This window comes from Nocardia concava NBRC 100430, assembly GCF_000308815.1.
Classification (GTDB): Bacteria; Actinomycetota; Actinomycetes; order Mycobacteriales; family Mycobacteriaceae; genus Nocardia; species Nocardia concava.
This window is the reverse complement of the sequence record NZ_BAFX01000146.1, coordinates 1-57,671: the sequence shown is the minus strand read 5'-3', so window position 1 is coordinate 57,671 and position 57,671 is coordinate 1. Positions and strand designations below refer to the sequence as shown.

Annotated in this window: 48 protein-coding genes, 1 tRNA gene and 1 pseudogene (1 of these 50 running past the window's edge); 24 read left to right on the top strand and 26 right to left on the bottom strand. The window is 68.6% G+C overall.

Annotation, left to right across the window (positions count from 1 at the left end; all coding sequences use genetic code 11):
• Together trmB and ON43_RS33960 are read right to left on the bottom strand one after the other, a co-directional pair.
• Window positions 1–189, bottom strand: the 5' portion of a protein-coding gene (gene trmB / locus ON43_RS33965) for a tRNA (guanosine(46)-N7)-methyltransferase TrmB (RefSeq protein WP_245568857.1). It extends 549 nt beyond the left edge of the window; only the first 189 of its 738 coding nucleotides appear in the window; its start codon is at window positions 187–189; its stop codon lies off the left edge, out of view.
• Between the two features lie 67 nt (window positions 190–256).
• Window positions 257–1,624 (bottom strand): lipase family protein, encoded by a 1,368-nt coding sequence (locus tag ON43_RS33960; RefSeq protein ID WP_040814141.1) that lies wholly within the window; start codon window positions 1,622–1,624, stop codon window positions 257–259.
• 238 nt (window positions 1,625–1,862) lie between these two features.
• Here ON43_RS33960 and ON43_RS44040 point away from each other — a divergent pair, with 238 nt between their 5' ends.
• The 3 genes from ON43_RS44040 (at window position 1,863) to ON43_RS33945 (ending at window position 6,090) form a co-directional block, all read left to right on the top strand.
• The gene (locus tag ON43_RS44040; RefSeq protein WP_157514277.1) at window positions 1,863–2,540 is read left to right on the top strand and encodes a hypothetical protein; all 678 of its coding nucleotides are present in this window, start codon (window positions 1,863–1,865) and stop codon (window positions 2,538–2,540) included.
• A 38-nt stretch (window positions 2,541–2,578) separates the two neighbouring features.
• Window positions 2,579–4,024: a hypothetical protein gene (locus ON43_RS33950; protein WP_051179598.1), complete on the top strand. Its 1,446-nt coding sequence runs from the start codon at window positions 2,579–2,581 to the stop codon at window positions 4,022–4,024.
• A 239-nt stretch (window positions 4,025–4,263) separates the two neighbouring features.
• Window positions 4,264–6,090 (top strand): phosphoenolpyruvate carboxykinase (GTP), encoded by a 1,827-nt coding sequence (locus ON43_RS33945; RefSeq protein ID WP_040814139.1) that lies wholly within the window; start codon window positions 4,264–4,266, stop codon window positions 6,088–6,090.
• A 190-nt stretch (window positions 6,091–6,280) separates the two neighbouring features.
• Here ON43_RS33945 and ON43_RS33940 read toward each other — a convergent pair whose 3' ends face one another.
• Entirely contained in the window at window positions 6,281–7,714 is a 1,434-nt protein-coding gene (locus tag ON43_RS33940) for an aldehyde dehydrogenase (protein WP_040814137.1), read from the bottom strand.
• Window positions 7,715–7,955: 241 nt separating this feature from the next.
• Between ON43_RS33940 and ON43_RS33935 the strand changes: the two genes are divergently transcribed.
• Both ON43_RS33935 and ON43_RS33930 read left to right on the top strand, forming a co-directional pair.
• Window positions 7,956–8,159, top strand: coding sequence for a hypothetical protein (locus ON43_RS33935; protein WP_157514276.1), 204 nt, complete (start codon window positions 7,956–7,958; stop codon window positions 8,157–8,159).
• A gap of 203 nt (window positions 8,160–8,362) precedes the next feature.
• A complete protein-coding gene (locus tag ON43_RS33930) occupies window positions 8,363–8,665 on the top strand; it encodes a hypothetical protein (RefSeq protein WP_040814133.1) in 303 nt (100 codons plus the stop codon).
• Between the two features lie 6 nt (window positions 8,666–8,671).
• On the opposite strand, the gene ON43_RS33925 is transcribed toward ON43_RS33930, so the two are convergent.
• A complete protein-coding gene (locus ON43_RS33925) occupies window positions 8,672–9,487 on the bottom strand; it encodes a class I SAM-dependent methyltransferase (RefSeq protein WP_051179597.1) in 816 nt (271 codons plus the stop codon).
• Between the two features lie 248 nt (window positions 9,488–9,735).
• Between ON43_RS33925 and ON43_RS33920 the strand changes: the two genes are divergently transcribed.
• Complete coding sequence (locus ON43_RS33920) at window positions 9,736–10,905, top strand: glycosyltransferase family 4 protein (protein ID WP_040814131.1); 1,170 nt, start codon at window positions 9,736–9,738, stop codon at window positions 10,903–10,905.
• Window positions 10,906–10,969: 64 nt separating this feature from the next.
• Here ON43_RS33920 and ON43_RS33915 read toward each other — a convergent pair whose 3' ends face one another.
• From ON43_RS33915 to pgfA, 3 genes are all read right to left on the bottom strand, one after another.
• Window positions 10,970–12,766: an MmpA family trehalose lipid delivery protein gene (locus ON43_RS33915; RefSeq protein WP_245568856.1), complete on the bottom strand. Its 1,797-nt coding sequence runs from the start codon at window positions 12,764–12,766 to the stop codon at window positions 10,970–10,972.
• A gap of 10 nt (window positions 12,767–12,776) precedes the next feature.
• A complete protein-coding gene (locus ON43_RS33910) occupies window positions 12,777–14,000 on the bottom strand; it encodes a polysaccharide biosynthesis protein (RefSeq protein WP_040814206.1) in 1,224 nt (407 codons plus the stop codon).
• Between the two features lie 364 nt (window positions 14,001–14,364).
• A complete protein-coding gene (pgfA, locus tag ON43_RS33905) occupies window positions 14,365–15,501 on the bottom strand; it encodes a cell envelope lipid trafficking protein PgfA (RefSeq protein ID WP_040814130.1) in 1,137 nt (378 codons plus the stop codon).
• 187 nt (window positions 15,502–15,688) lie between these two features.
• On the opposite strand from pgfA, the gene ON43_RS33900 reads away from it, so the two are divergent.
• Window positions 15,689–16,840, top strand: a complete 1,152-nt coding sequence (locus tag ON43_RS33900) for an acyltransferase family protein (RefSeq protein ID WP_040814128.1) — start codon at window positions 15,689–15,691, stop codon at window positions 16,838–16,840.
• A gap of 37 nt (window positions 16,841–16,877) precedes the next feature.
• Here ON43_RS33900 and ON43_RS33895 read toward each other — a convergent pair whose 3' ends face one another.
• From ON43_RS33895 to ON43_RS33885, 4 genes are all read right to left on the bottom strand, one after another.
• On the bottom strand, window positions 16,878–21,173 hold the full coding sequence (locus ON43_RS33895; protein WP_444543747.1) for an alpha-(1->3)-arabinofuranosyltransferase: 4,296 nt from the start codon (window positions 21,171–21,173) through the stop codon (window positions 16,878–16,880).
• Entirely contained in the window at window positions 21,154–21,324 is a 171-nt protein-coding gene (locus tag ON43_RS44035; RefSeq protein WP_083913908.1) for a DUF2613 domain-containing protein, read from the bottom strand. Before ON43_RS44035 ends, ON43_RS33895 begins: the two co-directional genes overlap by 20 nt.
• 76 nt (window positions 21,325–21,400) lie before the next feature.
• Window positions 21,401–22,492 (bottom strand): isochorismate synthase, encoded by a 1,092-nt coding sequence (locus ON43_RS33890; RefSeq protein ID WP_040814127.1) that lies wholly within the window; start codon window positions 22,490–22,492, stop codon window positions 21,401–21,403.
• Between the two features lie 148 nt (window positions 22,493–22,640).
• Window positions 22,641–23,132: a universal stress protein gene (locus ON43_RS33885; RefSeq protein ID WP_040814125.1), complete on the bottom strand. Its 492-nt coding sequence runs from the start codon at window positions 23,130–23,132 to the stop codon at window positions 22,641–22,643.
• 258 nt (window positions 23,133–23,390) lie between these two features.
• Here ON43_RS33885 and ON43_RS42935 point away from each other — a divergent pair, with 258 nt between their 5' ends.
• Together ON43_RS42935 and ON43_RS33875 are read left to right on the top strand one after the other, a co-directional pair.
• The gene (locus ON43_RS42935) at window positions 23,391–23,831 is read left to right on the top strand and encodes a hypothetical protein (protein ID WP_157514275.1); all 441 of its coding nucleotides are present in this window, start codon (window positions 23,391–23,393) and stop codon (window positions 23,829–23,831) included.
• 40 nt (window positions 23,832–23,871) lie between these two features.
• A complete protein-coding gene (locus ON43_RS33875) occupies window positions 23,872–25,206 on the top strand; it encodes an ADP-ribosylglycohydrolase family protein (protein ID WP_218003437.1) in 1,335 nt (444 codons plus the stop codon).
• 67 nt (window positions 25,207–25,273) lie between these two features.
• Here ON43_RS33875 and ON43_RS33870 read toward each other — a convergent pair whose 3' ends face one another.
• Window positions 25,274–26,596, bottom strand: coding sequence for an acetyl-CoA C-acetyltransferase (locus tag ON43_RS33870; RefSeq protein ID WP_040814123.1), 1,323 nt, complete (start codon window positions 26,594–26,596; stop codon window positions 25,274–25,276).
• Between the two features lie 175 nt (window positions 26,597–26,771).
• On the opposite strand from ON43_RS33870, the gene ON43_RS33865 reads away from it, so the two are divergent.
• Together ON43_RS33865 and ON43_RS33860 are read left to right on the top strand one after the other, a co-directional pair.
• The gene (locus ON43_RS33865) at window positions 26,772–28,130 is read left to right on the top strand and encodes a 3-oxoacyl-ACP reductase (protein ID WP_040814198.1); all 1,359 of its coding nucleotides are present in this window, start codon (window positions 26,772–26,774) and stop codon (window positions 28,128–28,130) included.
• Window positions 28,127–28,996 carry a MaoC family dehydratase gene (locus ON43_RS33860; protein ID WP_040814121.1) on the top strand — a complete coding sequence of 290 codons (870 nt, stop codon included), beginning with the start codon at window positions 28,127–28,129 and terminating at the stop codon, window positions 28,994–28,996. Before ON43_RS33865 ends, ON43_RS33860 begins: the two co-directional genes overlap by 4 nt.
• Before the next feature lie 116 nt (window positions 28,997–29,112).
• On the opposite strand, the gene ON43_RS33855 is transcribed toward ON43_RS33860, so the two are convergent.
• The 5 genes from ON43_RS33855 to gnd form a co-directional block, all read right to left on the bottom strand.
• Entirely contained in the window at window positions 29,113–30,723 is a 1,611-nt protein-coding gene (locus ON43_RS33855) for an FAD-dependent monooxygenase (RefSeq protein WP_051179594.1), read from the bottom strand.
• 85 nt (window positions 30,724–30,808) lie between these two features.
• On the bottom strand, window positions 30,809–32,083 hold the full coding sequence (locus ON43_RS33850; RefSeq protein WP_040814120.1) for a DUF5685 family protein: 1,275 nt from the start codon (window positions 32,081–32,083) through the stop codon (window positions 30,809–30,811).
• A gap of 115 nt (window positions 32,084–32,198) precedes the next feature.
• The gene (locus ON43_RS33845; protein WP_040814119.1) at window positions 32,199–32,807 is read right to left on the bottom strand and encodes a TetR/AcrR family transcriptional regulator; all 609 of its coding nucleotides are present in this window, start codon (window positions 32,805–32,807) and stop codon (window positions 32,199–32,201) included.
• A gap of 129 nt (window positions 32,808–32,936) precedes the next feature.
• The gene (locus ON43_RS33840) at window positions 32,937–34,100 is read right to left on the bottom strand and encodes a glycoside hydrolase family 3 N-terminal domain-containing protein (RefSeq protein WP_040814117.1); all 1,164 of its coding nucleotides are present in this window, start codon (window positions 34,098–34,100) and stop codon (window positions 32,937–32,939) included.
• 90 nt (window positions 34,101–34,190) lie between these two features.
• Window positions 34,191–35,219, bottom strand: coding sequence for a phosphogluconate dehydrogenase (NAD(+)-dependent, decarboxylating) (gnd, locus tag ON43_RS33835; RefSeq protein WP_040814115.1), 1,029 nt, complete (start codon window positions 35,217–35,219; stop codon window positions 34,191–34,193).
• Between the two features lie 229 nt (window positions 35,220–35,448).
• Here gnd and ON43_RS33830 point away from each other — a divergent pair, with 229 nt between their 5' ends.
• Entirely contained in the window at window positions 35,449–37,152 is a 1,704-nt protein-coding gene (locus tag ON43_RS33830) for a VanW family protein (RefSeq protein WP_245568855.1), read from the top strand.
• Here ON43_RS33830 and ON43_RS33825 read toward each other — a convergent pair.
• Window positions 37,139–37,732: a TetR/AcrR family transcriptional regulator gene (locus tag ON43_RS33825; RefSeq protein WP_040814113.1), complete on the bottom strand. Its 594-nt coding sequence runs from the start codon at window positions 37,730–37,732 to the stop codon at window positions 37,139–37,141. The genes ON43_RS33830 and ON43_RS33825 overlap by 14 nt on opposite strands.
• Before the next feature lie 58 nt (window positions 37,733–37,790).
• Here ON43_RS33825 and ON43_RS42930 point away from each other — a divergent pair, with 58 nt between their 5' ends.
• Window positions 37,791–38,363 carry an RBBP9/YdeN family alpha/beta hydrolase gene (locus ON43_RS42930; RefSeq protein ID WP_051179592.1) on the top strand — a complete coding sequence of 191 codons (573 nt, stop codon included), beginning with the start codon at window positions 37,791–37,793 and terminating at the stop codon, window positions 38,361–38,363.
• A 78-nt stretch (window positions 38,364–38,441) separates the two neighbouring features.
• Here the strand turns inward: ON43_RS42930 and ON43_RS33815 are convergent, their stop codons facing one another.
• Window positions 38,442–40,268, bottom strand: a complete 1,827-nt coding sequence (locus ON43_RS33815) for an acyl-CoA dehydrogenase (RefSeq protein ID WP_040814111.1) — start codon at window positions 40,266–40,268, stop codon at window positions 38,442–38,444.
• Between the two features lie 334 nt (window positions 40,269–40,602).
• On the opposite strand from ON43_RS33815, the gene ON43_RS33810 reads away from it, so the two are divergent.
• Complete coding sequence (locus tag ON43_RS33810) at window positions 40,603–41,208, top strand: alpha/beta hydrolase family protein (RefSeq protein ID WP_040814109.1); 606 nt, start codon at window positions 40,603–40,605, stop codon at window positions 41,206–41,208.
• 7 nt (window positions 41,209–41,215) lie between these two features.
• Here the strand turns inward: ON43_RS33810 and ON43_RS33805 are convergent, their stop codons facing one another.
• The 4 genes from ON43_RS33805 to ON43_RS33790 form a co-directional block, all read right to left on the bottom strand.
• Complete coding sequence (locus ON43_RS33805; protein WP_051179591.1) at window positions 41,216–41,947, bottom strand: class I SAM-dependent methyltransferase; 732 nt, start codon at window positions 41,945–41,947, stop codon at window positions 41,216–41,218.
• A 26-nt stretch (window positions 41,948–41,973) separates the two neighbouring features.
• On the bottom strand, window positions 41,974–43,062 hold the full coding sequence (locus tag ON43_RS33800; RefSeq protein WP_245568863.1) for a glycoside hydrolase family 183 protein: 1,089 nt from the start codon (window positions 43,060–43,062) through the stop codon (window positions 41,974–41,976).
• Between the two features lie 174 nt (window positions 43,063–43,236).
• Window positions 43,237–43,995, bottom strand: coding sequence for a crotonase/enoyl-CoA hydratase family protein (locus ON43_RS33795; protein WP_040814105.1), 759 nt, complete (start codon window positions 43,993–43,995; stop codon window positions 43,237–43,239).
• Window positions 43,996–44,030: 35 nt separating this feature from the next.
• Complete coding sequence (locus ON43_RS33790) at window positions 44,031–44,807, bottom strand: alpha/beta fold hydrolase (RefSeq protein WP_040814104.1); 777 nt, start codon at window positions 44,805–44,807, stop codon at window positions 44,031–44,033.
• A 104-nt stretch (window positions 44,808–44,911) separates the two neighbouring features.
• Between ON43_RS33790 and ON43_RS33785 the strand changes: the two genes are divergently transcribed.
• From ON43_RS33785 to ON43_RS33770, 4 genes are all read left to right on the top strand, one after another.
• On the top strand, window positions 44,912–45,136 hold the full coding sequence (locus ON43_RS33785) for a hypothetical protein (RefSeq protein ID WP_040814102.1): 225 nt from the start codon (window positions 44,912–44,914) through the stop codon (window positions 45,134–45,136).
• The gene (locus ON43_RS33780) at window positions 45,123–45,419 is read left to right on the top strand and encodes a hypothetical protein (protein ID WP_040814100.1); all 297 of its coding nucleotides are present in this window, start codon (window positions 45,123–45,125) and stop codon (window positions 45,417–45,419) included. The genes ON43_RS33785 and ON43_RS33780 overlap by 14 nt, the downstream gene beginning before the upstream one ends.
• Before the next feature lie 50 nt (window positions 45,420–45,469).
• Window positions 45,470–45,805, top strand: a complete 336-nt coding sequence (locus tag ON43_RS33775; RefSeq protein WP_040814097.1) for a hypothetical protein — start codon at window positions 45,470–45,472, stop codon at window positions 45,803–45,805.
• Between the two features lie 87 nt (window positions 45,806–45,892).
• Window positions 45,893–46,351 carry a hypothetical protein gene (locus tag ON43_RS33770; RefSeq protein ID WP_040814096.1) on the top strand — a complete coding sequence of 153 codons (459 nt, stop codon included), beginning with the start codon at window positions 45,893–45,895 and terminating at the stop codon, window positions 46,349–46,351.
• Window positions 46,352–46,401: 50 nt separating this feature from the next.
• On the opposite strand, the gene ON43_RS33765 is transcribed toward ON43_RS33770, so the two are convergent.
• A tRNA-Gly gene (locus ON43_RS33765) sits at window positions 46,402–46,472 on the bottom strand.
• A 280-nt stretch (window positions 46,473–46,752) separates the two neighbouring features.
• On the opposite strand from ON43_RS33765, the gene ctaD reads away from it, so the two are divergent.
• The 3 genes from ctaD to ON43_RS33750 all read left to right on the top strand — a co-directional run bounded on the left by ctaD (window position 46,753) and on the right by ON43_RS33750 (window position 50,589).
• A complete protein-coding gene (ctaD, locus tag ON43_RS33760; RefSeq protein WP_040814094.1) occupies window positions 46,753–48,498 on the top strand; it encodes an aa3-type cytochrome oxidase subunit I in 1,746 nt (581 codons plus the stop codon).
• A 15-nt stretch (window positions 48,499–48,513) separates the two neighbouring features.
• The gene (gene dcd, locus ON43_RS33755; RefSeq protein WP_040814092.1) at window positions 48,514–49,086 is read left to right on the top strand and encodes a dCTP deaminase; all 573 of its coding nucleotides are present in this window, start codon (window positions 48,514–48,516) and stop codon (window positions 49,084–49,086) included.
• 180 nt (window positions 49,087–49,266) lie between these two features.
• A complete protein-coding gene (locus ON43_RS33750) occupies window positions 49,267–50,589 on the top strand; it encodes a DUF7159 family protein (RefSeq protein ID WP_063712678.1) in 1,323 nt (440 codons plus the stop codon).
• Between the two features lie 113 nt (window positions 50,590–50,702).
• On the opposite strand, the gene ON43_RS33745 is transcribed toward ON43_RS33750, so the two are convergent.
• Window positions 50,703–51,152 (bottom strand): hypothetical protein, encoded by a 450-nt coding sequence (locus ON43_RS33745; protein ID WP_040814088.1) that lies wholly within the window; start codon window positions 51,150–51,152, stop codon window positions 50,703–50,705.
• 256 nt (window positions 51,153–51,408) lie between these two features.
• Here ON43_RS33745 and ON43_RS33740 point away from each other — a divergent pair, with 256 nt between their 5' ends.
• From ON43_RS33740 to ON43_RS33730, 3 genes and pseudogenes are all read left to right on the top strand, one after another.
• On the top strand, window positions 51,409–52,770 hold the full coding sequence (locus tag ON43_RS33740) for an ABC transporter C-terminal domain-containing protein (protein WP_083913917.1): 1,362 nt from the start codon (window positions 51,409–51,411) through the stop codon (window positions 52,768–52,770).
• Between the two features lie 138 nt (window positions 52,771–52,908).
• Entirely contained in the window at window positions 52,909–54,159 is a 1,251-nt protein-coding gene (locus tag ON43_RS33735) for a pyridoxal phosphate-dependent aminotransferase (protein ID WP_040814084.1), read from the top strand.
• 566 nt (window positions 54,160–54,725) lie between these two features.
• Window positions 54,726–56,015 (top strand): annotated as a pseudogene (locus ON43_RS33730) (YibE/F family protein); the annotation flags it as partial.
• Between the two features lie 663 nt (window positions 56,016–56,678).
• On the opposite strand, the gene ON43_RS33725 reads toward ON43_RS33730, so the two are convergent.
• A complete protein-coding gene (locus ON43_RS33725) occupies window positions 56,679–57,491 on the bottom strand; it encodes a lytic polysaccharide monooxygenase (protein WP_086008083.1) in 813 nt (270 codons plus the stop codon).
• Window positions 57,492–57,671 lie beyond the last annotated feature (180 nt).

Sequence of the window (57,671 nt, the reverse complement as noted above, 5' to 3'; positions counted from 1 at the left end):
CAGCGGGGCCGACCGGCCGAACCAGGCGTCGGCGTCCAGCTTTTCGTCGGACACGTCCTTGCCGATGCGCGGCCACACCCGATCCCAGGCGTCCTGCCGCGCGGGCGAGACCGCGCCGCGACGGGCGCGGAAGCTGGTGACCCGGGGGTAGAGACGGTTTCCCGTGTGCTGGTTCGCGGCGTCGTTCACGGCGTCCATTGTCCAGTATTGCTTCTTTAGCGCAGCAATCGACCGGGGTTGCCGCGGCCGCGATCGGTCAGGCCGCCAGGCCCGAGACCTCGCCCGACGCCGGTGTGGCGGGCGGGCGTAAGGGCAGGCCGAACGTGACTCGCATTGCGGTAGTTGCCATTTCCACCATGCCGCGCCAGTGCGCCGGGGACAGCGCGACCGACCATACGGTCTTGGTTGTGGGTTCGGTAAGAGTTTTCCCGGCCAGCCGATCGGCCAGCCAGTCCAGGCTCATCGGGGTCGCCAGCGGCAGCAGCGAGAAATGCTCGCTGAGGCGATCGCGGACGTACCAGACCGCCGCGCCGCCGGCCCGGTAGCGCTCCACCTGGCCGTCGATGCCCGCGGCGTCGATGACCTGGTCGTGCACGGGCTGCACCACCAGCACCGGACAGGCCGGGGTCCGATTGCCCAGGCGCAGATCGTCGAACATGTCCTCGAGGTCCGGCAGGATCTCGGCCAGCGGGCGGGTCAGGATGTCGTCCATGCGGCGGCCGACCAGCAGCGGCAGCACCGCGATCGGGCCCAGGCTCCGCGCCCGGTCCAGCAGGCGACGGCCCTCCGGGGTGAAATCGCGGCGCACCACCTCGGCCATGGCCGGATACACCTGCCGCAGCGCCGCGATCACGATGGCCGGGAAGCCCGCGAACATGCTGCCGTCGAGGTTCAGGAAGACATGGCGCGGATCACCCACCGGCGCACCCAGCACCGCGCCCACGATATTCAGCTCCGGCGCGTACTCCGGGGCCATCTCCACCGCCCACGAACTGGCCATGCCGCCACCGGAATAGCCCCACACGGCCACCCTGGTGTCCGAGCGCAGGCCCAGCGGCGCGAAACGCAGTGCGGCGCGGACACCATCGAGAGCGCGGTAGCCGGGTTCGCGCGCCACCCCGAAATTGCCTTGCTGCCCTTCGTGATCCGCGATGGTGACCGCCCAGCCGCGGCGCAGGGCGCCCGCGACCAGCAGCCACTCCAGCTGGGTGATCGAACCGGGGGAGAGCGCGCCGCGGCGCAGCGCGTAGGAGGGTGCGCACCGGTCGGTGACCGCGTCCATGGCGGTCTGGAAGGCCAGCAGCGGGCGTTCGGAATCCGGGCCCGCGCCTCCGGGGAGCAGCACGGTCGTGATGGCGACCTCGGGCCTGCCGTGCAGATCCTGGCTGCGGTACAGCAGTTGCCAGGCCGTCACGTGCTGGGGCACCAGGCCGAAGAGCGCGATCTCCACCTCGCGGTGGCGCAGGATCGTGCCGGGTGCGTGCCGCGCGAACCCGCGTGGGGGATGGAAGAACGGATCCCGGCTCGGCGGCAGTGGCCGGGCGGGTTCGCGATCCGGCCCCGGTGTCTCGCGGCGCGGCCCCACTGTTTCGGATACCCGGATGACGTCGGCGTTGACGGTCATCGCTACCTCCCCTTGTCGCGGCGGCCGTGGACCGAGAGGTGCGCCGCAGCCGTGCATCGGCGCTGATGCCGACCGAATGGCCAGAGTAGGCCAGCGCGAAGTGTCTGTGAAGACGCGTCGCGCTGAATTGTGCTGGCGCACAGTCGGTGTCGAATCCGTGTCAATTCTCACCGGGTGACCTGCGGGTTTGTGATTCGAAACGCGCACCCGCCCAGGGTCTTCCGGCTAGGCTGCCCGCGTGCCGGTCGGGCGACCTCCTCGCATCCAGGTGACGGGCCGCGCCCGCGCGGGCAAAACCACCCTGCGACATGCGCTCTCACTGCTCACCGCCGAAGAAACCCGACCGGTCGACCAGCCCGGGCAACCCGCCCCCACCCTCGACGCCGACCTGCTCCTCTACGTCCTCCCCGGCACCGCCGACCCCGCCGACCGCCGCCTGCTGGCCACCCTCCCGCCCGACCGCACCCTTGTCGTCCTCAACAAGGCCGATTCCATAGGGACCCGTTGGTCCGATGCCGCCGCGCTGGCCGAATCCCTCACCACCGCCCTCGGCCACCGCGTCTTCCCCGTGGTCGCCTCCCTCGCCGCCCGCACCCGCTCCGGCACCCTCACCGCCCCCGACCTCGACACCCTCGCCCGCCTCACCACCCACCCCAACCCGCCCCGCACCCTCTCCCACGACCTCTTCACCGCACCCGGCGCCACCCCCGATCCCCAAGCCCGCCAAGCCCTCCTGGACCGCTGGGACCTGCACGGCGTCTCCTGCGCCCTCGCCGCCCTCCGTGCCGACCCCACCCTCGGCCCCCGCCCCCTGCTCCAAATCCTCCACTGCGCCACCGGAATAGACCCCCTCCACCACGAACTCCACCGCCGCTACGCGGTCGCATCGGCGCGCCTGAACGCCGAATCGGCCTGAAGTCCAAGCCGAATCCCGCTCGGGAACGAATCAGCGATGTGATCTCCGCTGCCGCGGAAGCCGTTGTAGCCCGCTGGAATCCACACGGACTGGCGCTACTGCGCGCGGTCGGTGGTGGCTCCGAGCCGGTTCGGGAGATCGCGCTGATCGGCGGCGACGAGTCACACGCGGCGGCGCTGCGGGTCGAGTTGGCCCGATTCCATCCGCACATCGATCTCAGCGTGATCGGTGACGACGATCTGCCTCGCCCGTACCCCGTCGCGCTGGTCGTGCTCGATGCCGGGGCGCTGATCGGTGAAGAGCTGCTGGGGCGGGTGCGGGGGTTGCGGGGGGATGGGACGCGGATCGTGTTCGCGTTGGACGGGATTCACGCGCATCGGGATTGGCGGGAGGTGCGGAAGCTGGATACCGAGCTGCTTGTGGAGGCGGGCGGGGAGGCGGAGGAGATCGTGCCGGTGTCGGCGCGGATGGCGGCGGTGGGGCGGGCCGCGGGGGATGCGGCGCTGGTGGATCGGTCGGGGGTGGGGTTGTTGCATGCGCGGCTGGTGGCGGCGAGCGGTGCGGGGGCGGTCGGGGATCAGGTGGCGATCGTGCGGGAGCGGGTGGTGGCCGAGACTCGGCGGCGGATCGAGGCGCAGGTGGCCAAGGTGCGCGACGGGGGAGATGTGGCGGTGCTGCGGGAGGAGCGGGCGCGGCTGCTGGCGGTCGGGGACGGCGGGCGCGGGAGTGCCATGGCGATCGTGCGGAATCGGCTGCAGTTGGCCCGCGTCGATCTATTGCACGAGGTCGGGGCCAGGATTCGGACGCTGCACGGGCAGGCGCGGGCCGAAATCGAAGGGCTGCCGCGGAGCGCGCTCGCCGAATTTCCGCGTCAGGTGAGCGATTCTGTGGAAAAACTCACACAGGAGATTGATCGGACGATTCGTTCCAGGATCGGCGAATTGTGCCGTCAAGTCGAAGAATCCGTCGCGGAGGAATGGCATATATCTTTTCCGCCACCGCCGGAACGGGTCTCGCGCCGGGTGCAGTCGCCGGGTCCGCGCTCGCGGGGCGTGGAGGACCATCTGGTGATCGCGCTGGGTGCCTCGGGCGGCTTCGGATTGGGCCGCCTGCTGGTGGCTCCGCTGGCCCTGTTGCGGGCCTTCGACTACGCGATCATGCCGGTCAGTCTGCTCCTCGGTGCCGCCGTCGCGAGCTGGGTGGTGCGCGCCCGCCGCCGCCTCGCCGACGGCGCTCACCTGCGGCAATGGGTCGCGGACACGCTGGTTGACGCCCGTGCGCAGCTGGAACAGCGGGTCGCAACGGCGCTGGTGGACGTCGAGGAGCGGCTCACCGACGAGGTGCTCGGGAGTGCCACCGCGCGCCTGGTGGAAACCGATCTGCGGGTCGGTGAATTGGAGGCGCAATTGCGGCAGGCGGCGCAGCGGCGCCCCGCTTTACTGGCGGCATGCGAGCGTGACCTGGCCGCACTCGAATTCGCATAGCGGCTGGTCGCAGGTTTCGACCCGATACCGACTGGACAACCCGATTCCGTACACCCCGATATGTGGCGTTAACCTCTATGGCAGGAACTAGGGCATCCGCCGTGTTGTTGTACGCGCGTCCAGTGGACGGGCCGACGGCGAGACGAGCGGGAGTCCTGCCGCAAGTAGTGGCACTCGGTGTCGCGAGCCGTGGTCCTCGGCTCGAGGCCATCGGGGCCGCCCATCTCAGGAGAGTTTTCATGACCTCAGCGACCATTCCTGGTCTTCATGATGGCACCGCGCCCACCGAGCACAAGGAACTGCTTGCCTGGGTACAGGAGGTCGCGGAACTCACCCAGCCCGATCGCGTGGTCTGGGCCGATGGATCCGAGGAAGAGGCCGTCCGCCTCTCCGAGCAGCTGGTCGCCGCCGGCACCTTCAAGAAGTTGAACGAGAAGAAGAAGCCCAACTCCTACCTGGCGCTCTCTGATCCGTCCGACGTCGCCCGCGTCGAATCGCGCACCTACATCTGCTCCAAGAGCGAGGCCGACGCCGGCCCGACCAACAACTGGGTCGACCCGGCCGAGATGCGCGCCACCATGACCGAGCTGTACCGCGGCAGCATGAAGGGCCGCACCATGTACGTGGTGCCCTTCTGCATGGGCCCGCTCGGCGCCGAGGACCCCAAGCTGGGCGTCGAGATCACCGACTCCGAGTACGTCGTGGTCTCCATGCGCGTGATGACCCGCGCCGGCAGCGCCGCCCTGGAGAAGCTGGGCACCGACAAGCCGTTCGTGAAGGCCCTGCACTCCGTGGGCGCCCCGCTGGCCGAGGGCCAGGCCGACGTGCCGTGGCCGTGCAACGACACCAAGTACATCACCCACTTCCCCGAGGACCGCGAAATCTGGTCCTACGGTTCGGGTTACGGCGGCAACGCGCTGCTGGGCAAGAAGTGCTACTCGCTGCGCATCGCCTCCGCCATGGCGCACGACGAGGGCTGGCTGGCCGAGCACATGCTGATCCTCAAGCTGATCTCGCCGGAGAACAAGGCGTACTACATCGCCGCCGCGTTCCCGTCGGCCTGCGGCAAGACCAACCTCGCCATGATCCAGCCGACCATCCCGGGCTGGCGCGCCGAGACCCTCGGTGACGACATCGCGTGGATGCGCTTCGGCAAGGACGGCCGACTATATGCCGTCAACCCGGAATTCGGCTTCTTCGGTGTCGCCCCCGGCACCAACCACAGCTCGAACCCGAACGCCATGGCCACCATGGAGGCCGGCAACACCGTCTACACCAACGTCGCCCTGACCGACGACAACGATGTGTGGTGGGAGGGCCTGGAGGGCACCCCGGACCACCTCATCGACTGGAAGGGCAACGACTGGTTCGAGCGCGAGTCGGAAACCCTGGCCGCGCACCCGAACTCGCGCTACTGCACCCCGATGTCGCAGTGCCCGACCCTGGCCCCCGAGTGGGACGACCCGCAGGGCGTGCCGATCTCGGCCATCCTCTTCGGCGGCCGCCGCAAGACCACCATCCCGCTGGTGACCGAGTCCTTCGACTGGCAGCACGGCGTGTTCATGGGCGCCACCGTCGGCTCCGAGCAGACCGCCGCCGCCGAGGGCAAGGTCGGCACCGTGCGCCGCGACCCGATGGCCATGCTGCCGTTCATGGGCTACCACGTCGGTGACTACCTGAACCACTGGATCACCCTCGGCAAGAACGCCGATGCCCAGGCGCTGCCGAAGATCTTCTACGTCAACTGGTTCCGCCGCGGCGCCGACGGCCGCTTCCTGTGGCCGGGCTTCGGCGAGAACTCCCGCGTGCTGGAGTGGGTCGTCGGCCGCATCGAGGGCACGAAGTCGGCCGAGGCCACCCCGATCGGCAATGTCCCGCACGCCGCCGACCTCGACCTCGAGGGCCTGGACGTGAACGCCGACGACGTCGACGAGGCGCTCGCGGTCAACGTCGACGAGTGGAAGAACGAGATCCCCTCCATCGAGGAGTGGTTCCAGTTCATCGGCGACAAGCTGCCTTCCGGCCTCCGCGACGAGTTCGAGGCCCTCAAGGAGCGTTTGGCCTGAGATATGACGAAAATGGCTCGCCCGCACTGAGAGTGCGGGCGAGCCGTTTGTTTTTGGGGACGGGACAACTGATTTCGGGTGGCGAGGGTAACTCGTCGGGTACGCCCGAAATTGTTTTGGCTCGACCGCCGGCCCGGGTGCACGGCTGGAAGCGGCACCCGAGCCGCCCGCTGAAGTCGCGGAGAGGCGGTCAAGCACCCATCGGCATCAGAAGGGATTTGGTCTCGCAGTAGGCGTCCAGGCCCTCGGGGCCGTTCTCGCGGCCGATGCCGGAGGTCTTGTAGCCGCCGAAGGGGGCGCAGGCGTCGAAGGCGTACCAGTTGATGGCGTAGGTGCCGGTGCGGACCTTGGCTGCCACGGATGCGCCGTGTTCGATGTCGGTGGTCCAGACCGAGCCCGCGAGGCCGTAGTCGCTGTCGTTGGCGATCGCGATGGCCTCGGCCTCGGTGTCGTAGGGCAGGACCGAGAGGACCGGGCCGAAGATCTCCTCGCGGGCGATGGTCATGGAGTTGGTGACGTCGGCGAAGACGGTCGGTTTCACGTACCAGCCGGGCAGGTCGGCGGGGCGGTCGCCGCCGCGGATCAGGCGCGCGCCCTCGTCCTTGCCGGTGGCGATGTAGCCCTCGACGCGCTCGCGTTGCTTCTCCGAGATGAGCGGGCCGAGCTGGGCGGCCGGATCGTCGGGCAGGCCGACCGGGAACAGATCGATGGACGCGGTGAGCGCCTCGAGGATCTCGTCGTAGCGACCGCGCGGGGCCAGGATACGGGTCTGGGCCACGCAGGCCTGGCCGCTGTTCATCAGGCCCGAGAAGGCGAGCTTGGGCATGTCCTCGATGTTCATGTCCGGCAACAGGATCGCGGCCGACTTGCCGCCCAGCTCCAGCGAACAGCGCTTGAGCTGGCTGCCCGCGATGCTGGCGATCTTGCGGCCGACGGCGGAGCTGCCGGTGAAGGTCACCTTGTCGATGCCGGGATGGGAGACCAGGTATTCGGAGGCGTCGGCCTCGGCGGGCAGCACCGACAGCACGCCCTCGGGCAGACCGGCCTCGGCGAAGATGTCGGCGAGCAGGTTGGCGGCCAGCGGGGTCAGCGGCGCGGGCTTGAGGACCACGCTGCAGCCGGCCAGCAGGGCGGGCGCCAGCTTGTTGACGGCCAGGAAGAGTGGCACGTTCCAGGCGATGATGGCCGCGACCACGCCGACCGGTTCGCGTGAGACCCGCGTGGTACCGAACAGACCGGTCCGAGTCTCGGTCCAGGGGAACGACTTTCCGAGTCCGGCGTAGAAGTCGAGGGTGGCGCGGGCCGGAACGTAGTTGAGGGTGCTGGCGGCCATGGTGGGCGCGCCCATCTCGGCGGAGAGGGCATTGGCCAGATCCCCGGCCTTCTGGTCCAGCAGCGCGACGACGCGGGACAGCAGGGCGGCGCGCTCCTCCGGCGGGGTGGCGGGCCAGGGTCCGCTGTCGAAGGCCCGGCGCGCGGCCGCGACCGCGGCGTCCACATCGGCGCGGGTGACGACGGGCACGCTGCCGACGGTTTCCAGGGTTGCGGGCGAGACGACGGGCAGGGTGTCGGGGCCGGACGGCGCAGTCCACTGGCCACCGATGAACAGACTCTGGTACTCCATGAGAACACGTTACAGTTTTGCCCTCACCGCTGTCTGGACCATGACCGGCTACCGTCCCGCTGACCGGGATTTTCTTTGAAATTCGACTCCTCGGTTTCTAAGCCGCCTTGTTACCGGTGCGGCAAAACGTGATTCGAAATCTGAGTTGCCGGGCGGTGGCCTATGCTCGGCTGTGCACGCCTTTCTCCACCAATCTGGTCGGTTGCTATGTATTAGCTGTCACGAAAGGTAGATCCCTCGAATGACTGATGTGCGCATCGATGACTTCCTGCTCGGCGAGTTGTCCGATGTCGACCAGCCCGCGATCAGCACCCCCATGCAGCGGGCCGCCGGTCAGTTGCAGCGGGTCCTGCCGCCGGGTTGGCGGGTCGAGGTGGTCGAGGCGAGTTATCCGACGGTGCGCAAGGGTCAGCCGGTCCTGCGTTTGATGTTGCCCGACGAGTAGGTGGGCCGGATCCGGCGGGGGCGCAAGGGATTCCGCATACTCGTGGCTAACTGGCAGCACTCGATAAAAACGAATTCCAACCTGTCGGTTCGCTTTTCACCGAACGCACTATTGCATTCGACGGCCGTAGCGAGCATGCTTTATAGCTACCGTGGATAGCTCGCTCGAAACATGATCCGTTACCGCACAGGGGAGTCCGAGTCATGGCGGTGCAAGTAGTCGGTCGGTCGCTGATGACCAGTGATCTCACCCCGCATCAGGCGAAAAGCGTCGGCATCGGCGGCTGGGTGGTGTCATTCCTGCCGGGCCGGACCCTCACCACAGCGCAGGCCACCGCCGCGCTACAGGCGGCCGAGGCGGTTGCCGCGGTCAATGCCTTCGCCGGTCAGGTCGGGCTGACCGCGATGGAGACCGTGGGGTTGGCTATCCAGGAGTCACCCTGGAGCGAACCCGAACCCTGCACGGGCCTACGCCGCATCTTCCGGCGCGGACTCGCCGAGCGCTGAGCCCGCTCAGGAGTTGACCGGGCGCGCCCGCTTGGTCGCCACCACCACCAGGTTGCTGACCAGCAGCTCCCGCAGGCCCGGCACGCGCACCAGCCACCAGGCCCAGCGCGGGTGGTAGCGCGGGAACACCGCGAGAATCTCTATGTCATCCGGAGTTTCGCGCGCCCAGCGCAAACCCTCCGAGGCCCGCACCGCGAAAAGCGAACGGCCGAAACGATTCTTGGGCTCGCGTCCGTGCTTGCGCCGGTACCGCCGCGCCGCGTACTCACCGCCCAGGTAATGCCACGGCCCAGTCTCGTGGCCGCCGAACGGCCCCAGCCACACCGTGTACGAGAAGACCATCAGCCCACCGGGTTTGGTGACCCGCAACATCTCCTCGGCCATCAGCCACGGCTGCGGTACGTGCTCGGCCACATTCGAGGAGACACAGATCTCCACCACGTCGTCGCGGAACGGCAGCGCCATGCCCGATCCGCGCACCGCGCCCGCCACCCGCAGCCCTGCCGCGTGCATCTCCGACGGATCCGGCTCGACCGGCAGATACCGCGCCCCGGCCTTCTCGAACTCGTCCGCGAAATAGCCGGGCCCGCCGCCCACGTCCAGCACGATGGTGCCGCGCAGCGACTCCCCGGTCAGATCCCGATAGAAATCGCCGACCAACTCGGCGGTATCGGTGGCCACGCCGCCGTAGAACACGGCCGGATCGGTCTGCTCGAACCGGAAGCTGCCCAGCAGCCGTAGCGACCGGCGCAGCGTCGCCCGGCGGGCGAATCGCGGGCCCTGCCCGCCGCGGCGCGTGTGGGACCGATCAGCTCGAAGCACGGCGGCAAGTCTCGCACAGGCCCCGAACGACGGCTGCAACCGGCGCTTCCCGACCTCAGCGGCCAGCCCTCGTCATCCCGGCATGCTTTTGGCCGGGATCCATACCGCGGGTGTGGTGGGTTCCGGCCGAAAGCGCGCCGGAATGACGGGTGGTCAGTTGACCACTGCTGACCCTCGAAGCGTCCGCGGGCTATATGGTGGAGCCCATTGTCTGTCCGCCCCCGAATGTGACCTCTGGAGATCCGCCCGTGCGTGAAGTGCTGCTGCTGTGCTGGCGCGACACCGGGCATCCACAGGGTGGGGGCAGTGAGCGGTATCTGGAGCGGGTCGGGGCGCAGCTGGCCGCGCGCGGGGTGAAGGTGACGCTGCGGACCGCGGGGTATCCGGGGGCTGCCAAGCGGGAATCGGTGGACGGCATCGAGATCAGTCGCGGGGGCGGGCGGTTCACGGTGTATCCGCGGGCGCTCGCGGCCATCGCGCTCGGCCGGTTCGGGGTCGGGCCGCTCAAGGGACTGCGGCCGGACGCGGTCATCGATACCCAGAACGGCATTCCCTTCTTCGCGCGTACCGCGACCTCCGCGCCGACCGTGGTGCTGGTGCATCACGGGCATCGCGAACAGTGGCCGGTGGCCGGAAAACTGGTCGGGCGGATCGGCTGGTGGATCGAATCGCGGCTCTCGCCGCGCGTGCACCGGCGCGATCAGTACCTGACGGTCTCGCTGCCCTCGGCCGAGGAACTGACCGGGCTCGGCGTGGCCGGGACCCGAATCGCGGTGGTGCGCAATGGCGCCGAACCGATTCCCGCGCACCTGCCCGCCGGTGACGACGGCACCCGCACCGCGCACCCGAGCATCGTGGTGCTGTCGCGGCTGGTGCCGCACAAGCAGATCGAGGACGCCATGGCCGCGGTCGCCGGACTCCGTGCGAGCGTCCCCCGCCTGCACCTGGACGTGATCGGCGGCGGCTGGTGGGAGGAGAACCTGCGCGCGCACGCCCATGAGCTGGGCATCGCCGACGCCGTCACCTTCCACGGTCATGTCGACGAGGACGAGAAGCATCGGCTGCTGGCCCGCGCCTGGGTGCACGTGCTGCCCTCGCGCAAGGAGGGCTGGGGGCTGGCGGTCATCGAGGCGGCCCAGCACGGGGTGCCCACCGTCGGATACCGGAGTTCGCGCGGGCTCACCGATTCCATCGTGGACGGGGTCACCGGCATGCTGGTCGACGATGCCGCGCAGCTCACCGCGGCCGTCGGCGATCTGCTCGGCAATCACGAGGCGCGCACGGTGCTCGGCGAGAAGGCGCGGGCGCGGGCGCGCGAATTCTCCTGGGAGCAAACGGGAAACGGCGTCTACGAGGTGCTGTCGGCGGTGACGCGGGGCGAGCGGGTCAGCGGGTTGATCGCGCCCGCGATTCCGTAAAGCGAGCGCGTTGCTCTACTACGCTTCATAGTGTTGAAGCATGTGGATCATCGTCGTCATCGCGTTAGTCAGCATTGTCGTGATCGGGGTGGGGTTCGCGCTCGGGTTCCCGAAGGAGTGACCGGCGCGCCGAAATCGTTGCCGCGGTGAGGAATCCGCCGAGCAGCAGGGTCGCCCACAGCAGGTGCGCGGCGCCGGATACCCGGCGGGCCTCGGGTGAGGCGTCATTGGACTCGATATCGCCCGGCACCCGGTACAGCGTCACGTCCGGGTCGCTGTAGACCTGATTCAACTGGGCGAGAGTATTTTTCGACTCCCCGAGCGGTCCGGGCGTATCGCCCTCGACCAGTACCCAGCCCACGCCGAGCGAGGCCAGTTTTGCCGCGGACTCGCCGCGCGCGAGCGCCTTCTCCACGCGCCGGGCGCGCTTGCCCTCACCGGCCACGACACCGCCGCGTACCGGAAGTTCCCCGGTTTGCAACACATCTCGGCGCAACATCCGCGGGGCCGGGTCCAGGACCGGCGCGCTGCCCGAATACGAGAACTTCCGGAACATTCCGCCCGGCAGCACCGCGACATCGCCGCGCTCGTCGACGATCTCGGCCACCCGCTGCCATCCGGCCGGATAGTGCACCGGTCGCAGCGATCCGCCCACACCCCACGCCATATCCGGCAGGGCGATGAGAGCCAGGACGATGAAAAGCACTGCGGCCGCGCCGGTTCGAGTGCGCGCGGGCCGCTCGGCGCCCGCGCCGTCCAGCACGTTGGCGGAGATCCACCGCCCGGCGATCCGGCATCCGGCCGCCGCGCACAGGGCGTAGGCGGGCACGGCGAGCGCCACATACTTCTGGGTGTCCCGCAGCAGCCCCGCGCCCGGCACCCGCGTCACCAAGAACTCACCGGCCGATAGGCCCCATCCGGTCGCGCCGCACGCGGGAATCACGATGGCCGCCACTGCCAGCCAGATCAGCCGCCGCTCGACGGTCCCGGCGAGATAGACCGCGCGGACCCCGATCGCCACCGGCACGAGCAACAGGATCGTCCCGATGAGCGCGAAAAAGCTTGTCCGAGAGTCCGGTACGGCGGTGCTGTTCCAGATGCCGCCCAGCCCGGCCAGGCTGCCCAGGGTGCCGAGCCAGGGTTCGGCGCGGGCCGCGAAGGCCGCGATACCCGCCGGATCCGAGGGTGCGGCGCCCGCGCTCGACAGTGCGGTCGCGGTCAGCCACGGTGCCGCGGAGAGGATCCAGAGTGCCACCGTCGCAGGCAGATTCCGCTTGCCGACCAGGACCACGGCCACGAATCCGGCCAGCAGCGAACCGGTGGGGGTGAGCCCCGCCGCCGCCAGGCAGGCCGTGAGCGCCGCCCAGGTGCCGAGGGTGCCGGACGGGGGCGCGGCCCGTAATCGGGCGGCCAGCAAGGCGATCCAGGGCAGGGCGGCGTAGCCGGTGAGCAGGCTCCAATGACCTTGGAGCAGGCGCTCGGCCACATACGGGTTCCAGATGGCGACGGTCGCGGCCACCAGCTGGGGGCCCAGCGAGACCTTCAGCAGTTCGCGCGCCAGGGCGGCCGCGCCCCAACCGGCCAGCCAGATGGCAGCCAGCAGAATCGCTTTGACGATGATCCCGCCGTCCACGACCGGTGACAGGACCGCGATCAGCGCGTCCTGCGGGACGGCGCGCGGCGCGGCATCACCCAGACCCAGTGCGGAGTCGGTGAGATACGAGCGCGGCGTACTGACCGCGTCCCGCAACAGCAGATAGCCCGAACCCAGCAGCGGACCCAGCACGACCAGGGCCAGCACCAGGCTGTACCCCGCCGGTATCAGCCCGCGCCACCGCCGCTCCCGGCTCTCCGCGTTCACACCCGGCACCCTAGCCGTCACGCGCCGCCCGCCACGCCACGCCGGTGATCACCAGCGTGGTCACCGCCGCGGTCACGGTCGCGATGACGATCAGCGACAACACCGAATGCGCACAGGTCAGCATGATCGCCACCCCGACCCCCAACCCGATCCACGTGATCGCCGCGGGCGCCGTCCGATCCGCCGCGATGGCCGACAGCAACGTCACCTGCAACACCGCCAGCAGCGCCCCCTCCAGCGCGAACAACCACAGCAGCCCCTCGATCGGCGCGTAATCCCGTCCCGCGAACATCGGAGCCAACGGCGCCGCCACCGCCGCCCCCGCCACCGTCACCGCCCCGATCCCCACCAGCACCGCCAGCGCCGACCGCATGGCCCGCGCCGAATGCTGCGGATGCGCCATCTTCGGATACAGCACCACCCCTACCGCCTGCGGCAACCAGAACGCGATCTTCGCCGCGATGGCCCCCAACGCATACCGCCCAGCATCGTTCTCATCCAACACAATCCGCGAAACCAGCAGATCCGCCGCCGACAACGCCGTCAAAGCCGCCTGCACCTGTACCGCCCGAAACACGGCACCGACACCCAACCCCCAGGAGTCCGCGCGCCCGTTCCCGGAGGCCGCCGAATCCAGGACCGATGCCGACAGATCGGCCGGTTCTTGTTCGGCGGCAGCCATTTCGACGCTGGTCGTCGATGCCGTGCGGGCGGAGACCGCCGCATCGGACACCCGTCGGGCCACGAGCGCGGCCAGAGCCGTCCCCGCCGCACCCGCCCACAATGCGGCGGCGGGCCCGAATCCGCAGGCCAGAGCTACCAGCGCCGGTGTCACCCGAGCGATCGCCGCACCACCCAGCACCACCGCGAGCTCACGGAACCGGCTGCGCCCCTGCAGAATCCCCTGCTCACCGGACAGCAGCACCAATAGCGGTGCGGCACAAAGCGCACCGGCCGAAGCGAGCGCACCCACCTTCAGCACCGCGCTGACCACCGGCACGAGTACGAGGGCGGCCACCGCGACCAGTCCGGCGCAGCGCAGCGTCAGCGCCCGGGCGGCGGCCACGGGCGCACCGCGCACCACCTCGCGGGCCACGACATTCTGAAGGGCGAGCGCGGGCACCGCACACAACAGTTGCACCGCCAGCAGACTCGCGAATGCGCTGTATCCGGCGACCCCCAACCACCGGCTGGCCAGCAATTGCAGCAGGTACCCAGCCACATTCGCGGTCATCGCCCCCGCCGTCACCAAGGTCAGGTCTTTGACCACGGGCAGACGGCGTACAACAGACACGCCGCAATGCTGCCATCGCCCCGCGTCCGGTCAGCACCTGCCCCTGATCGCGAGGTGCCGACGCCATCTCGCGGCTCGCCTGCCGCGCTGCGCACACCCCGTCATTCCGGCGCGCTTTTGGCCGGAATCCATCTGCGGCGGGTGTGGATCCCGGCCAAAAGCATGCCGGGATGACGAGGGCCGGTGTCCGGGATGGTGAGAGGACTGGTGACCGGGATGGTGCGGGGCCGGTGGCCGGGATGATCCGTAAACGAAAGCGGCCCAGCACCTTCGAGGTGCTGGGCCGCGTCGTGAACGGGAGCCGCTAGGGCTTGCTCATGTCGATCTGCTGGGTCGGCGGGTCGAAGTTGCCGCCGGGGCCGCCGGCCGGGGCCGGGGCGGGGCGGCGGATCGGGGTGGGGCCGTTGCCGTTCTTGCCGAAGACGCCGAGCAGGATGCCGGCGATCAGCAGGAGCAGGCCGATGACGCCGAGGATGATGGGCAGGATGCGGCCGTAGAGGGCGATCTTGTCCATATTGTCCTTGGCCACCGAGATCTGCGACTCGATGGTGTTCTCGTCGAACACCAGGGTCGACTTCAGGGCGGTCACCTCGGGCTTGTCACCGCTGCGGGCGTAGTAGAGGTGAATCTGCTCCTGGCCCTTGATGACCGTGCCGGTTTCCGGCTCGATCCACAGGTCGCGGGTGTTGGTGTAGAAGCGCGCCATGGTGACATCGCCGTCGCCCTCCAGACCCCACTTGGCGGCGGGCAGGCTCAGCTTGTTGGTCGGCGAGTTGGCGACGGTGGAGAGATCGGTGGCCGGGATGGTCTGCTGGAAGTGGTAGACCTTCAGGTTGTTGATCTCGGTCTCGTCGACATAGTTGATGTCGTAGGTCTTGCGCGCGTTCAGGTCGAAGTACGGGTAGGCCTTCTTGTCCGTACCGATGGGGAAGCGGTACTGGAGGCCGGTGTGCTGCACCGGGTCCATCACGCTGTCGCCCTTCTTGTCCACCGTCACGGCGATGGCGCCATTGGGGCCGCCGTCCACCGACTCGACCGGCTCACCGGTCTTGCGATCGATGGTGACGCGGTCGATGGTCGCGGTGAGCAGGCCGGTGTCGCCCTGCTTGTCCGTGCGCCGCAGGGTCTGACCGGCCTGGACCGTCATTTCCGAAGCGTTGGAGGGGTTTTCGACGGTGAGGAAGCGCTGCGAGACGAGCGGGACATTGGTGTCCACCTTCGCCGAACCGGTGGGCGAGGTCAGCGACTTGGCGTCGAGCACCTCACTGGGCGCGCCCGTCTGCGGGTTGGTCGCGACGGTCGTGATCTCCAGGTCCAGCGGGGTTTTCGCCAACCGGCTGACCGTGTAGGTGGGGATCATGATGGCGGCGACGAGCAGCATCGCACCGAGCCCCACGAGTACGCAGGCCACCGTCCTTCTGGTACCGGCACTGAGTGCCATGCAGGTTCTCCTCGTCGTCGAACACGTGTTTCCTCCAGCACTGCGGTCGCCGCGCAGCACTCGTGAGCCCAGACACTAACAGTCCGAGCGGTCGCAGAGTGCGGCCGAGGCAGGAAAACACCCCGAAACCGCCCCGAGTCAAATGGCGGGTGCTCACATAAATGACGACAAGGCAGACTGTTAGCCGATGACGACGACCGCGACGAATCCCCAGGTGACCCCGGCCCCGGAAGAGACCGGGGTCCGTCTGGGCCGGTTCGTCCCGGCGCTGGAGGGCATGCGCGCCCTGGCGGCGTTGGGGGTCGTCCTCACCCATGTGGCCTTTCAAACTGGCGCAACCGGTCAACCGCTGCTGGGCCGATTGTGGGAGCGATTCGACATGGCGGTCGCGATTTTCTTCGCGCTGTCCGGATTCCTGCTGTGGCGGCCGCACGCCGCCGCGGCCTGGGGGCAGGGGACCGCGCCGCGCGCCGGGCGGTATCTGCTGCATCGCGCGGCCCGCATCCTGCCCGCCTACTGGGTGGTGGTGGCCGCGGTGCTGATCCTGCTGCCCAATGCCGCGCACACCGCCGGGCTGCGGGTGTGGCTGTCGAATCTGGCTCTGCTGCAGGTCTTCGTGCCCTTCACGCTCACCGACGGGCTCACCCAGATGTGGAGTCTCTCGGTGGAAGTGGCCTTCTACCTGGTGCTTCCGCTGCTGGCATGCGGGCTGGTGTGGCTGCGCGGGCAGCGTGCGCGATACCGGGTGCCGGTGGTGCTCGGCCTCGGATTGCTGTGCCTGGGCTGGAACTTCCTGCCGGTGCCGACGCCGGAGGGCATTCACGCCGACAACTGGCTGCCGGGCTATCTGCCCTGGTTCGCGATGGGCATGCTGCTGGCCGAACTCGCCGACCTGCCCGCCCCGCGCTGGCGGCGGATCGCCGGAAACCAGTGGCTGATGTGGCCGATGGCGTTCGTCGCCATGCTGCTGGCGACCACCGATCTCTCCGGTCCGCCCGGGCTGACGCACGGTCAGCCGTGGCAGTACGCGAGCAAGATGGCGCTCGGCGCGGTCATCGGATTCGGGCTGCTGGCGCCGCTGGTGCTGCGGCCGGAGCGGCGGCACCGGTTCTTGGAGGGCCGGGTGGCGGCCACGCTCGGGCGCTGGTCGTACGGCATCTTCATCTGGCATCTGGCCGTGCTGTCGATCGTGTTCCCGGTGTTCGGCATCGTGCCGTTCCGCGGGCATTTCGTCATCGTCTACCTGCTGACCGTCGCCTTCACCCTGCCGCTGGCGGCGGCCTCCTACGCGCTCGTCGAGGAACCGGTCCGGCAGTGGACGCGCCGCCGCTTCGGCTGAGCGGCAGCATGATTCAGCGCCCGGGCGGCGGTGCCATTCAATGCCTGGGCGGCAGGGCGGCGATGCCGACCGCGATCACGCCGACCAGCGCGGGGAACTGCACCCACAGCGAGCCGCCGACATAGCCCTCGAACGAGCGCCACGGTCCGGTGGACAGTGCGGCCGCGCAGATGGCGGTGCCGCCGAACGCGATACCGACCAGGATCCGCGACCACCCGCGCGGGCGAATGTGGTCCACCAGCAACCCGATCGCGGCGACGACCAGTGCGATCGGACCCGCGATGATCCCGGCCGCCGCAGCCAGACCCAGCCCCGCGACCGTCCGGCTGTGCCACGTGCGCGGGGCCGGACCGTCGTCACGAACAGGCGACCGAGCGCCCCGGAAGGCCAGCACGACAAGCGGAATCAGCAACAGCAGACCGCCGAAGATGGCCAGCCGGTACCAGCGGTCGGTGGGGAATGCGACAGTGATCGGGCCCTTGGCGCCCGGCGGCACCAGCCATGCCTGCTGCCAGCCGTTGATCACCAGCGGCTTCAATTCGGTGCCATCGGCGGTTGTGGCCTTCCAGCCGACATTGGTGCTCAACGGAAGCACCAGCACCTGGGTGCCGGTCGTACCGTTCGGGTCCGCCACCGGCGGCAGCGCCGGAGTGCGACCGAGGCGCAGTTCGTCGACGGTGAACAGCTCGGTCGGCGCGACCGCGACATCCACACGCCCGGACGGGAATTCGAAGCCGGAGTCGGCCCCTTCGGGAGTCTCGGAATTGTCCACCGCGCACACCCGGGCGGGCAGCGGTGCGCCCGAGAGCAATTCGGCGGCCGTACCGGTCACCGTGGTGTGCAGGGTGCGCCCCGCGGCGGCAATGGTGGGCCCGTGCGCGCAGTCGACGGTGATCAGCCGGTTCGGGTCGGCGGGCGCCGGGTAATCGGGTCCGAGCACGTTCACCTCGGCCAGGCCCGGCGGCTGTTCCTGCGCGAAACCCAGTGCGGTGCGGTCGAGTACGGCATCCCAGGTCTGGATGCTCACCTCGATGCGGTCGGTGACCCGGGGCTGCAGCTCGACGCGGCTCACCGCACCGGCCTCCGGGTTGACCTCGAGCACCTGCGGGCCGTCACCGAGATTCACCGAGATCGAGGTGGGGTGGGCGGGCAGATCACCACGCGAGGGCGCCACCTCCAGGCCGGTGACCAGCGTCGGCGCCGGAAGTTCGATGGTGAGTGTGGGTTTCGCGCCCGCCGGATTGCGCACGGTCGTTTCAGGCGCGGTCCAGCTGGTGCGTGAATCGCCGTCGGTGGCGGCGAAGGCCGAGCCGCGCAGGTCGCCGACATCGGCCTGGCCGCGAGCGATGGGCCGGTCCGGATCGGTCAGCATGGCCTCGAGTGCGGGGCCGGGACGGGTGTGCACGATCAGATCCGGGGTCACCGTGAGCGGCTGCGGCACCTGCAGGGTGCGTTCGAACAGGCCCGGCTCCTCGGCGGCCAGGGCCAGCCCCTTGCTACAGCGGATGCGGTCGGGGGAGTCGAAACAGGCGCTGCGGCCGGGGAATTCCTGGCCCAGATCCCAGCCCCGCACCGAGACGCCCGCCGGTGTCGGCGGCAGCACGGTGCGGTGGCGGATGTCGACGGTCACAGGATTGTCGCGGTCGGCGTAGTCGTCCAGGCTGAGTTCGCTGATGCCGAATTGCCCACCGGCACTGCCGTCCTCGGTGTGGATGGCGGTGATCTTGACCCAGTCGGTGCTGCCCGGCGGCAGCGAGATCGACACCGGCGTACCGGGTTCGGTGATGCGCGCGGCCACCGTGCCCTTGGCGGTCTCCACCTCGACCCACTTCACCGGGCTGCCGATGGCGGCGGCGCTGGTGGTCAGGTGCAGCACGGCGGTGCTGACCGGCTGGTCGAGTCGCAGCCGAAGCCATTGGCCGACAGCGTGTTCCGCGCCATTGGAGATCCAGGCGGTGGCCGGATCGCCGTCCACCACGGCGGCGGTGGAGCTGCCGGGCGCGGCCCCGCCGAGCTGGGTGGCGTCACCGGCGGAGCTGGAGGCGGTGACGGTCGCGCCGGACCATTCGCCCTCGACGAGCTGTGCGCCGTACACCGGATAGTCCGGCACCAGATTGTGGGTGCGGCGGGCATCTTCGGGTGCGCGCAGCGCGGAGTTGTGGTTGTCGACGCGCCCGAAGTCGGCTTCCCGGTCCATGGGTGTGTCGGTGACGGTGACGCCGTCGGCGGGCAGCCCGGCGGTCGCCGCGTCCGAGGCCAGCAGCATGGGCCCGGCCGGTGTCGCGGGATCGCGGCGCAACCGTTCCACGACCTCCGGCCCGCCCTGCACCACCGGGACGCTGTCCAGAGGCACCGTGAACGCGCCCGGGAACGAATTCGGCGCGCCCACACCGCTGTGCACCTCGGTGGGCGTGCCGGGTGTGGTCGTCTCGACGCGATAGATCTCGATGGCCGGGTAATCGGGACGCAGATCCCCGTCGGCCACCAGCCCTTCCACCCGCCCCGTCTCGACCGGGTCGCCGAATTCGGCGACCTTCTTCAACCCGGGTGAGCCCTCGATCGCGCGATGCGCCAGCATGGGCCGCGTGGAGCGCGAGGTCTCGGGGTCGAGATCGTTGCGCAGCACCAGGATTCCGATGCCCTGCCCCGCCAGCGTCGCCGCCAGCCCCGCCGACGGCCGACCGTCGGCGATCAGCCGCTGCACCGAATCCATGGCCCGAATCGCGCCGGGTGGATTGAGCGGCACCGCGTCTCGCACCGCCCAGGGGGTGCTCGCCAGCGCCTGCAAGGGTTCATCGCGGGTCAGACCCCACACCTGACTGCCGAACGGCGCGCCCGGCACCACCAGCGCGCGGGTATCGGAAGCATTGTGCGCCAGCCAATCCGCCGTCTGCCGCCAGTAGCCGGGCACGTGGTCGTAGCTGCCGCGCGGGGCGAGCTTGCCGGTCCAGGCCAGCGAGGTGGACAGCGCCAGCGCGGTCAGGATGAGTGCGCCCACCGCGACCATCTTGTCGCGTTCGGGATGCGCGAAGGCCCTGCGCCACACCGGCATCGGCACCGAACCCGGCAGCGGCACCCGGCTCAGCAGATGCGCCAGGCCCAGCACCAGCGGCAGCCGGATGAGCGGCTCCAGCTTGTGCACATTGCGCAGCGGCGCGCCGCCGGAGTCCAGGAAAAGCCGCACCTGCTCGGCGAACGGGCCGCCCAGCTCGCCCGCGTAACCCGCGCAGATGCCGACCAATCCGACCAGCAGGATCAGCGCGAGGCGACCCCGATTCGGCATGGATCGCATGGCCAGTCCGGCCATTCCGGCCGCCGCCAATAGGCCGGTGGCCAGCACCGCCGCGGGCTGGGTCACCAGCACCGCGCCCGCGATGCGCTCCGGCGAGACGAACGGCGTCCAGCTGTCGGTGCCGCGCAGCACCTCGCCGAGCGAGGCCCACTGCGTGGTGACGCCGGAGGATTCGATGTAGTCCAGGAACGGCGGACTCACCTTGCCCAGCAACAGCAGTGGCACCACCCACCAGAAGGTGCCCAGGGCCAGCAATGGAATCCAGGCGCGGGTGAAGCGCCACCACGCCCGATTCGGTTTGAACGAGATCCACCACAGCGCCGCGGGCAGGAATGCCGCGGCCGTGGCCACCGCGTTCACCGAACCCATCAGCGCGAGGGCCAGCGCGCTGCCCGCGGGCGTCGCCATTCCGCGCCGCGCGGGCTGCTCACCGGGGGCGGAATTCGGGCGTTTGATCGCCACGCCCAGCGCGGCCGGGGCCAGCAGTACCCAGGGGGCCAGCATCATCGGCAGCGTCTCCGAGGAGATCGAGCCGAGAGTGGTGAGCACGCGCGGCGACAGCGCGAACGCGACCGCCGCGATCACCCGCGAGCCGCGGCTGCCGATACCGAGCGTCTCGCAGAGCCGGATGATGCCCCAGAAGCCCGCGAGCAGCAGTAGTGCCCACCAGATGCGCTGGGTCACCCACCCCGGCAGGCCGAGGATGTGCCCGAGCGAGAAGAACGCGCCGTGCGGGAAGAAGTAGCCGTAGGCCTGGTTCTGCACCTGGCCCATCGGGGCCTGGCTGCTCCACAGATGGGAGGCGCGGGCCAGGAAGCCGAGCGGATTCTGCGCCAGATCGTATTTCGTATCCGCGACGGTCTGCCCGGGTGACTGCAGAAAGGTCAGCAGGAATGCTGCGAGCACACTGCCGAGCAGCCAGCGACGGCCCAGCGGTGTGGTGTTCGGCGACCGGTCCGCGCCCGGACCGGTCGCATCGGACGTCGATTCTTCGGGTTGGCCTGGTTCGGAGGTCAGCCGGTCAGCGGGAGCCGTACTCAACGTTGTTCAATAGCGACGAACCGGCGTCGCCACTGCGGTCGATGTCGGGCCGCTTGTCCTGCGATGCCGCCACCGTGATGATCAGGACCGCCGCCAGCCCGACCAGAGCCCCACCAGCAGCACTCGCTGCACCAGGAACGGCAAACTTCATCGCGGTACTCCCATCGGACGCATGCGTAACGGGAGCCAACCTAGCAGGTTTTGCTCGGGGAACTCCCTAGCCCTGGCTATTCGGGAATCGTGCAGTGCAGTCCGCCCAAGAAGGTGCGGAGTTTGGCTGTCGTCTCGTGGAGTTCGGTGGCTGGGTCGGAGGCCGCGACTATGCCGCCGCCGCCGAAGGCGCGGAGGGTGCGGGTGTCGGCGGCGAGTTCGGCGCAGCGGATGGCGACGTACCAGTCGCCGTCGCCGGTGGTGTCGCACCAGCCGACGGCGCCGCCGTAGAAGCCGCGGTCGCCCTCGAGGTCGGCGATGGCGTCGAGGGCGAGGGCGGTGGGGGTGCCGCAGACGGCGGGGGTGGGGTGTAAGAGGACGGCCAGGTCGAGGGCGGTGGTGGCGGGGTCGCGGAGTTCGCCGCGGATGGGGGTGGCCAGGTGCCAGACCTCGGGGGTGGAGAGCAGTTCGGGGGCGTCGGGGATGGTGAGATCGGCGCAGACCGGGGTCAGCCGCTCGCGGATCCAGTCGATGACGTAGGCGTGCTCATCGCGATTCTTGGTGCTGGCCAGCAAATCTCGGGCTTGGGCCGCATCGGCGTCCGGATCGGCGAGCCGGGGCAGGGTGCCGGCCAGCGGGCGCAGCGTGACCGCGCGGCCGCGGCGGGAGACCAGAACCTCGGGCGTGGCGCCCAGCAGTGTTTCGCCCGGCCGCCCGGCGGGGGACAGATCGACGGCGTAGACGGCGGCGCGCGGATGCCGGGTCACCAGATGCGCGGCGATCACCTCGGGCTCCAGCGGGGCCTCGGCGGCGGCCACCAGGGACCGGGCCGCGACCACCTTGCGCAGCGGCTGCCCCGGATCGCTCAGCTGCTCCACCAGCTTGGCGACGCGGGTGACATGTTCTGCGGCACTGGGCATTTCGAGCACCACCCGGACCTCCGGCAGGTCCGGCAGGGCGGCGGGCCGCCACGGCCCGGCGGTGTGCTCGGCCTGTTCGGGCGCGACCAGGGCGGCGGGACGGCGCGGATCGAAGGGCAGCGCGCCGACGATCAGCTCCGCCGCGCCGGACCGCAGCGCGGCAGCGGCCGCCGCCGGCGCGTCGAACGTGGTGCGAGTGCCCGAGGTGCGTAAGACACTGTCCGGCGTCGCGAGCAGAAATCCGTCCATGATGCTTCGACCATAGTCCCGTGCCCGGCCGCCGACCCCCGGGGAGCGACGCATGTCTCACCGGCTCCCACCGGTGTTGCCGGGTATTTCCTTGCGGCCCAGTAACTTTCCCGCAACGTGAGCGCGCCCACCCGTCCCGGTCGGGCCGTCACCCGTGTTTGGCGGCGGCCGGCTCTCGCCCGGGCGGCACCATGAGCACCGGGCGGTGGCAATGCTTCAGCACCGCGTCCGCCACGCTGGAATGCATGAGGGCCCGGATCCCGGTGGCCCCGCGCGTGCCCGCCACGATGATGTCCACATCCAGCTCGTCGGCCACCTCGACGATGGCGTTCCAGATGGTGGTCGTGCACTCAGCGGTGCGCGCCTCGGCGTTCAGACCTGCCAGTTTGGCCAGGCGCACGCCCTCGGCATTGATATTCCTGGCGTCCACGAGCGCGACGTCCTCGATCTCGTCGTCGGTCATCCATTCCGGCTGCATCACCCCGGACAGCCCCGACAGGCGCGCGGCCTGGCGCACCATCGGCTCCCACGCGGTCAGCACCACGGCTCTGTTGGCCGCCAGGAACCGGCCCGCGTATTCGACGGCCCGCCGGGCGTTCTCGGAACCGTCGTAGGCGATCAGCATCAAATCGCAGGGCATGACGAACCTCCTGGTGGGAACGTCTGTCTGTACCCCCGAGGCTACCCCCGAAACCGACCGTTCAGCGGACTTGGCAAGGCCGGGCACGTCGCAAGTTCTCCACAGTTCGCCAACGATTTACCCAAACCGGTGGTGCGCTGGGGGTTCCGGGTTTTCACTGACAGTGTCGCTTTCGCTGAGGGGTCGGCCTTTCAGGTTCGCCGACGTTCGACATCGCCGTCGTTGGAGCTGGGCCCGAACGAGGGGTGGATTGTGCGGTTGGACGAGCTGACGACCCCGCAGGAGTGGGCGCGCGTGTACCGCTCCCTGTTCGGTCTCCCCTACGTGCACGTGACCACGCCGGGATTCGTGGTGCTACCGCTGGTCGACACCATCGCCGCCCTGAACACCCCGGAAACCTTGGGGGCCTTGATACTCGACGAACTCGTCGCGCGCGGCATCCCCGGCCCGGTGCTGGTGCGGGACAAGCCTCCGCGCCGCACATTCCTGGCGGTCTTCGACGGCTATCCCTCCGATGAATGCCTGGAAGTGCTGGAGCGCAACAGCATCGATATCGGCCCGCATCGCAGCAATGTCATCCTGCCCACCGGTTTCGGCCGCCACACCCACGAGGGCCGCTGGTGGGCGCGCCCACCCGAACGCGACGAATCCATGCCCCTGCTCTCCGAGGTGGTCGCGGCCACCCAGGCGGTGTTGTGAACTCGTTCAGGCGGTGCCGTGATCGCATACGGAAGGTGCTGTGACCATAGAGGCGGCCTTCTTCGGCCATCACGAGGCCGATCCGCGGGCCCTGCTGTACTACGAATGGTGTCAGCGGACCGAATCCGGTTACGCGGTCGATGGTTTCGCGGAGGAAGTCCGGGACCTGACGCACACCGAGCATCCGATCCCGGGCGCGTGCTGGCGACTATTGGATCGGGTCGAGCGGTCGCGTCGGCTGCCGGACTGGCCGTACACCGAATGGGTGGACGCGCCATGGAGCGCGAATCTGCCTGATGCGGAGCGGGATTCGCCGCCGCAGATCCCCGAGGCGGAGCTGCTGGACCGCATCCACGGCGGCTGGCTCGGCCGCTGCGTCGGCTGCACGCTCGGCAAGCCGCTGGAGAACGGTTTCCTCTGGACGCCCGAGAGCATTCGCGCCTACCTGGAGCCGTTCGGTGCGTACCCGCTGCGCGACTACGTGCCCGTCTCCGATCCGGTTCCCTCGGAGATCACCAGCCGGAGAGATTGGCGCGCAGCCACTCTCGGCGGCATCGACGGCTGCCCGCGCGACGACGACATCGACTACACCATCCTCGGCCTGCACCTGCTGGAGCAGCGCGGCCCGGCGTTCACCCCCGATGACGTGGCGGCCCTGTGGCTGGAACGCCTGCCGTTCCTGCAGACCTACACCGCCGAACGCGTCGCCTACCGCAATCTCATCGACGGCTACGCCCCGCCCGACACCGCCTCCTACCGAAACCCCTACCGCGAGTGGATCGGCGCGCTCATCCGCGCGGACATCCACGGCTACACCCATCCCGGTCAACCCCGCCGCGCCGCCGTGGCCGCCGCCCGCGAGGCCTCGATCTCCCACGTGGGCAACGGGTTATGGGCCGCCATGTGGTCGGCCGCCCTGGTCGCCGCCGCCTTCACCACCCCCGTCCCCGCGGACGCCCTGACCATCGCCGGATCGGTCATCCCCGCCCGCTCCCGCCTGGCCGTGGCCCTGTCGGAAGTCCTCGACGATCACCGCCGCGGCTACTCCTGGGAGCAGGCCGTGGCCGCCGTCCGCATCCGCCACGCCCACTACAGCTGGGTCCACGCCATCGGCAACGCCTGTCTCATCGCCGCCGGATTGCTCTGGGGCGAAGGAGATTTCAGCCGCACGATCGCCCTCACCGTCGAGGGCGGCTGGGACACCGACTCCAACGGCGCGACCGCGGGCTCGGTGGCGGGCATTCTCACCGGGGCCGCCGGGATCCCGGCCCACTGGATCGCCCCGTTCCACGACACTGTCCACAGCGCGGTCACCGGCTACGACGCCGCCCGCATCTCCGATCTGGCCATCCGCACCCGAAACCTGGTGGCCTGACATCGAATCGGGCCCTGGAACGACGAAGGCGGTGTCCCGGACCGGGACACCGCCTTCGAACGGACTCTTAGCGCTCGACGATCGCCACGACGCCCTGGCCGCCCGCGGCACAGATGGAGACCAGCGCGCGGCCGCCACCCTTCTCGGCCAGCTGCTTCGCGGTCTGGGCGATGATGCGGCCGCCGGTGGCGGCGAACGGGTGGCCCGCGGCCAGCGAGGAGCCGTTCACGTTCAGCTTCGACCGGTCGATCTTGCCCAGCGCGCCGTCCAGGCCCAGCCGCTCCTTGCAGTACTGGTCCGACTCCCACGCCTGCAGGGTGGCGAGCACCACGGAGGCGAAGGCCTCGTGGATCTCGTAGTAGTCGAAGTCCTGCAGCGTCAGGCCGTTCCGGGCCAGCATGCGCGGCACCGCGTAGGTGGGGGCCATGAGCAGGCCGTCCGGGCCGTGGATGTAGTCGACCGCGGCGACCTCGGAGTCCACCAGGTAGGCCAGCGGCTGCAGGTTGCGCGAGGCCGCCCACTCCTCGGAGCCCAGCAGCACCGCGGACGCGCCGTCGGTCAGCGGGGTCGAGTTGCCGGCGGTCATGGTGGCGTCACCCAGCTTGACACCGAAGACCGGCTTCAGGGTCGACAGCTTCTCGATGGTCGAGCCCGGACGCAGGTTGTCGTCGCGGGTCAGGCCCAGGAACGGGGTGATGAGGTCGTCCATGAAGCCGCGGTCGTAGGCGGCGGCCATGTTCTTGTGCGACAGGTAGGCCAGCTCGTCCTGCGCCTCGCGGGAGACGCCGAACTCCTTGGCGGTGATGGCGGCGTGCTCACCCATCGAAAGACCGGTGCGCGGTTCGGCATTGCGCGGGATCTCGATGCCGACCATCGAGGGACGCAGGCGGCCGACCAGCTTCACGTAGTCGGAGTTCTTCTTGGCGCGGTTGGCGTCGAGCATCCACTCGCGCATGCCCTCGCTCACGCCGATCGGCGCGTCGGAGGTGGTGTCGGTGCCGCCGCCGATGCCGTTCTCGATGCGGCCCAACGCGATTCCGTCGGCCACGGTGACGATGGACTGCAGGCCGGTGCCGCAGGCCAGCTGCAGATCGTGGGCCGAGGTGTAGGGGGACAGGGTGGAGCCGAGCACGCTCTCGCGGATCATGCCGTGCTCGCCGACGCGCTTGAGCACCGCGCCGCCGACGACCATGCCCAGGCGCTCGCCCTGCAGGCCGAAGCGGGAGACCAGGCCGTTCAGTGCCGCGGTGAACATGTCCTGGTTGGAGGCGTGGGCGTACTTACCGTCCGAACGAGCGAACGGGATGCGGTTACCGCCGAGGATGGCAACCGGGCGCGCCTGCTTGGTGGTCTTGGCCGCGGCCTTCGCCGAACGGGCTTTGGTGGTCACTCGAGTCTCCAGTGTCTCGTCGGTGGGATTTCCGCCACGCGCTGTCCCCTCGGGGTACGCGTCACTCGGTTTACATTAAACTTACTCTGGAGTAAGTTCATTTGTCGACACCGTACCGCGCATGTGTGCGCAATACCGCTTTTGGCGGGCCGAAACCAAGGAGAAGGTAGGAAACGTGGCTGCCAGCAAGAGCAAGGGCGCTCCCAACCTCTACGGATCTTTCGTTCACTCCGCCCCCGGCGCGTTCCTGGCCAGCAAGCTCGGCCTGCCGCAGCCGGAGACCCTGCGCCGCTACAAGCAGGGTGAGCCCGCGCTCCCCGGCCCGGTGCTGCTGGGCGGTAAGGGCCGCGTCGCCGACGCCGTGCGGAACCTGCTGGGCGACTACACCTTCGTGGATTCGGTCACCCCCGGCGTGAAGTTCGGTGCGCTGGTGTTCGACGCCACCGGCATCAAGACCATCGAAGAGCTCGAGCAGCTGTTCCAGTTCTTCCAGCCCGCCATGCGCTCGATCGCGCCCTCGGGCCGCGTGCTGGTCATCGGCACCACCCCGGAGCTGGCCGGTTCGGTCGACGGCCAGATCGCGCAGCGCGCGCTCGAGGGCTTCACCCGCTCGGTCGGCAAGGAGCTGCTGCGCGGCGCCACCTCCAACCTGGTCTACCTGCACCCCGAAGCCGCCACTGCCGCAACGGGTCTGGAGTCCACCCTGCGCTTCGTGCTGTCGGCCAAGTCGGCCTTCGTCGACGGCCAGGTCTTCCGGGTCGGCAAGGACGACGCCACCGCCCCGGCCTCCTGGGACAAGCCGCTGGAGGGCAAGGTCGCCGTGGTCACCGGCGCCGCCCGCGGCATCGGCGCGACCATCGCCGAGGTCTTCGCCCGTGACGGCGCGACCGTGATCGTCGCCGATATCCCGGCCGCCGGTGAGGCGCTCTCGGAGACCGCCAACAAGGTCGGCGCCACCGCGCTCGCCCTCGACGTCACCGCCCCCGACGCCGCCGAGAAGCTCGCCGAGTTCGCCACCGGGCGCTTCGGCGGCATCGACATCGTCGTGCACAACGCCGGCATCACCCGCGACAAGCTGCTCGCCAACATGGACGAGGGCCGCTGGAACTCGGTCCTGAACGTGAACCTGGCTGCGCCGCATCGGATCACCGAGGGCCTGGTCGCCAAGGGCGCGCTGCGCTCCGGCGGCCGCGTCATCGACGTGTCCTCCATCGCCGGTATCGCGGGCAACCGCGGCCAGACCAACTACGGCGCGTCCAAGGCCGGTGTCATCGGCATGGTCAACGCCGAGGCCCCGAAGCTGGCCGAGAAGAACATCACCATCAACGCGGTGGCCCCCGGCTTCATCGAGACCGCCATGACCGCCGCCATCCCGCTGGCCACCCGCGAGGGCGGCCGCCTGCTGTCCTCGCTGCTGCAGGGCGGTCAGACCGTGGACGTCGCCGAGACCATCGCCTACTTCGCCTCCCCGGCGTCGAACGCGGTGAACGGCAATATCGTTCGCGTCTGCGGCCAGGCCATGATCGGAGCATGATGACCCAGACCATCAACCTCACCGAGGTGCCCAAGAACAGCGGCCTGTTCGTCAAGGCCGCCCTGGGCGCGCTGCCGGTGCCGGGTCTGTCCAACCGCAAGCCCACCCTGCCGGACCGCACGGTCCGGCTCGAGGGCTTCAAGGTCGATCCGGATCACCTGGCCGCCTACTGCCGGGCCACCGGCCTGCGCTTCGGCGACTCGCTGCCGCTGACCTACCCGTTCGTGCTCAGCTTCCCGCTGGCCATGCAGCTGGTCGTCGCCCGCGACTTCCCGTTCGTGGCCGTCGGCGCGGTGCACGCGGAGAATGTCATCGAGCGCACCCGCGAGATCTCGGTGGCCGAGCCGCTGGACTTCGAGACCCACATCGAGAACCTGCGCGAGCACCCCAAGGGGCTGCTGGTGGACGCGATCACCGAGGTGAACGTGGGCCGGGAACTGGTGTGGCGTCAGGTCACCACCTTCCTGCACCAGCAGCGCACCTCGCTGTCGGGCGGGCCCAAGCCGGAGCCCAAGCCCGACGAGGTTCCGCCGCCGCCGCTGAAGGCGCTGCGCGTCGATCAGAAGATGATCAACCGCTACGCCGCCGCCTCCGGCGACCACAATCCGATCCACACCTCCGCGCTGGGCGCGAAGGCCTTCGGTTTCCCGAAGCCGATCGCGCACGGCATGTGGTCGGCCGCGACGGTGCTCGGCGCGCTCGAGGGCCGGATCCCCGAAAAGGTCACCTACGGTGTGAAATTCGGCAAGCCGATCTTCCTGCCGTCCACGGTGAACCTCTACGCGGACCAGGTGTCCGGTGGGTGGGACATCTCCTTGAAGAACCCGAAGAAGGGCTTCCCGCACCTGACCGCTACGCTGCGCTGAAAGTGACGAGCGTCGTGTCACCCGGGAATTCGGGCGGAGCCACCTAGGCGGTCCGCCCGAAGGGGGTGATAGAGCCGCACACTGTTTCGAATACGGATGTCGCCACGCAGGGGTTTCTACATCCGGCCGGAACGGTGTGCGGCTCTTGAATTTTGAGAGCTGTTGAGCAGCATCAGCACGTCACCCAGCCAGGCCGGGGTCAGGCCCGAGTCCGGTCCGGCGGCGATGTGGTGGTCGGGGCGGACCAGCAGCGCCTCGCCCTCGGCCAGGCCCGCGTGCGCGGCGCAGTCGGCGGCGGGCAGGGCGTGCACGGCGAGGTCGATGCCGGTGTCGCGCTCGGCCTTCGCGGCGGCCTCGCGCCAGGCGCCGGCGGGGCCCGAGATCAGCAGCGTGAAGCCGGGACCGCACAGGTCGAGGGTGGAGACGGACAGCGCTCCGGCGTCGATCCACCAGTGCGGCATGCGGGTTCCGGTCTGCCCGTGCGGCGCGGACACCTGCGGGGACGGGGCGGGTGCGTCGAGCACGGCCGTCGAGGCGTAGCGGTAGCGGGTCATGATCGCGGACATGTCGAGTCTGCGGGCCAGGTCATCGGCATTGTCCGCGGTTTCGATGCCGTAGCGGGTCCGGAAATCGGTACCCAGCCGGGACTGCTCGACCGCCACCAGGGCGCGCGGGCGGCGTTCGGCCGCATAGGAATCCAGCAATGCCGGACCGGCCGTCCCCCGCAGCGTCGCGGCCAGCTTCCACACCAGATTATGGGCGTCGGCGACACCGGTATTGCCGCCGTAACCGCCCCACGGCGCATGCCGATGCGCGGCATCGCCGACCAGGAAGACGCGATCGCGGCGATACTCATCGGCAACGAAAGTGCCGGTGTCCCAAGCGCTTCGGGCCAGAATCTCGACGGCGATATCGGGCGCGCCGACCATGGCGCGAATCGCGGCCACGCAGCGTTCGTCCGGCCAGTCCGCCGGTGATTCGACGGCGGGGTCGTACTCGATGTGGAAGGACCATTCGTCGGTGTTGTTCTTGGACAACACGATTCCCCGCACTTCGGGGCCCGCGATCTCGCACTGGCTGAAGCCGCGGCCCTCCAGCAGGGCGGTGAGATCGGTGCGGGCGAACACATTCAGGTAGTGGTGCGTGGGCGGCGACTCGGTCCCGGTGATGCCCAGCGCCCGCCGGATCGGGCTGCCCGCACCGTCGGCCGCGATCAGATAGTCCGCGCGCAGCACCGACCGCTCACCCGACGCATCACGCAGCACCGCGGTGACGCCGTCGGCGTCCTGCGCGAATTCGACCAGCTCCGTGCCGAATCGGAGATCACCACCGCATTCCCGGGCGGCCTCGGCTAGCACCGGCTCGAGCTGCACCTGCGGCAGGAACACGAACTTCGCCGGGCTCGGATCCATGGCGGTGATGGCCGCGTGCATTCCGGACATGTCCAGCGATTCGGCGGTCCGCACCGACTCACCGGTCCACGCCCCGCCGAAGGACCCGGCCCGCAACGCGTTCGCCGCCGCGGCCTGAATCCTCGCCTCCATCCCGCCCTGGCGATACATCTCGCCGGTGCGGGTGTGCAGCCCCCGCGAGCGGGGCAGCGGCGAGGCCGCCGTCCGCCGCTCCACCAGAACGTAAGGGATGTCCTGGAATTCGAGGAACAGCGCGGCGGACAGGCCCACCAGACCGCCGCCGACCACCAGGACCGGAACATGTGCCGTTGTCATGTCCCCAGGATGCGAACCCCCGCTTGCGCGCCCCTTGCACCGCGATCACACGCCACTGGCCGGGCCCGTGCCGCGGTGCCTACAGTCAGCAGTCGCAACCGCAGTCGCAGCAGTCGCCGCACTCGCAGCAGCCATCGCAATCGCAGCAGTCTCCGCAGTCGCAGCAATCGCAATCGCAATCGCACCGATTGACCCAGGCATCCTTGCGCTGACCGCTGCACGGGCGCGTATGCGTTGCGCAACAGGCGTATCCGGTGCAGTACTGGGTGCAGATGATGCCGAGCCCCTCGAACAGGTTGGGGCCCTGCGGCGGGCCCGGCGGCTCCAGACCGGGTTGCGGGGTGAACGGCGCACCCGGTTGCCACGGCTGCTGACCGCGCGCGCCGGAGTCGCCGCTCTCGAACAGCCCCGGACGGGTTTCGGTGAGAGTGGCGACGGTGCCCGCCGAGGCCGACCCCGAACCGGTCGGTGAGGTGCGACAGGCGCGGGTGGTACACGTGTGCGCGATGCCCGCGGCGCGGCCGAGTTCGCGCACCACGCCGTGCAGCGGGTCCAGCAGGCTCCAGCGGATGGTGGCGGCGCGGTCCAGGGCGACGCTCGCCAGCGCCGCGCGCAGCAGCGAATTCGATTCGGCCACCAGGGCATGCGCCCGCTCCGGCGAGGTATCGGTGGCCGTCAGCGGGTTGAAGCGGCCGCGCGCACGGTCGGAGTCGAGATCCTCCAGCGCGTCGGCCAGATGTGCGATGCGGCCGAAATGCCATCCGGCCTCGCGCAGGGCGTGCGCGTTCTCGGGCCGGTCGGCCAGCATCGCGGTGTGCGCGAACAACTCCGCGGCGCACAGCTGAGTGGGCGCGGTCAGCTCCGCGAGGGTGCTGCCGGGCGAATTCTCCAGTCGGAGCTGGGATTCGATGGCGGCGATGAGCGGTTCGACATCGAGGCCCAGCGGTGCGGCGGTCGCCCGGGCCCGGGCATCCCACCGGGTCGAGACGCGGGCGAGGGGACGGCGGGCCAGCTTGCGGGTGTCACCGTCGTCGATGTGGTCGCGAATCTTGGCCGCGCCCAGCAGCAGTGACGCGGTCGCGGCCAGCCGGACACCGGGGGCGTCGGCGGCCACCACCGAGGCCCGCCGCATGCCCCGCAACGGGCAGGGCCCGGCGGCGGTCCGGGCGGAGGGCCGCGATTGCTGTGCCTCGGTGAGGATCTCCAGCACGATGGCATCGGTATTGGTCGCCGCCCGCGCCAGCTGACCGTGTCCGTCCCGCAATCCCAGGCACAGCCCGCACATGTGCGTCTGCCACGCCGACGGGTCGATCCCGTGCCGTGCCGCGCTGTGCGCGCACGGCTTGAGCAAGCCGAACACCTGTATCCCCGTTCCCCGGCCGCAGCCGTCCTGCGAAGTAGCTCGCAGCGACTCTAATTCAGGGAACGACCACGAGCTTGCCCGCAGCTTTACGGTCTTCCGCAGCCGCGGGGTGTCAGACCTGTTCGGCCTTCTTCTTGTTGCCCGACAGACCGCGCCAGGCGAGATCGTCGAGCAGGTCCACGGCCTCGGCCATCTCGATCTGTCCGCTGGCCACCCGGTCGGCGATGGCCTCGCCGGCGCCGATGACGGCGACCGAGACGACCTCGAAATTCGTGCCGGGCTCGGCGTACTTGGCGCTGGATTCCAGCAGCTTGGCGGTGAGCTCGATGACCCGGTCGCGGCTGTTGGAGATCTCCGAGGCGAAGGGCTGCTGGCCCAGGGCCTGCCGGTAGAGGACCTGCCAGGACAGGCGGTTCTGGTCGACGTAGGTCAGGAAGGCCTCGAGGCCCGCGCGCAACTGCTCGTGCGGGGTGAGCTTGGGGTTACCCGCGACCGCGACCGCCTCGATGAAGCGCATGGCCTCGCGGTGGATACACGCCCGGAAGAGCTCGTCCTTGGACCCGTAGTAGAGGTACAGCATCGGCTTGGAGATCTTCGCCTCGGCGGCGATGGCATCCATCGAGGTGTCGTGGTACCCCTTGCGCGAGAAGACCTCCACGGCGGCGTCGAGCATCTGCTGCTCGCGCACCGCGCGAGGAAGCCGTTTCGTTCCGCCTGCCATTCACACTCCTAAGCCCGGACAGTCGACGCCCTTGTGGAGTGTCGAAGTCCTTATCTTACTCCATGGTAAGTTCCGCGAGCGCGAATTGCCGTTGATTTGCCGAGGCATAGCGGTTGGCCTTGCCGGAGATCAGCAGAGCGGCGCGGAGCCCTTGAACTTTGCCACGCGCAGCACCGACTTATCCACTTGGGTTCCCGGCAGACGGCCACTCTTGACCGCTTCCTCGAGCCGATCGAGCACCTTCGGGACCGCATCGGTGGTGATCCACAGGGCATTGTCGGCCCCCGCGACCAGCGCTGCCTCGACCGCCTCCTCGATGTTCATCCGATTGGTGATGGCCGCCATGCCGCTGAGATCATCGGTGAAGATGACCCCCTCGAAGGGTGCTGCGCCATAGCCGGTGCCCTCCCGGAGCAATTTCATGACCTCCGGGCTGATGCTGGCCGGAACATTCGGAGTGGTCAGTCCGGGTACGTCCAGATGCCCGACCATGACCGCCGCGCCCGAGTCGACCAGCTGCCGGAACGGCACCAGATCGGTGTCCTGCATCTGATCCAGCGGCGGCGTGCGCACCGCACCGGTGTGCGAATCGCCCGAGCCGGATCCGTGGCCGGGGAAGTGCTTCATCACGCTGCCCACCCCGGCGTCCTTCAGCGCCCGGATGAACGCGCCCGCGTACTGCGCCACCACCTCCGGCTTGTCGGAGAAGGAGCGGTCGCCGATCACCGAATCGTCGGGCTGGCTGGTGACGTCCACATCCGGCGCGAAGTCCACGGTGATGCCCAGCGCCTTGAGCTTCTTCGCCCGCTCCAGGCTGAAGGTGTAGAACTCCTCCGGGCTCATGGTCTGCGCGATCACCTTGGCCGAGGGCGCGACCCCGATCAGGTCCTTGGCCCGCGAGACCCGCCCGCCCTCCTCGTCGATGGTCACCATGAGCGGAATCCGCGACGCCTGCTGCACCGCCTCGACCTGATGCTGCGCCAGCATGGCCTTATCGGTCCAGCTCCCGATGAAAATGCCGCCCACCTGCTCGGTCTTCACCACATTCGCGGCATCCGCCTGACCCGTGACCCCGACAGTGAGCAACTGCGCCAGCTTCTGCCGCAACGTGAACTGCGACAGGTACATGGCCCCGCAATCCCCTTGCGTCGGAGTGGTTGTCGGCGCCGTGGTGGTGCTGCTGGGCGCTCCGGTACTGGTCGAGGCCGATTCATTGGACGAGTTCGAGCCACTGGAACAGGCGGTCAGCGTGAGTGCGGTCACCGCGACGACGATCCCCGGAACAAGGCGCATGCCCCCGACGGTAGCCGACGTGCCCGCCGCGCCGAGTCATTGGCGAACCGCCGGGAGTTGTTTGTCCGTTTGTTGTTTCGGCTGTCCCGTCTACTGTTTCGGCAATTCGTGGTGGCCGCCGAAGGCCTGGCGCATGGCGGAGAGGACCTTGTCGGCGTAGAGGGATTCGCCGCGGGACGCGAAGCGCTGGAACAGGGCGGCGGAGAGGACCGGGGCGGGGACGCCCTCGTCGATGGCGGCGTCGAGGGTCCAGCGGCCCTCGCCGGAGTCGGAGACGCGGCCGCCGAAGGAGTCGAGGTTGGGGTCGGCGTGCAGTTCGGCGGCGGTGAGGTCGAGCAGCCAGGAGGCGACCACCGAGCCGCGACGCCAGACCTCGGTGACCTCGGGGACGTCGATGTCGTATTGGTAGTACTCGGGGTGTTCGAGGGGGGTGACCTCGGCGGAGTGCTCGCTGTCCTGGTGCTTGCCGACATTCGCCTTGAACAGGATGTTGAGGCCCTCGGCGTAGGCGGCCATGGCGCCGTACTCGATGCCGTTGTGCACCATCTTCACGAAATGGCCCGCGCCCACCGGGCCGCAGTGCAGGTAGCCCTGTTCGGCGGTCGACGGCGTGCCGGTGCGGCCGGGGGTGCGCGGCGCGGCATCCACGCCGGGCGCGATGGACTTCAGCAGCGGATCCAGGTGGGCGACGGTGTCGTTCTCGCCGCCGATCATCAGGCAGAAGCCGCGCTCGAGCCCGAAGACACCACCCGAGGTGCCGATATCGACGTAGTGAATGCCCTTGGGGCGCAGTGTCTTCGCGCGCGCGATGTCCTCGTGGTAGCGGCTGTTGCCGCCGTCGATGATGATGTCGCCGGGTTCCAGCAGCTCGGCCAGGCTGTCGATGACCGCGCCGGTCGCGCCCGCGGGGATCATCACCCACACCACGCGCGGGGTGTCGAGCATGGCCACGAATTTCGGCAATTCGGTGCTGCCCTGGAAGTTTTCCCCGAGTTCGGCGGAGAGCGCGTCGATGTTCTCGATGTGGCGCTCGCAACCAACCGCGGTGTGCCCGTCGCGCACGATGCGGCGCACGATATTCGCGCCCATCCGGCCCAGTCCGATCATCCCGAGCTGCATAGGTGTCTCCTCGCCTCGTCCGGTCCCCGGTCCGCCCCTATTGTCCCAATCGAAGATTGCGAATCTTTTTCCGATTGGATGGAACGGTGTGTAACGCCCTGAAACCGGTATCGATAGAAGGGGTGGCTCCGTGCTGTTGCCAGACCCCCGACCCGGCAACCGCACGGAGCTCTTTTACTGTCCCCGGTTATCGTTGCAGAAGATTTGCTGACCGCTGGGGAGGATGTTCGTGACCGAGGGAAGTTCCGGCGTACAACGGCTTCTGAATTCGAATGCGACCCGTCGCGCGGGAATCGCTGCCGGTGTGCTGATGGCCGCCGCCGGAATCGGATACGTGGTCGACTGGTCATTGTCGTCCGGGCATGTCCCGCGTGGCACGCAGGTTGCCGGAGTCGATATCGGCGGTATGGACCGTTCCGCCGCGCGCGCCGAGCTGCGGGCGGCACTCGATCAGCGTGTGGCACAGCCGCTCACGGTGCGCACCGGGGATATCACCGTCGATCTGGTGCCGCGGGACGCGGGGGTGAGCGTGGATTGGGACGGCACCTGGGCGCGGATCGGCGGGCAGCCGAAGAATCCCTTCACCCGGATCGCGTCGTTCTTCACCACCCGGGAGCTCGAGCCCGTGGCCGCGATCGACGCCACGGCGCTGGACCGGGAGCTGGCGGCGCTGCGCGCGCACGACCGGCAACCGGTCGAGGGCGGGATCGTTTTCGACGGCGCCCGGCCGGTTCCGGTGCGCCCGATACCCGGCCGCGTGCTCGATGTCCCGGCCGCGCGCACCACCCTGTCCGAGCACTGGGCCGATGGATCGATCCTGGAACTGCCGGTGGTGGAGACCCAGCCGCATGTGCGCGCCGATGCCGTCGACCGGGCGCTGAAGCAGATCGCCGAACCCGCCGTGAGCGCACCCGTCACCTTCACCGGGCAGGGCGGCGACGCCACCCTCGAACCCGACCGGATCGCGGCGGCGCTCTCGTTCCACGCGAACGACCAAGGCGGACTGGACCTCTCGACCGATGCCGAGGCGCTCACCGCGACGCTGGCCCCGCAGCTCCAGCCCACCGAGATACCGCCGCAGGACGCCGGTTTCGACCTGTCCGGTTCCCGCGCGACCGTGAAACCCGCCGTGGTCGGCCGTCTCGTCGACTGGGGCAAGACCTTCGAAGGCCTTCCCGCGGTGCTGGTTTCGCCCTCGAATCGTTCGAAAGCCGTGGTGTACCAGCAGGTTCAGCCCAAGCTGAGCACCGAGGACGCCGACAAGCTCGGTGTCGTCCAGCCGGTCGGCTCGTTCACCACCGGCGGCTTCAGCGGTCCCTCCGGAGTGAACATCCGCGTGATCGCCCGCAAGGTCGACGGCGCCGTGGTGAAGCCCGGAGAGACCTTCTCGCTCAACGACTTCACCGGTCCCCGCGGCACCGCGGAGGGCTACGTGGAATCCGGCATCATCAACAACGGCCGCCCCTCCACGGCCGTCGGCGGCGGCATCTCCCAATTCGCCACCACCCTCTACAACGCCGCCTACTTCGCAGGCCTCGAGGACGCGGGCCACACCGAGCACAGCTACTACATCTCCCGCTACCCCGCAGCCCGCGAGGCCACCGTCTTCGACGGCGCGATCGACCTGAAGTTCCGCAACAACACCCCCTACGGCATCGTCATCGACACCGCCGCCGACGATTCCTCGGTCACGGTCCGCCTGTGGAGCACCAAAACCGTTGAGGTCGAATCCATCACCGGCGACCGCACCAAGCCCACCGACCCCAAGACCGTCACCCTCCCCAAGGGCAAGGACTGCATCGCCTCCGACGGCGCACCCGGCTTCACCACCTCCGACACCCGCGTCATCCGGGATGCCAAGACGGGCAAGGAGATCTCCCGCAAGACCCGCACGGTGAAGTACGACCCCATCCCGGTCGTCAAGTGCGAATGACCCCCGCGAGCAGGCGGTCGACATGCCCGGCCGCCTGCTCCGGGTCGAGCTCACGGTCGGTGAGCAGCCGGTACCAGAACACGCCGAACAGCTGATCGGCGACGTGCTCGGCGTCGATCTCCGCCGGCACCTGCCCGCGCTCGACGCCCCGGTCCAGCAGCTGGACGACGACCGCGCGGCGTCCGGCCGCCCACTCCCCGAAGGGCCCCGCGAATCCGGGATCCAGCTGCGCCTCCGCCATCAGCCCGCGAAGTGCCTTGACCCGCACCGGATATGAGCCGATCCCGTACAGCCGGGCGGTGAATTCCACCAGATCGGCGCGGATATCACCGGTATCGGGCACCGGCATGCGCTGTTCGACGATCCCCCGGTACGCCTCCATCACCAACTCGGGCTTGGATTTCCACCAGCGGTAGATCGTGCTCTTGGCGACATTGGCCTGCTGCGCAACGCCTTCCATGGTGATGCGCCGGTAGCCGATCTCCTCCAGCAGCTCGGCCGTGGCGGCGAGCACGGCATCGTGGGCGTCCTGGCTGCGGACCCGGCCGCCGGTGCGGGCGGGGCGATCGGTCGTGGGCATGGGGTCACGGTAGCAGCGCTCTTGACGCCAATCGAATCGAAACGTAGCGTTTCGATTTATGAGCACGATCGTCGTCTCCCACGGCTACGCGATGACCCCCGAAGACCACTGGTACGGCTACCTGCGCACGGAACTGCCGGGCGACGAGGTCCGCATCCCCGCCCTGCCCGAACCCACCGAACCCGTTGCTGCCGACTGGCTCTCGACGCTGCAGAAGCAGCTCATCGACGTCGACCCCGCCGACACCGTCCTGGTCGGCCACAGCCTCGGCGGCGTCAACCTGCTGCGCCTGCTGCAGCGCCACGACACCGAAACCCTGGGCCCCTTCGCGGGTGTCGTGCTGGTCGCCTCCATGGCGGGCGAGGTCGGCTACGACGCCCTGGCCCCGTTCTTCGAGGGCGGCTTCGACTGGCCCCGAATCCGCCGCGCCGCCAAGTCCTTCCGCATCCTGCACGCCGCGAACGACCCGGTCACCGGCGCGGCGACCCCTGACCACATCATGAAATTCGTAACCGAATTGGGCGCGACCGCCACGGTCACCCCCGAGGGCGGCCACTTCCCGAGCACCGGCGACACCGCCACCGAACTCCCCGAGGCCCTCCGCCTCGTCCGGGAAGTCTTGTCCCGATAAAAGGAATGGGGCCCGGGTATCTACCCGGGCCCCATCCTTATTCAGCTTTCACGGGGTGAAACCCCTTGCGCCGTCGCGTCAGAAGGCGGCTTCGTCCAGCTCCATGATGTCGTTGTCCAGGTTGGACAGGACGGTGCGGATGGAGGTCAGCTCCGGCAGCACGTTGCGGGCGAAGAACTGGGCGGTGGTGATCTTGCCCTGGTAGAAGGGCTCGGTGGAGCCGTTGTCCAGCGCGTTGATCGCGACCTCGGCCTGCGCCAGCAGCAGCCAGCCGATGATCAGGTCGCCGACGGCCAGCAGGAAGCGGACCGAACCCAGGCCGACCTTGTAGAGCTCCTTCGGGTCCTGCTGGGCGGCCATCAGGTGCCCGGTCAGGGTGGCGGCCATGCCCTGGACATCCTCGAGGGCGGTGGCGAGCAGCTTGCGCTCGGCCTTCAGGCGGCCGTTGCCACCCTCGCGCTCGATGAACTTCTGCACCTGGCCGGCCACGTGGGCCAGCGCCACGCCGCGGTCGCGGGCGATCTTGCGGAAGAAGAAGTCCTGCGCCTGGATGGCGGTGGTGCCCTCGTACAGCGAGTCGATCTTGGCGTCGCGGATGTACTGCTCGATCGGGTAGTCCTGCAGGAAGCCGGAGCCACCGAAGGTCTGCAGCGAATCGGTCAGGTACTGGTAGGCCCGCTCGGAGCCGACACCCTTGACGATCGGCAGCAGCAGGTCGTTGACGCGAAACGCGGTGTCGGCGTCGGCACCCGAGACCAGCTCGGCGATATCGGCGTTCTGGTGCGCGGCGGTGTACAGGTACACGGCGCGCAGGCCCTCGGCGTACGCCTTCTGCATGGCCAGCGAACGACGCACGTCCGGGTGGTGGGTGATGGTGACGCGCGGGGCGGCCTTGTCGGTCATCTGGGTCAGGTCGGCGCCCTGGACACGGGTCTTGGCGTACTCGAGCGCGTTCAGGTAACCGGTCGACAGGGTGGCGATGGCCTTGGTGCCCACCATCATTCGAGCGTTCTCGATGACGTCGAACATCTGCGCGATGCCGTTGTGGACCTCGCCGACCAGCCAGCCCTTGGCGGGCACGCCGTGGCCGCCGAAGGTGACCTCACAGGTGGCCGAGACCTTGATGCCCATCTTGTGCTCGACGTTGGTGACGAACACGCCGTTGCGCTCACCCAGGGTCTGGGTGTCGAAGTCGAAGTGGAACTTCGGCACGTAGAACAGCGACAGGCCCTTGGTGCCCGGGCCGGCGCCCTCGGGGCGGGCCAGTACCAGGTGCATGATGTTCTCGAACAGGTCGTCGGAGTCACCCGAGGTGATGAAGCGCTTGACGCCCTCGATGTGCCAGGAGCCGTCCTCCTGCTGGATCGCCTTGGTGCGGCCGGCGCCGACGTCGGAGCCCGCGTCGGGCTCGGTCAGCACCATGGTGGCGCCCCAGTTGCGGTCGGCGATGATCTGAGCCCACTTCTTCTGCTCATCGGTGCCGTTGTTGTAGAAGACCTGCGCGAAACCCGCACCGGCGGCGTACATCTGGGCGGGCGGGTTGGAACCCAGCACCATCTCACCCAGCGCCCAGCCGACGACGGAGGGGGCGCCCAGGCCGCCGAGCTCCTCGCGGACCGGCACCTTGGACCAGCCGCCGTCCTCGAGGGCGCGGTAGGACTTCTTGAAGGATTCGGGGAGCTTGACCGTGTGGGTCTCCGGGTCGAACACCGGCGGGTTGCGGTCGCCGTCGACGAACGAGTCGGCCAGCGGGCCCTCGGCCAGGCGGCGGACCTCGTTCAGCATCTCCTTGACGGTGTCGGCGTCGAGGTCGCCGTAGGCGCCCGCGTCGAGCAGCTTCTGGATGCCCAGGAACTCGAAGAGGTTGAACTCGAGGTCGCGAACGTTGCTCTTGTAGTGACCCATGGTCGTACTCACTCTCCATTGAGATGGGTGCGGTTCGGTGTGTGCCGTTCCCGCCCGTTAGGTCTCCACCGGGTAGACACCGTAAAGCAGCGCTACTGGCGGGTAACTTATGCGCCATGTTACCGGCCGGTAGGGGGGTCGCCAAGGTCAACGGGGCCGAATGTGACTGAAAGCACGCGAGTTGCCCGGGCCCGGGGTTCCGTTGAGCCCGTGAGGATCCCGTTGTCGCAGCTAGGGGAGCCGCGGGGAGATCGATGCCGGTGGGACATGAGTCCCTCGACACAGCGGCGGGGCGGGAGTAAGCAAACGCCCCGCTGCTGGTTAGCGTGGTCGCATGCGCATCGAGACGAGTGCCGGACCGGCGGAGGTGGAGCTCGACCGACCGGGGCGGAACAAGCCCGGATTCCTGCTGCTGCTCACCCACGGTTCCGGCGGCGGCGTCGATGCGAAAGATCTACTGGCCGTACGGGATTCCGCTGTCGCGCAGGGCGGCGCGGTGGCGCTGGTGACACAGCCCTACCGGGTCGCCGGGCGGCGCGCGCCGGGCAAGGCCGAGGTGCAGGACGCGGCCTGGCTGGAGATCGTCGCGGCCCTGCGGAAGAAGGTGCGCGGGGTGCCGCTGATCCAGGGCGGGCGCAGCAATGGCGCGCGGGTGGCATGCCGGACCGCGCGCGAGGCGAAGGCCGCGGGCGTGCTCGCCCTGTCGTTCCCGCTGCATCCGCCGGGCAAGCCGGAGAAGTCCAGGCGCGAGGAACTGCTGGCGCCCGGTGATATCGAGGTCGTCGTGGTCAACGGGGCGCGCGACCCGTTCGGCATTCCGGAAGCCGCCGACGCCACCGAGGTGCATGTCATTGCGGGACAGGCGCATTCGTATCGCGCCGGGTTCGACGAGATCGTCGCCGCGGTGACGCCGTGGCTGGAGCGCTGGTCCGCGAAGTGAGGGTCGGCTAGAAGAGGTCCAGCGCGGGCGGCTGCGGGACGCCGCCCAGGGCGGGCTCCTCGGCCGGGGGTTCCGGAATCGGCTTGGTGGCCACCACCAGGGCGTCGATGGCGTCGCGGTGCTCGGTGGGGCGGTGCACGCGGTCGGCGACCCGGATGCGGATCTCGGGTTCGGCCGGGGCGAGGTCGGCGAGGATGTCGGCGGGGGTGAAGGTCAGGGCCGGATTCTGTTCGCCGCCATAGCCTTCCGCCAGATTGAGGGTGTCATTGCCGATGACCAGCAGGGTGGCCCCCGGGGAGAGCATCTCGACCGCGTGCAGCAGCAGGGCGCGGCGCTCGTCGGCGGGCAGGTGCAGGAAGGCCATGAGGATCAGCTCGTACGGGCCGGTGAGGTCGGCCGCGTCGAGCGTGTTGACGTTGGTGTGGACCCAGCGGATGCGCCCGCGCACCGAGCGCGACAGCCGCGAGGCGACGGTGCGGCCCTTGTCGATTCCGGTCTGGGAGAAGTCGACGGCATCCACCTGCCAGCCGTGGGTGGCCAGCCACAGCGCATTGCGGCCCTCACCGCAGCCCAGATCCAGCGCGCGCGGCAGCTCGGGCCGGGGCTCCCCGATCCCGAGTCCGGCGGTCGGTACCCGCCGCTCCAGTCCGAAGACCTGCTCGACCACCGTCTCGTTCGGAGGTGCGCCCCACACCAATTCGGTAGCGGCGTAGTGCTCGTCCCATTCGGCGGCATCCATGGGCACGAGTCTAGGAGCGTCGCTGGTTACAGGGTCGTGTGCATGAGGAGCACGTTGTACTGGGAGTGGACGGTCGTGAGGAAGTAGAGGTCACGGCCGGTTTGGTAAGGGAAGATGAACGGCGCGTAGGCCGATGGCAGTTCCCGTGTATCGATGAGCACCGAGGGCGCGCTCCACGGACCCTCCGGGCTGGGCGAGGTGTACATGACCACCGAGTTCCAGGGATCGGTGGTGAGCATGATGTATTGGCCCAGATAGTCGTTCCACTGCACGGACATCTCCGCGATGCCGCCGCCGATGACCGGCTTCGCCGCGTTCACGTCCTTCTGCCACTTGCCGCCGTCCCAGTATTCGTACGCGCCCATATCGGTCACGGCCGGCTCGGGCACGCGCGCGACGAAGGCCGGGTGGTTGCGGCCGGATTCGGTGCCGAACTCGTAGAGGAATCCGTCGCGCTTGACGAAGGCGTTCATCTGGAAGTTGCCGTTGCCGCCGTCGTCGGGGCGGCGGGTGGCGGGCAGCTCGACCCAGTTCTCGCCATTGTCGCCGGATACCGCGAGGCTGGAGTAGTTGGTCGTCCACTCGCCCGGTTCGTCCCAGGTCTTGACCGACATGAGGCTCATGACCTGGGTGGGGCCCACCGAGATGGCCGCGGTCGGAATGCGGCTGATCTCGATGAAGGGGATCTTCGGGCTGGGGATGAGATCGCGCGCCTGGCCGAAGATGTCGCGCACCACGGAATCGAAGTAGATGCCGTTGGCCGGGTTCTGGGTGTGCGAGCGCACCAGGATGTTGGAGCGCCAGGCCCAGGTGCTGCCGACCAGCAGGTTGGGCAGGCCGAGCCCGGCGGTGTCGCCGAACGCGGTGAGCATCTCACCGTTGCCGTTGTCCCACATGATGCCGAGGTCGGTGCCGAGGACGTTGTAGGCCTGGGTGTTGTTGGGGCTGGCCATGCCCGTGACCTGGAAGACCGCCTTGGTGCGGCCGGGCAGCTGCGGCAGGCCGTTGGTGCCGTTGAGCACCGGAATCGGGTTGATCGCGTTGGGGTTGGCTGCGGCCGGCGTTGTCACGGTAAGGAGCAAGGCCGTGGTACCTGCGAGCGCGGACAACAGCAGGGGGGCGGCTTTGTTCAATGCGGTGCGTCCTCCGGGTCTCGCCGAATAATGCGCGGACCACACCGTATGTGACGGGCCGCACAATGCGTTCGACTCGTTGGCAAAGTGTGAAAATGCTAACAGCGGGCCCCGAATTCTGGGGCTTGCAAACCGAATTGTTTGCCGTGAGTTGGCTTACACCTCTTTGGTACCACGATTCAGCGCCTGGCGGATGATCAGCGGTAGCTGTGTCGCACGCTCGATCGCGAGGGTCCGGCGTACCGAGGACTGCCAGGTGCGATCGAACAGCCGCTTCGCGCTCGCCACCGCGTGTTGCGGGCGGGACGCGATCCGGTCGGCCAGCTTCTCGGCGGCGGCCAGCGGGTCCGCGGAGACCTCGGTGACCAGGCCGATGCGCTCGGCGTAGGCCGCGTCCACCGGGTCGGCGGTCATGGTGAGCAGCAGCGCCTGATCGATACCGATGAGCCGGGACAGCGTGGCCGCGCCGGTCATGTCCGGGATCAGCCCGTGCTTGACCTCCATCACCGAGAATTCGGAATCCGGTGTGGCGAACCGGAAATCGGCGGCCAGCGCGATCTGCAGGCCGCCGCCGTAGCAGCGGCCGTGCACCACGGCGATCACCGGCTGCGGCAGTCGCCGCCACGCCCAGCACGCCTCCTGGAAGGTATTGGTGCCGCGCCACGGCAGCGGGATGAAGTTGCGGACCACGTCGAGCGGATTGCCCATGGCCTTGGCGACATCGAGGCCGGAGCTGAAACTGGGTCCGTTGCCGGACAGGATGACGGTGCGGATGTCCTTGCGCTGCTCGATCACCCGCGCGACCCGCACCAGCTCGTTCAGCATGTCGATGGTCAGCCCGTTGTGCTTGTCGGGGCGGTCCAGGGCCACATACGCGCGGTCGCCGTCGACGGTGAGGGAAACGTTGTGGCTCATGGTCTTTCCTTGTCGGAGCTGGTCGAGGGGCAGGATCAGAGCTGGTCGAGGAGCAGGCGGGCGCAGCCGGCCGGGTCGTCGTAGAAGGGCGTGTGGCCGCTGCCGTGCAGCGTGACATGCCGCGCGCCGGGCAGGACGGCGCGGGCGCGCCGGGCCTGGGTGGCGTACGTGAGCAGAATGTCACGATTGCCCCAGGCGATGGTCATCGGGATGCCGTCGAAGGCGGTCCGGTCGGGGAGCCGGAAATCGGTGAAGGAGGCCAGCGCCGCATCGAAACCCTCCGCGCCGAGCAGGCCCTCCACGGTGTCCACGGCCACCCGCGGGTCGAGCGCCCAGGGCTTGCCGAACACCAGGCCGAGGAAAGTGGAACGGCCCGCGGCATTTCCGAACAGGGTGGGGACGGCCGGATGCAGCACCTTGGTGAGCTGCTTGGCGCGGCCCAGCGCCTGCTGGCACCAGATCCGCCCGGGCGTGTCCCAGAACGCGATGGGGGAGAACGCCGTGACCGAACGGGCCAGGCCGCGCGCGGCCAGATCCAGCACGATGCCGCCGCCCATGGAATTGCCTGCCAGATGCGGGTTTTCGAGGCCTTCCGCGGCGAGGAAGTCGACCAGTGCGTCGGCGAGGGTGGAGACCGTGGTGTGCGGCAGCGGTTCGCTGCCGCCGAAACCGGGCAGGTCGACGGCGATCACGTCGAAGGATTCGGCGAGCGTGCCGATGATCGGCTCCCACACCTGCCAGCGGCTGCCCACGCCGTGCACCAGCACGAGCGGATCCCCGCTGCCGGTGCGGTGGTGGTTCAACTTCGTCATTGCGCGACTCCCCACGAGACCCGATCCTGCCGGGTCTCACCCTACAGTCGTTGACACGTCGCCAACAGGACGGAAATCGGGGCTCCGGAAGTACGATAAAAGGTATGGCAACCCGGAAAGTGACGCTGTCGCTGGACGAGGCGGCCTGGTCCTATGCACAGGATGCCGCCGCCCGCGCGGGCATCTCGCCGTCGGCGTGGATCTCCCGCGCCGCGCGTCGTGAGGCCGTGCGGCTGGGTTTCGGCCCGGCGCAGGACCCGGTCGAACTCGCCGCGGCCGACGAGGCGGAAATGCGCGCCGCCGAGAAGGAGCTGCGTGCGCAGGGGTGAACTCTGGGTCTACCACCCGCACGGCACCACCCGAACCCGCACCATCGTTCTCATCTCCAGCGACGGCATCAACGAGTCGCCTCGGCCCTGGCTGATCGCGGCCGAGGTCGAGGCGGAGGATCCGCGCGACATCCTCGCCGTGCCCATTCCCGGCCACGGCTGGGTGCATGCCGGAAATCTGGGCCGCATCTATCGCGGCTGGCTGGACGAGCGGATCGACTCGGTCGACCACGAGACGGCCGAGCGAATCGACACAGCGCTGCGCGCGGCCATGGATCTGTGAGATCGTGCCTGCGGCAGTTTTCGTCCAGTTATTCGAGAGTCGAGGCCCCCGTGCGCATCTCCCTGTTCGCCGCCGCGCTCGTCGCGCTTCCCCTGCTGACCGCCTGTGGCGGCAGCGGTAGCGACAAGCCCGCCGATGTCAGCCAGGCGGACGTGTCCAAGGCGCTACAGGACGGTGGGCTCAAGGATGCCAAGCTCGCCGACTGCGCCGCGAAAATCTATGTGGATCAGGGTATTTCGCAGTCCGGGCTGCGCCTCATGATCAAGAACGACGCCAAGTCCGCGGCCGCGCAGGATCCGGAGTCGCTGGGCATGAGCAAGGAGGACGCGGACAAGGCCCGCTCCGCCACCACCAAGATCGTCACCGATTGCCTGAAGCAGCAGTAGTTTTCGATCTCCTCTTGTTAACCCTCGGGTGCCGGTGTGCAATCTCTGAATCGACCGGGATCGGCCCGGCATCCGGGAGGGACCACAATGCGGAAATCCGTCGTCGTGGCAGCGCTGCTGGCGCTGCCCCTACTGTCCGCCTGTAGCAACAGCCAGGAGGCGGCCACGCCCACGCCCACCGCGGCGGTGTCGGCCACCTCGGCCGCGGCCACCACCACGCCCGCGACCACGGTGTCCGGCGGGGCGACCACCAGCCCGGGCACGAGCCCCGGCGCGACTACGAGCCCCGGTGGCAGTGCCGCGCCGGGTGGCGGCCTGACCGCCGCGCAGATCTCGAAGGCCTTGCAGGACAAGGGAAACCTGAGTCAGACGACCGCTGACTGTGTGGCCAACATCTACATCCAGGAGGGCCTGTCCGACAGCGGCATCCAGAAGATCATCGACAGCGCCAACGGCACCAACCCGGCCAAAGTCAGCCTCGGTACCGACGACCTGATCAAGGCGGGGAAGGCCACCAAGCGCATCGCGACCGAGTGCTCCAAGTAGCGTCTGGCATGGAAAAAGCCCCCGCCTCGTGAGGCGGGGGCTTTTTTCTGAGCCGATGACGGGAATCGAACCCGCGCTACCTGCTTGGGAAGCAGGAGTTCTACCATTGAACTACATCGGCAGCGTCTTACTCGCGCTCGCGACTCTATCAGACGGTCTCCGACCCGATGCAACTCTTTACCGTTCCCGCTGGTCGAGGTCGGATTTTACGATCAAGTCCGCGCGTCGGGCGCGGCGCGCCGAAGATCGTCGAGTTCTTTCGCCGAAGCACCGAGTCTCGACTACGAGCGGTCGTAAACTGTCCCTCGGGTCGAAAACCCGTCCACCACAGGTAGTTTGGATGCGCTGAGCGTTTGCTGAAAATGCGCTAGGTGCTCCTGCTCGGCGGTCGAGGAGGACGTATGACCGCGGTGCCCGCTCGTGAAGTGCCCGAGCTCGAACCCTTGCGGCCTTATCCGCGGCGAATGGGCCCGAAGGGGTCCTTCCTGTGGAAGGCGCTCACCACCACCGATCCCAAGGTGCTCGGGATCATGTACACCTTCACGGCCGTCTCGTTCTTCCTGATCGGCGGCCTGATGGCGTTGCTGATGCGGGTGGAGCTGGCCCGCCCGGGCATGCAGTTCCTCTCCCCCGAGCAGTTCAATCAGCTGTTCACCATGCACGGCACGATCATGCTGCTGTTCTACGCGACACCGATCGTGTTCGGGTTCGCCAATGCGGTGCTGCCCCTGCAGATCGGCGCGCCGGATGTGGCGTTCCCGCGCCTGAACGCCTTCAGCTACTGGCTGTACCTGTTCGGCGCCACCATGGCTACCGCCGGATTCATCACCCCGGGCGGGGCCGCGGACTTCGGCTGGACCGCCTACATGCCGCTGGCCGAGCACGCCCCGGGCATCGGTGCGGACCTGTGGGTCATGGGCCTGGCGGTCTCCGGCATCGGCACCATCCTCAGCGGCGTCAACTTCGTCACCACCGTGGCCTGTCTGCGCGCCCCGGGCATGACCATGTGGCGGATGCCCGTCTTCACCTGGAACATCCTGGTGACCAGTGTGCTTGTGCTGCTGGTGTTTCCGATTCTGGCCGCGGCGCTGATGGCGATCGAGTACGACCGGCACCTGGGCGGCCACATCTACGATTCCTCCAACGGCGGCGCGATCCTGTGGCAGCACCTGTTCTGGTATTTCGGCCATCCGGAGGTGTACATCATCGCGTTGCCGTTCTTCGGCATCGTGACCGAGATCTTCCCGGTGTTCAGCCGCAAGCCGTTGTTCGGTTACACGACGCTGGTCTACGCGACGCTGGCGATCGGCGGCCTGTCGGTCGCGGTCTGGGCGCACCACATGTACGCGACGGGTTCGGTTCTACTGCCGTTCTTCTCGTTCATGACCTTCCTCATCGCGGTCCCGACCGGTGTGAAGTTCTTCAACTGGATCGGCACCATGTGGCGCGGACAGCTGACCTTCGAGACGCCGATGCTCTGGTCGGTCGGCTTCCTGGTGACCTTCCTGTTCGGCGGTCTGTCCGGGGTCGTGCTGGCGTCGCCGCCGCTGGACTTCCACGTGTCGGACTCGTATTTCGTTGTGGCGCACTTCCATTACGTGCTCTTCGGAACGATCGTGTTCGCCACGTTCGCGGGCATCTATTTCTGGTTCCCCAAGCTGACGGGGCGGCTGCTGGACGAGCGGCTGGGAAAACTGCATTTCTGGACGACATTCGTCGGCTTCCACACCACGTTCCTGGTGCAGCACTGGCTGGGTAATCAGGGCATGCCGCGTCGCTACGCGGATTACCTGCCCAGCGACGGATTCACCACGCTCAACACCATTTCCACCATCGGCTCGTTCATTCTCGGGTTCTCGATGATCACGTTCGTGTGGAATGTGTTCAAGAGCTATCGCTACGGCGAAGTGGTGACCGTCGACGATCCGTGGGGTTACGGCAATTCTCTCGAATGGGCCACCTCCTGCCCGCCGCCCCGGCACAACTTCTACGAACTGCCGCGCATCCGCTCCGAACGCCCGGCCTTCGAACTGCACTATCCGCACATGGTCGAACGCATGCGCGCCGAGGCGCACGCGACATGGGGGCTGCGCAAGCCGAAGCAGGTCACCGAGACCGGGCCAGTCGATTCGCCGACCGATCATTGACATACGCTCTTGCCCGTGCTGCTTTCAGATCGCGACATCCGCAAGGAAATCGCCAATGGGCGTCTCGGGGTCGAGCCGTTCGACGAGAAGCTGGTGCAGCCGTCGAGCATCGATGTGCGGCTGGACAGCCTGTTCCGGGTGTTCAACAACACCCGCTACACGCATATCGATCCCGCGCAGCGGCAGGACGAGCTGACCACGCTGGTCGAACCCGGCGAGGGCGAGCCGTTCGTGCTGCACCCGGGTGAGTTCGTGCTCGGGTCCACGCTCGAGGTGTGCTCGCTGCCCGACGATCTGGCCGGCCGCCTGGAGGGCAAATCCAGTCTGGGCCGCCTGGGTCTGCTGACCCATTCCACCGCGGGCTTCATCGATCCCGGATTCAGCGGGCACATCACCCTCGAACTGTCGAATGTGGCGAATCTGCCCATCACCCTGTGGCCGGGCATGAAGATCGGCCAGCTGTGCCTTTTCCGGCTCACCAGTCCGGCCGAGCACCCTTACGGCAGTGCCGCCGCGGGCTCGAAATATCAGGGGCAGCGCGGGCCGACGCCGTCGCGCGCCTACCTGAATTTTCCGGTCACCAAGTGAGTGGTGTTACGGGGTAAGGACGGCGGTTCACCGGCGCGCGTAAATCGGCCGCTGCCTGGACAGTTGACCGTCACTGGTGGCGCGAATACGCCGACCGGTGCGCGGGCTTACCGGGTGTACGGATGGCGCGCCACGTCGTAAGGTGACGGCGACAGTGTGTGGAAACGAGATGGGCATCAGATGAGTTCGGTTCTGGGAGTTTCGGTGGGGGCGGGCGCGGTTCGCGTCGCACGTCCGATCACCGATTCCGCCGAGCCCTTCGATGTGCAGGCGGTTCCGGTCGGGGAGCGGCGGGTCGACGAGCTGGCCGCGGATGTGATCGGCGCGGTGCTGGCCGCCGATCAGCGGATCAGCGCCACCGCCATCGCCTATCGCGACGAGAACCACGCGCGGGCCATCCGGGCCGAGCTGGCGCGGCGGCAGTTCACCAATTACGAACTGGTGCCCGATGTGGTGGCGGCGCTGGAATTCCTCGAATACTCCGGTGAGCTACAAGGTTTCGGCACGGTCGCCCTCTACGACCTGGGTGCGTCCGGTTTGTCCGTGACGGTGGTCGACACCGCCACTCGGCAGGTCTGCTTCAGCGAGCGCACCAGCGATATCAGCGGCGACTACCTGGATTCGCTGATCCGCGAACAGCAGATCGCCTCCGGGCGCATCGCGCATCCGCCGGACCACACCGGGCTGGCCGCGCTGGACGCGCTCTGCCGCCAGGCCAAGGAACAGCTCTCCAGCAGCAATGCGGTGGCCCTGCCCTCGACCGAGGGGCTGGTGTTGCTGTCGCAGGAGAATTTCGAGGCCCTCATCATGCTGGCCGTCGAATCCTCCGCGCGCATGACCCGCGATGTCATCCTGCGCTCCGAACAGCCGGTGCAGGCGGTCGCGCTGCTCGGTGGCTGCGCCCAGATCCCGCTGGTGGCAAGGGTTCTGCGGCGCTGGCTCGGCGTCCCGGTGATCGTGCCCGCCGCGCCCGACACCGTGGTGACCCGGGGCGCGGCCATGCTCGCCCGCCCGGTCATGCACCGGCCCGCGCCCGCGCCGTTCCCGGCGGCCGTGCACGAGCACACCCCGCCGCCGCCCGCGGCGGAGACCTCGCCCGCCTGGCTGAACGGTCCGGTCGCGGCGGAGAAGGTCGGCCGCCGCCGCGAGATCAGCCTCGCCGGTGTGGCGGTCGGCGCACTGGTCGTGGTGGCCGCCATCGGCGTCACCCTGGGCTGGGCACCCCAAGTCCTGGAACACGATTCGCAGCGCCAGGACGCCGTCACCAGCTCGGTCCCGACCACCACCACCCACTCGGCCGAACCCGCCACCGCCGCCCCCACCACCACCGACGCCACCAACGAGTCCCTGGCCGCACCCCCGCCCCGCGTCGCCGCCACCACGACCGAGGCCCCGACCACCACGGTCGGCCCCAACACCATCACGATCATCCCCGGCCTCCCACCGGTGATCGTCCCCACCTTGCCGCCCCTCTTCCCGGCCCCGCCCGCACAGGAGCACTGACGCAAGGGTTTTGATTCGCGTGCCGTACACGCCGAGTCCGCCCCGTCGACTGCCAGAAGGGGCGGACTCGGTGGGGCCGGCGCGCTCGGCGCCGGTGCGAGGACCGGCTGCGTTCAGTCCTCGCTTCCGGTTCCCACCGCCAGAGCTGTCGTGATAATCGCCGACAGGGGTGGGAGTTTGATGTCGCGCGCGGGCGGCGTCACCCAGTGACACCCCTCGCGGGTCCAGCGGCCCAGGCCGGTGGGCAGCATGACCGCGCTGCCGACCGCCGGAATGCCGATATCGAGGGTGTCGAGCACCTCCATGATCTGTGCGCCGGGCCGCGAATCCGGTTCGGCCAGCAGGCTCCAGCGGATCTGCCGGGCCAGCATGGGCGCGCCCTTGTGCCGCTGTTGCAGTGCGCTGCGGACCTTTTCGGCCCGCGCGACCGGCAGGTGCACCACCGCGATCTGCGCGGTGACGGGAAGCATGACGAATCCGCCGCGTTCGGTGACCGGTAGCCCGAACTCGTGCCGGTAGTAGGAAACCCAGTCATCGACTGTTCTGAGCTTGTCCGCGTTCACATCCCCGCCTCCTTCCCCTGACCACAAGGGTCGCCTGCCGGTGGCCGTCGTGAATACGCCCGTGCACTCGCCTTCCACTGCCTTTCCGCCGCCACTATTACCGATACGTATAACGCCTGGTACCTAAAAGGTTTCGGATGTGGTCGCGGCTTGTTTCCGCTCGTACCCTGGGTATCGGAGTTCGTTCGGAAGGGATGGCACCGTGGTCCGGCACTGGTCAGGCAAAGAGGCCCGGGCCCTCCGCGATGCCAAGCGCATGAGTATCCGGGAGTTCGCCGCACATCTGGGTGTGCACGAACGACTGGTCTCGAAATGGGAGGCCGGGGGCGATCGGGTGCATCCCCGTCCCATCAATCAGGCCGCCCTCGATACTTCCCTTGCCCGGTCCGACGATGTTGTGCGGGCACGGTTCGCGGCCTTGATCGACCAGCCCTCGAGCGACCGCCCCGCCGTTCCCGGTTTCGATGTGCGCCAAGGCGGTTCCGAGCTATGGAGCGGGATGCCCGCGCAGGCCAGTTATTCCAGCGACGCGGAACTGCTGGCACTCGTCGATACGGGTGCGATGAGGGGCGATGCGTTAGCGGCGATTTCGGAGAGGGATCTGATCATGGCGGCTGCCCATGAAGCAAGCGAGCACGCCGGCAGGGCGGAGAGCACCAATGTGGGTGCGACCATGTTGGAACAGCTCGACGCCGACGTCACTCGGATTGCCAACGAGTACGTCCACATGCCGCCGGTGCCGATGATGGTGGAGATGCTGCGGGTGCGGCGTCGGGTGTACCGGTTGCTCGAAGGCCATCAGCGTCCCGCTGATACGTCGCATCTGTACCTTTTGGCGGGTACTTTGTCCGGTCTGCTGGCGAATGCCAGCACCGATCTCGGTTATTTCGACGCCGCCGGCGAACAGGCCAGGGCCGCTTGGGCTTACGCCGAACTGTGCGAGCACAATCCGCTGCGCGCCTGGACCCGCGGCATGCAGGCCCTCATCGAATACCGTGCCGAGCGGCCCCGCCGCGCGGTGCTGCTGGCCCAGAGCGGGCACCGCTACGCCGAATCCGCGACCTCGCGGGTGCGGCTGCTCAACATCGAGGCCCGCATCTGGTCGCGGCTGGGCAGCACCCATGACACCGAACGCTGCATCCGCGCCGCCGACGACGCGCGCGACAGCGAGTCCAGCGACAACCTGCACGACGAGGTCGGGGGTGTGTTCGGGTTCAACCAGCCCAAGAGCCACTACTACGCGGGCGCGACCTACATCCATCTCGGGCAGGCCGAGCCCGCGCTGGACGCCACCAATCGCGCCATCGATCTCTATGTGAACGGGCCGACCGACAAGCGCTCCTACGGCGCGGAGTCGCTGGCCCGCGTGGACAACGCCGCCGCGCACCTGATCAACGGCAGCCTCGACGGTGCCGCCGCCGCCCTCGAGCCGGTGCTAGAGCTCGACGAGGACAAGCGCATCGCGCAACTCGAGGAGCGCCTGTCCGCCGTGCGGCAGCGCCTGGCCAGCCCGGAGTTCCGCGATGCGGGCGAGGCGCAGGACCTGGACGAAAGGATCGAGGAGTTCTGCGGCTCGACCGCCGCGCGCAGCGTACTGCCGCCCGATACAGCCCATTAAAGGTTCGCGGCGCGTCTCGATTCTGGACTGAGTGGAGCGGGGGAGCGAAGCGGAGGAGCGGAGGGAGGGAAGAATCGAGACTTCCAGCGCCGCGAACCCGCCCGGAGCGAAGCGGAGGGCAAATTAGATACTGCTTGGGTGAGCCCACAGAGTCACCTACCGCATCGGTCCCCGCGCGTCCTGGAGCAGTCGACGAAACTCCAGAACGTTCTCTATGAGATCCGGGGGCCGGTACACGCACACGCGGCGCGGTTGGAGTCCGAGGGACACCGGATTCTGAAGCTGAACATCGGCAATCCCGCGCCGTTCGGGTTCGACGCGCCCGACGTCATCATGCGCGACATGATCGCGGCGCTGCCCTACGCGCAGGGGTACAGCGAGTCGAAGGGCATCCTGCCGGCGCGGCGGGCCATCTTCACCCGCTACGAATTGGTGCCGGGCTTCCCGGAATTCGATGTCGACGACGTCTACCTGGGCAACGGCGTCTCCGAGCTGATCACCATCACCATGCAGGCGCTGCTCGACAACGGCGACGAGGTGTTGATTCCGGCGCCGGACTACCCGCTGTGGACGGCCATGACCTCGCTCGCGGGCGGCACCCCGGTGCACTACCTGTGCGACGAGTCCAACGGCTGGCAGCCGGACATCGCCGATATGGAATCCAAGATCACCGACAAGACCAAGGCGATTGTCGTGATCAACCCGAACAACCCCACCGGCGCGGTGTACTCCGCCGAGGTGCTGCAGCAGGTGGTGGACCTGGCGCGCAAGCATCAGCTGCTGCTGCTGGCCGACGAGATCTACGACAAGATCCTCTACGACGACGCCAAGCACATCTCGCTGGCCACGCTCGCGCCGGATCTGCTGTGCCTGACCTTCAACGGCCTGTCCAAGGCGTACCGGGTCGCGGGCTACCGCTCGGGCTGGCTGGTCATCACCGGGCCCAAGGAGCACGCGGGCGGTTTCCTCGAGGGCATCGATCTGCTGTCCTCCACCCGGCTGTGCCCGAATGTGCCTGCGCAGCATGCCATTCAGGTGGCGCTCGGCGGGCATCAGAGCATCGACGACCTGGTGCTGCCCGGCGGGCGGCTGCTGGAGCAGCGGGATGTGGCCTGGGAGAAGCTGAATACGATTCCGGGCGTCTCGTGCGTGAAGCCGACCGGTGCGCTGTACGCGTTCCCGCGGCTGGATCCGGAAGTCCATGAGATCCACGATGATTCGAAGCTGGTGCTGGATCTGCTGCTGCAGGAGAAGATCCTGATGGTGCAGGGGACCGGGTTCAACTGGCCGCATCACGATCATCTGCGCATCGTCACGCTGCCGTGGGCGCGCGACTTGTCGGTCGCCATCGAGCGATTCGGCAACTTCCTCGCGAGCTATCGGCAGTAGTTCCGGCTGAAAATACTCGATCGCGGGGTACATACGGGGTACGCTGGAGTACCGGCGCGCGTTCCGGTGTACCCCTTCTGACCTGCGCGGATCCGGCTCTGTCCACTCCTGGACATCCCCTAATGATGCCGATGGCGCAGGTGGGACCCTGGCTAAAACAGACCGCAGGTACGAAAAAGTTCGGTTTTTAGAGACTTAGCTAGCGCAAAGAACCGTCTTTTGTGTACAGTGGTCCTCGGCACCTAGAGTGCCCCGGCCGGACCGCCTACCCCCCCTGGGCCGTCCGGCCCTGCATTGGCTGGCCTACCCCCCCTGGGCCACCTATGCCGGGCGGCGGAGACATCCCCCTGCTCTCCGCCGCCCCCTGCAGCACCGCCTCCCCGGGCCTTCAGCGGACGGCTGAGAGCCGTTCGCCATCTCGCATCCGTGCCTGCGTTGGGAGCCGAAACAATTCTGGGCGTACCCGGCGAGTTACCCCGAACGTTGCGAAATCAGTTGTCGCCTTGGCATTCGAGAACCGACAACCTCTCAGCATGTCGGGAATGGTTTGCGTTTAGGCTCGCTGCGTGAGCGATCACCACCATCACCATCACGACCATTCCGGGCCAATTGCGATCGGGACGAATGCCGCCCGAGTCGTTGTCGGGCTACTCGCTGTGATCGGGGTGGCCGTAATTGCGGGGTTGGTCTGGTTATGGCCGAGTGCGCAGCATGTCGATATTCCGTTGCCTATGCAGAACGGCGGGGGCGGGGCGGTGAGCTCCGAGGCCGGGACCGTGGTCAAGCAGGATCTCGGGCCGTGTGGGGATGCGAACAACGGCAAGGTCTTCACGGTTGAGCCGGAGTTGTTGCCGGCGGCGCAGCAGCAGTGCGCGCGCAGTGTGGTTGCGATCAATTCCGGTGCGGACAAGGGGAGTTGGACGCTGTTCGTCAATTCGCCTACGCCGGATCAGCCGAAATTGAGTGTGGGGGACAAGATTCGGATCGTGCCGCAGAAGGCGCCGAAGACCGCGCAGGATCCGAATCCGGGGACCATCTACTCGTTCGACGATTACGCGCGCGGGCTGCCGCTGACCATCATCGTGATCGTCTTCGCGGTGGTGATCATCGCGGTGGCGCGGTGGCGCGGGTTGCGGGCGCTGATCGGGCTCGTCATCGCGTTCGGCGTGCTGGTGCTGTTCCTGCTGCCCGCGCTGCTGGAGGGCAAGCCCGCCATCCCGGTGGCCCTGGTCGCGGGCGCGGTGATCCTGTATTCGGTGCTGTATCTGGCGCACGGGGTGAACCTGCGCACCAGTTCCGCGCTGCTGGGCACGCTGACCTCGATGGTGGTGGCGGCGGTGCTGTCCTGGGTGTCGCTGAAGATCACCCACCTGACCGGACTGTCCGAGGAGCAGAACACGAATGTCGCCGCCTACATCCAGCACGTGAGCATTACCGGGCTGCTGCTGGCCGGATTCATCATCGGCTCGCTCGGTGTGCTCAACGACGTCACCATCACCCAGGCCTCGGCGGCCTTCGAACTGGCGGCCCTGGACGAAAAGGCCACCCGCCGCGGCATTTTCGCCGCCGCCATGCGGGTCGGCCGCGACCATATCGCCAGTACCGTCTACACCCTGGTGCTCGCCTACGCCGGTGGCGCGCTGCCGCTGCTGCTGTTGTTCAGCGTGGCCGGGCGGCCGATCAGCGATGTGCTGACCGGCGACGCCGTCGGCATCGAGATCGCGCGGTCCGCGGTCGGCGGTATCGCGCTGGCCCTGTCGGTGCCGCTGACCACCGCCATCGCGGTACTGCTGGCCCGGCCGCTGGGCGCGAAACCGGCCGCGGCGCCCGCGGGTACGGGCGCCAAGCGGACGCGAAGTGGTGCGGCGCAGCGGAATACGCCGCGCCGCGCGGGGCAGCAGGGTGGATCGCGCACCGGCTCCCAGCCCCTCGCGACCCGGACCGGATCACAACCTGCGGTGCGCCGCAGCGGAACTCCGCGCACCGGCGAGCAATCGGCGGTGCCCCGCAGCGGATCTCGAGCGGTGGTGCGGCGGGGTGGCGAGGGCAGCCCTCGCACCGGCGAATACCCGATCGCGCCGCGCACCGGTGAAGATCCCGCGGTACCGCAGTCCCGGGAGTCGTGGACTGGCGATCAGCCCGCGGTGCCGTTCGGTGGCAGTGGTGAACCGACCGTGCCGAGAACCAGTGTGGTGCAGCCGAATCCGGAGCCGGGGCATACGACATCCTCCTGGTTCAACCGCGATGAGCCGTGGAGTGAGCCGGAGCAGCGGAATTTGGGGTGGCCCGAGACGTCGAGCCAGAGCTGGCCGGAGCCGCCGGATGAGGAGTGGCCGGAGCCGCCGCGCGGTGGTCGGCACTCGCGACCCTGACGCGAAGCCGGTAAGAGAGCGCGAAAGACGGTGCGAGGGGCGTGTTCCCGGGGGAACACGCCCCTCTCCGTCAGGTACGGGCGGTGCGGTCCGATTCGGCGGTTTCGGCTCCGCTGCCCGCACCCAACGGGTCTCGGTGGCGGACGGTCAGTCGGTCATCTGCCAGAGCGCCGGGGCGGCAACGGGTGTCCAGCCGGGGTCGTAGACCGTGTGCGCCTGCAGGCAGCGGTAGCGCATGCCGTCATAGGTGACGATGTCACCGATGTTGTAGTGCGCGCCCACTTTCCACGCATTGGCGGCCGGCTGGCCGGGCGTGGTGGTCGGGTGCTGGTGGCCGGTGGTGGGCGGCGGCGTGGTCGTGGTGGGCGGTGTCGTCGTGACCGGTGGCGTGGTGGTCGGTGGCGTTGTCGTGGTCGGCGGGGCGGTCGTGGTGGTGGGCGGCGTTGTGGTGGTGGGGGTTCCGCCACCGCCGATTTGCAGGTCGATGCAGGAGTAGAAGGCGTTGACGGTGTCGCCGATGTTCCAGACGGCCAGCAGTTTCTGTCTGCCGGTGAAGCGGCTGAGATCGACTGTGTGGCTTACGCCTTCGGCTGGGGCGGGACTATTGCCGCCGTCGAAGGTCGCGACCTTGGTGCCGCCGATGTAGTACTCCCAGTTCTGAGTGCGGTGCAACGCGGAGAAGGTCCAGGTGAAAGTCACCGAGCTGCCTACGGATTGGACCTGCCAGGGCTTGGAGTCGTCGTCGAGTTCCGGGAAGCGGGCATTGCCGCCGCTGCATTTGTTCGAGCCCTTGGGCGCTTCCACGCTCTGCGGCTCGTATTGGATATCGCCGCAGGATAGGAGTCCCTGGGCGCATTGCGCCTGTCTGCTCAACGGTGCTGAGACGTAGCCATGAGCCTGGGCCTGGGTCGCGGGCAGGATCGCGACGATAACCGGTGCGATGCCGATGGCCCCGAGCATGGACAGACTTCTTCTAAAGAGCACGTGAATCCCCTTGGGAGAGTGGGGCAGCGGGGGCCGGCATGCTGTCCCATGACGGATCTAGGCTGTGATCCAGACCACTTTGTTGCAGAACTGTGCTCTAAAAAGTATGACTCGGTAACCCTTCGGTCAAGGGCCCTGACCTAGTTGGCCGAATTG

What these genes read in the sequence shown, in the direction of transcription:
- ON43_RS33825 (WP_040814113.1), bottom strand. Translation starts at nt 37,732, where the DNA reads ATGCCCACGACCGATCGCCCCGCCCGCACCGGCGGCCGGGTCCGCAGC.
- ON43_RS33770 (WP_040814096.1), top strand. Translation starts at nt 45,893, where the DNA reads ATGCGGAAATCCGTCGTCGTGGCAGCGCTGCTGGCGCTGCCCCTACTG.
- ON43_RS33810 (WP_040814109.1), top strand. Translation starts at nt 40,603, where the DNA reads ATGCGCATCGAGACGAGTGCCGGACCGGCGGAGGTGGAGCTCGACCGA.
- pgfA (WP_040814130.1), bottom strand. Translation starts at nt 15,501, where the DNA reads ATGGCACTCAGTGCCGGTACCAGAAGGACGGTGGCCTGCGTACTCGTG.
- ON43_RS33725 (WP_086008083.1), bottom strand. Translation starts at nt 57,491, where the DNA reads ATGCTCGGGGCCATCGGCATCGCACCGGTTATCGTCGCGATCCTGCCC.
- ON43_RS42930 (WP_051179592.1), top strand. Translation starts at nt 37,791, where the DNA reads ATGAGCACGATCGTCGTCTCCCACGGCTACGCGATGACCCCCGAAGAC.
- gnd (WP_040814115.1), bottom strand. Translation starts at nt 35,219, where the DNA reads ATGCAGCTCGGGATGATCGGACTGGGCCGGATGGGCGCGAATATCGTG.
- ON43_RS33795 (WP_040814105.1), bottom strand. Translation starts at nt 43,995, where the DNA reads ATGAGCCACAACGTTTCCCTCACCGTCGACGGCGACCGCGCGTATGTG.
- ON43_RS33960 (WP_040814141.1), bottom strand. Translation starts at nt 1,624, where the DNA reads ATGACCGTCAACGCCGACGTCATCCGGGTATCCGAAACAGTGGGGCCG.
- ON43_RS33740 (WP_083913917.1), top strand. Translation starts at nt 51,409, where the DNA reads ATGAGTATCCGGGAGTTCGCCGCACATCTGGGTGTGCACGAACGACTG.
- ON43_RS44035 (WP_083913908.1), bottom strand. Translation starts at nt 21,324, where the DNA reads ATGAAGTTTGCCGTTCCTGGTGCAGCGAGTGCTGCTGGTGGGGCTCTG.
- ON43_RS33885 (WP_040814125.1), bottom strand. Translation starts at nt 23,132, where the DNA reads ATGCCCTGCGATTTGATGCTGATCGCCTACGACGGTTCCGAGAACGCC.
- ON43_RS33815 (WP_040814111.1), bottom strand. Translation starts at nt 40,268, where the DNA reads ATGGGTCACTACAAGAGCAACGTTCGCGACCTCGAGTTCAACCTCTTC.
- ON43_RS33790 (WP_040814104.1), bottom strand. Translation starts at nt 44,807, where the DNA reads ATGACGAAGTTGAACCACCACCGCACCGGCAGCGGGGATCCGCTCGTG.
- ON43_RS33935 (WP_157514276.1), top strand. Translation starts at nt 7,956, where the DNA reads ATGACTGATGTGCGCATCGATGACTTCCTGCTCGGCGAGTTGTCCGAT.
- ON43_RS33940 (WP_040814137.1), bottom strand. Translation starts at nt 7,714, where the DNA reads ATGGAGTACCAGAGTCTGTTCATCGGTGGCCAGTGGACTGCGCCGTCC.
- ON43_RS33860 (WP_040814121.1), top strand. Translation starts at nt 28,127, where the DNA reads ATGATGACCCAGACCATCAACCTCACCGAGGTGCCCAAGAACAGCGGC.
- ctaD (WP_040814094.1), top strand. Translation starts at nt 46,753, where the DNA reads ATGACCGCGGTGCCCGCTCGTGAAGTGCCCGAGCTCGAACCCTTGCGG.
- ON43_RS33845 (WP_040814119.1), bottom strand. Translation starts at nt 32,807, where the DNA reads ATGGCAGGCGGAACGAAACGGCTTCCTCGCGCGGTGCGCGAGCAGCAG.
- ON43_RS33840 (WP_040814117.1), bottom strand. Translation starts at nt 34,100, where the DNA reads ATGCGCCTTGTTCCGGGGATCGTCGTCGCGGTGACCGCACTCACGCTG.
- ON43_RS33785 (WP_040814102.1), top strand. Translation starts at nt 44,912, where the DNA reads ATGGCAACCCGGAAAGTGACGCTGTCGCTGGACGAGGCGGCCTGGTCC.
- ON43_RS33750 (WP_063712678.1), top strand. Translation starts at nt 49,267, where the DNA reads ATGAGTTCGGTTCTGGGAGTTTCGGTGGGGGCGGGCGCGGTTCGCGTC.
- ON43_RS33855 (WP_051179594.1), bottom strand. Translation starts at nt 30,723, where the DNA reads ATGACAACGGCACATGTTCCGGTCCTGGTGGTCGGCGGCGGTCTGGTG.
- ON43_RS33900 (WP_040814128.1), top strand. Translation starts at nt 15,689, where the DNA reads ATGACGACGACCGCGACGAATCCCCAGGTGACCCCGGCCCCGGAAGAG.
- ON43_RS33805 (WP_051179591.1), bottom strand. Translation starts at nt 41,947, where the DNA reads ATGGATGCCGCCGAATGGGACGAGCACTACGCCGCTACCGAATTGGTG.
- ON43_RS33910 (WP_040814206.1), bottom strand. Translation starts at nt 14,000, where the DNA reads ATGACCGCGAATGTGGCTGGGTACCTGCTGCAATTGCTGGCCAGCCGG.
- ON43_RS33930 (WP_040814133.1), top strand. Translation starts at nt 8,363, where the DNA reads ATGGCGGTGCAAGTAGTCGGTCGGTCGCTGATGACCAGTGATCTCACC.
- ON43_RS33945 (WP_040814139.1), top strand. Translation starts at nt 4,264, where the DNA reads ATGACCTCAGCGACCATTCCTGGTCTTCATGATGGCACCGCGCCCACC.
- ON43_RS33890 (WP_040814127.1), bottom strand. Translation starts at nt 22,492, where the DNA reads ATGGACGGATTTCTGCTCGCGACGCCGGACAGTGTCTTACGCACCTCG.